Raw genomic sequence first — 53,796 nt, 5'->3', positions numbered from 1 at the left:
GGGGGGGGGGGGGGGGCGGGGCCCCGCCCCCCCCCCCCCGCCGGCCAGGGCGAGCAGGCCGACGGTGAGTAGGTGCAGGCACCAGGTCAGCGTGCGGGTGGCGGGCGTCAGCACCGCAGCGGTGGTCTTCACAGTTCTTCCAGCCTAAGCGGCGATTCCCGCGCGATGCCTCCATCGAAAGTTAGAGCCGGCGTGCAGCCTTTCGACCCGCCACATGCTGTCCTGCGCCAGAAGCAGACCCGGGGGGTCAGCGGCGACGGTAGAGGCCTACCGAAATTCACCTTCACCAAAGGCGGGTCAAAGCGATGTTCGTCGCCTGGAGAGATCTGAAGTTCGCCAAAGGGCGCTTCGCCCTGATGGGGACCGTTATCGTGCTGATCACTCTGTTGGTCGGGCTGCTGTCCGGGTTGACCGCCGGCCTCGGTCAGCAGAATGTCTCAGCGATCACCGGCCTACCGGCCGACATGATCGCGTTCGCAGCGCCCGGCAAGGGCGAGAAGCCGTCATTCGCCAACTCCACCATCGCGCAGAAGCAATGGCAGCAGTGGGCGACTACCCCGGGCGTGAAGCGGGCGCAGCCGCTGGGCATCACCACCACCAAGGCCACCGCCGGCACCAGAAGCACCGCGGCGTCCGCCTTCGGCGTCCAGCCGGGGTCGACCCTCGCACCGGCCACCGACCAGATCGGCGAGCACGCGGCCGTGCTGTCCGTGACCGCCGCCGAGAATCTTGGTGTCGCCCGGGGCGACACCTTCACCCTGGCAGGGCAGCAGGTGAGCGTCGCCGCCGTCAGCGGTGACGCCTCCTACAGCCACACCCCCGTCATCTGGACCAGCCTGGACCTGTGGCAGAAGCTCGCCCCGGCGACCGACGCCAACGACGGCCCCACCGCCACCGTCATCGCCCTGAACATCACCTCCGGCGCCGATGTTCAGGCCGCCGACGCCGCCGCGGGCACCAGGACGGTCTCCACGGCTGACTCACTGTCCGCAATCGGCTCCTACACCTCCGAAAACGGCTCACTGCAGCTCATGCGCGGCTTCCTGTTCGCGATTTCCGCCCTGGTCATCGGCGCCTTCTTCACCGTCTGGACCATCCAGCGCAGCGGCGACGTCGCCGTCCTCAAGGCGCTGGGTGCCTCCACCGCGAACCTGCTCAAGGACGCCCTCGGTCAAGCCGTGGTCCTGCTGACCGGCGGAACCCTGCTCGGCACCGCCCTGGCCGCTGGCCTCGGCGCGCTTGTCGCCGGCGCGGCCGTGCCGTTCCTGCTCACTCCCACCACCATTCTCGTCCCGGCCGCCGTGATGATCGCGCTCGGCGCGCTCGGCGCCGCCCTGTCCATCCGCCGCATCACCTCCGTCGACCCACTGACCGCCCTGGGGAGCGCCCGATGAGCCTGCACCTGCACGACGTCACCCTCACCTACCCCGACGGCGACACCCGCCTGACCGCCCTCGACCAGGTAACCCTGACCGTGCCCAAGGGCAGTCTGACCGCCGTCGTCGGACCGTCCGGCTCGGGCAAGTCCAGCCTGCTCGCCGTCGCCGCCACCCTCATCACTCCGGACTCCGGCACCGTCACCATCGACGGCACCACCACCAGCGGCATGACCCACGGCGAACTCACCACCCTGCGCCGCAACAAGATCGGCATCGTGTTCCAGCAGCCCAATCTGCTGCCATCGCTCACCGCGGCCGAACAGCTCCAGGTCATGGCACAACTCGACGGCCGCTCCCCGGCCAAGGCCCGCAGCCGGGCGATGCAACTCCTCGACTCCGTCGGCCTCGCCGCCCAGGCAGCCCGGCGCCCCCACCAGTTGTCCGGCGGCCAACGACAACGCATCAACATCGCCCGCGCACTGATGAACGACCCCACCGTGCTGCTGGTCGACGAACCCACCAGCGCTCTGGACCGCGAACGAGGCGCCACCATCATCGACCTCATCACCCGCCTCACCCACCAGGAGGCCACCGCCACCGTTCTCGTCACCCACGACCGGACCCACCTCACCGCGGTCGACCAGATCACCAAGGTCCAGGACGGCCGACTCACCATGTCGGCGCTGACGCGGGGAGCGCGCGCGTAGACAGCCACGCGGACGGTAAGAACTGGTGGGAACCGTCCGTTGTCGCTCCGCTATCGCGTATTCCGTAGGCCACCGAACCGGTCCTCACGGTGAGCCGACCCTTGATGCACGACGAGCCTCGAGTCGTACGCCTCAACCCGGCGGACCGGCCAGGCATCCTCCGCGGTCTCGAAGTAGTACGTCGCACAGCCAAGATGTCGTACTCGTCGCCCCCGTGATGTGCTCCACCGGCGACGGAAGTAACGGTTCACCACGAAAGACTTCAGTCCTGGCTTGGCATGCCGTCTTCAAGCGTGGGGCTCAGCCGCTGAGATCAATGCTCGCCAGGGCCGAGGAACAGCTCGGCCAGCCGGGGTAGCCGCCTCCGCATCTCGTCATCGTTGTCGAAGTCGAAGTCCTCACCCATGTCGGGCTCGCGGGCCTCGTCGATGCCATTCGCAGCGTGCTGGCGGGCCTTCATCGCTTCGTAGAAGGCGTCGTCGTTACCACCTGTGACCTGCTCGTAGGCCTCGCTGGCTACGTAGTTCACCGACTCGGCGAACAGCGTGCCGTCGTCGTCCTCGGCCGCCGCTTGTCGTACCGCGGGATGGTCAGCCAGTCCGTCGGGCGAGGCCAGGACACGCTCGTACCACTCGCGCCCCAGCGCGATGACTCCCGCCCGGAAATCTATGAAGCTGTCGTCCGAGCATCCACCGCCGATCAGGTACGCAGCCGCCCACACGTCCCAACGGTAGAGCGCGTCATGGAGCTGATCGAACAGCTCCTGGAACTCGAGGATGCCCTCCGATGATGTAGCGGCCAAACGCGTCACCAGTGCCGCGGCAACGGCCTCACCGTCGTCGCCGGTCCGCCCGTCGAGACCCGCCCCGGCCGACCTTACGACCGCCCAAAACTCATCAACGTCCACGGCGCGAGAGTCTCCCACGACCAACTGACACAACTCATCCCTTGCAACCCAGGCACCAGTCGCGAGCAGCCGCTCAAGCCCTCCTGACCCTGAACATGCGTCGATGGGCGCGAGCCGGTCGATACGGACAGCGGTTGTCTCGGCAGGTGTAGGGGTAGGGGCGCAGACCGCCAGCGCTCGAAGCCATTCGCTACGCACCATGAGGGCGTCGCCGAACGCCGGTCACGCGAAGGTCGTCGCCGGCTCGGTGGGGTCCGGTTGGGAGGTGCACGGATGAGTTGCCGGCTGGCGGCACATGCCGTGTGCATTGAGGAGGGGCGTGTGCTCCTCGCCCGTTATGTTTCGGCGACGGGGGACACGAACTGGACCCTTCCGGGTGGCAAGGTTGAGCAGGCGGAGGATCCGTTCGATGCTGTGGTGCGGGAGGTCGCCGAGGAGACGGGCTGCGTTTCGGTGGTCGAACGCCTGCTAGGCGTGGACTCGCGGGTGATTCCTGCCGCTGAGACGCGTCTGGGGATCGAGCATCAGAACGTCGGTATCTTTACCAGGTCCGGATCACTGGTGGTGTCCTTCGGCCCGAGGCGAACGGCGAGACCGCCGAGTCGGTCTGGACATCGATCTCAGATGTCGCCGGTCTGTGCCGGTCGTCGCTGGTCGATGTCGGTCTTGCGCTGGCGCGAACGCTTCCGGCGACCGGTCACGTCTCTCCGGTTGCGGTCGGCGGCCTGATTCGGCACTGACGCGCCGTCCGGGCGACGACAGAGAGAACAGTGAGTAGTCAGTGAGCTTGGAGATGGCTCACTGTTGGGTCCTCAAGCCGACCCGGCCTCGTCTCGAACTCGTTGCAACCCGCGGGGGTTCGAATACTCAGGAGGGCTGAGTATTCGTCATCAGGTGGCCGGCTCGACCGACCCCTAGTGTTGCCGCGTGGTGACATTCCTGCGTCGGTGGACCCTGCGGGCCGCGAGCTTCGCCCTGACCTGGCTCTACACCCTCTACCGGATCCATCCGGCGGTGTGGCGGCTCACGGCACGTCAGTACCGTCCCTACATGGGCCGCTTCGCCCGGCTACACGCCTGGATGACCTGCCAGTTCGCCGCGATCGACGTGCCCGCGTACGGCGTCTTTCTCCGCCGCCACCACTGGCGGTTCCGCTGGTTCGATCTGTCGTCCTACCCGCCCACCGACAAGCGGTCGTACGTGCAGGCGTACCCGGAGGCGCAGCGTTGTCGGCACGGGCAGATCGAGATCGCCGGCAGCGTGGTCGACGAATCGTCGGGCTCGTCCGGCCAGCCGTTCAACTGGATCCGCAGCCGCCGCGAGCTGCGCTCGGTGCACAAGAACCTGGCCGGCTACGCGACAATGGTGTTCCCGTCCGAGCGGCGCTTCGTCATCAACGCGTACTCAATGGGCGCCTGGGCCACCGGGACCAATACCGGCATCGCCATGTCGGCGATCGCGATGGTCAAGAACACGGGGCCCGACCTGCGGAAGATCGTCGACACCCTGTTGTACTTCGGCCCCGGCTTCGACTACATCGTCACCGCCTACCCACCGTTCCTCAAGCACCTGCGCGACAAGCTCGACGCCGATGACTTCCCCTGGGCCGAATACCGCATCAGCGGACTCGTCGGCGGTGAGGGGATGACCGAAGCGCTGCGCGACTACCTGGAGGAGCGCTTCGTCAAGGTGCGTTCCGGCTACGGGGCCAGCGACCTCACCATCGGCATGGCCGGGGAGAGCGACTTCAGCGTCTGGGTCCGCCGACAGCTGCGTACCGACGCCGCGCTGCGGACCGCGCTGCTCGGCGCCGACGAGCACCGGCTGCCGATGGTCTTTCAGTACAACCCGCTGGAGACCTACCTGGAGACCACAGCGGACCACGAGGTGCTCTGCACGATCAACTCCACGGCGATGCTCAATCCCCGAGTCCGCTACAACATCGGCGACGAGGGCCGGCTGATCTCGTACCCGGATGTCCTGGCCGCGATCGCCGATCCCGCGGCGCGGGCCGCCGCGGACCGTGCCTGGCAGGTCGACCGGATGCGTCTACCACTGCTGTTCCTGTACGGCCGCAAGGACAGCACGATCTCCTATATGGGCGCCAACATCTACCCGCAGGACGTCGAGTATGGCCTCTATGCGGGCAATCCCCAGGCGCACCTGCTGCAGAGCTTCTGCCTGGCGGTGACCGAGCAGGCCGACCTGGAGAGCCGGCCGGTGGTCAACCTGCAACTCCGCGAGGGCCTGGCGCTCGACCCGGTGCAGCGGCGAACCCTCATCGACACCTGCCGCGCGGGAGTGTTGCGCCACCTCGCCGAGGTCAGCCGGGACTTCGCCGAATCCCTCGCCGAGGACCCGTCCGCGGCGGACCTGCGGGTGGAGGTCCACGAGTACGGCACCGGCCCGTTCGCCGACGCGGCGTCCAGAATCAAGAACGTCTACCTGGTGAAGGGCGCGCCAGCATGAGGACCACCGACTTCTCCGCCGCGCCCGCCGTGGGCCAGGCGACAGCCATGTTCGTCGGCGCCACCCGTTACCGGGGGCCGCGCTCGATCATCACGCTCACCCGGACCTGGATCCGAATGGTCCGGCAGATGAGACGGATGGACGGATACCGCTGGCACACCGTCTACTACCAGTTCCCGTTCACGCTCGGCACCATCGCCTTCTTCAGCGACCGTGACGCGCTCCTGACGTTCGCCCGCAGCCGCCATCACCGGGACCTCATGTGCTGGGTGACCGATCACGGCACGAAGAACGCGACAGGCGGCTACATCCGCCTCTACAACGCCGAGCCAGAGGGCTACAGCAACGGCATCTGGCGCGCCGAGTCCGACGTCATGGCACACATACCTACGTTCACGCCGCTCTCACGTGAGACGTCCGGCCCGCCGGTGCACCGCGCATGAGAGTGGACCCCGTGCAGTCGCGGGCCGACCTGCGCGCATTCGTCGACTTTCCGCTCCGGCTCCACCCGACCGACCGGTACGTACCGCTGGTGTCCTCGGTCATCGCGGCCCACCGGGACGCCGCCGAGCTGTTCGTGGTCCGCGACCGACGCGGCGAGGTCGTGGGACGCACCAGCATGCACCGCAGCGCGCCCCTCGACGACAAGATCGGCCCACGACAACTGTTCGGGCACACCGAGTTCGTCGACGACGACGACGTCTTCACTGCCATCATGGACGCGGTTGCGACCCGGGCCGACGGTCGACACCTGTTCGGGCCGGTGGCCCTGCTGCCCAACCAGACCGGCGGGGTGATCACCTCCGGCTTCGCCGACCGGGGCTTTGTGGACTCGGCGTGGAACCCCCCCTACTACCCCAAAATGTACGAGCGGCACGGCTTCCACCGTCGCTTCGAGGCCGACACCTGGCTGGTCGATCTCGACGGTACGGCCCCGGCTGCTCGGCCCGCAGCCGGTGCTCCGGCCGGAACCGACCACGGTTTCACCTTCGACGATGCTCGGATGGCCGCCGAACGGCTCGTCATCCGGCACGGCTCCCGGTGGCACCTGCGCAGCCAACTGCCGATCCTGCGCCGGATGCTCAACGCGAGCTTCGCGCAGTTGGGCTACTACACCGACATCTCCGCCGAGCAACTGGCGGAGCAGACCGACGGCCTGGCGTTCCTACTCGACGAGGCGCTGCTGCTCTGGCTGGAGAAGGCCGGCCGACCCGTCGCGTTCGTCGTCACCGTGCCGGACATCTCCGACTACCTGATGAGCGTCGGCGGTCGGCTCGGCGTACTCAATCAGCTCCGGCTTCTCGCCAGCCGCGGCCGGTACCGGCGGGACGCGGTCCTCATCATCAAGGGCACCGTTCCCGATGAGCAGGGCAACGGGTACCTGACGCTGCTGTCCCGGGAGTTGCATCGCAACCTCGCCCGCAACGGCTACCGGACGCTGCGCAGCACCTTCGTCGAGCGGACGAACGTCGCTTCGGCCGCTCAGTACCGGCGCGCGGGTGGGCGGCCACTGCACGGGTACACCTTCTACGAGCGAGGAACAGCGGTGTGAGTTGGGTCGAGCAGTTGCGGGCTGCCGAGGCGATCTGCCGCCGGGCACCAAGCGCACACAACACGCAGCCGTGGCGACCGGAATACCACACCGACGAGATCACCATCGATGTTGATCCCGCGTGCCGCCTGCCCGACTCCGACCCGACCGGGCGTGACCTGACCCTCGGTATCGGCGCGTTCGTCGAGACATGCCTCATCGTCTCCGCCGAACTCGGCCTCACCGTCACGGTGGCGCCCGGTCCACGACTGGTCCCCGCAGCACAGAGGTACACGACTCCGTTCACGATCGCCGACATCGAGGCCCGCCGGGTCGCCCGTGGTCCATACGCACCCGGGTACGTCGACGACGCCGTCCTCGCCGATCTCGAGCCGGGTATCGCGCACGTCCCGACCCGAGATCTCGTATCGGACCTGGCCGTCGCCGACCGGTGGATGTTCCGCACACCTGCCGTCGCCGTCGAGTTGCGGGACTGGCTGCGTCTCAGTCCGCGCCATCCGCGATATCACCTCGACGGACTCACGGACCGGGCGCTCAGCCTGTCCCGGACCGAGGCGCGTGTCCTGTCCGCCGCGCTGCGCGCGTACCCGGTCACCCGCCGACTGGGCCTGCCGGCGCTGCTGGCCGCCAGCGGCCGCGGCCTGTTGCGCTACGACGGCAGCGTCCTGGTCCTCCTCGCCGTCGACGGCGACGACCAGATCACCTCAGGCCGACGTCTGCTGCGTACGTGGCTGGCTCTCGCCCGGCACGGCCTGGCGGTCCATCCGCTCAGCCAGCTTATCGACTGCCCCGCGACCGCCGGTCGGCTCGCCGACCGGGTCGCCGGCCAACCGCTCGCCGTGTTTCGCGTCGGCCGACCCCGCATCGCCCCGGTCCGTTCGGCCCGCCGCGGCGAGCGATAGATCACTACGATCGCTAGCCTCGCGCGAGCTTCAGGGTTGCGCTGAGCGTCAACGGCGGTGGGGCAATGGGTCGTGTTGCCCCTCGGACACGAACCACAACCCCACGGTGCGCGCTGAGATCCACTGCAGCGCGCACCGTTCGCGTTTCGGTCTGGTAGGTGAGTCGCAGTCCGAGTTGCCGGTAGACCTCAGCTTTGTCGTCGGGGTCGGCGTCGCGCAGCACGGCGGCGATGTCGCCGAGCGCTCGGACTAGGTCGGCGATCTGGGAGCGGCTCATCCGGCGTGGCTCTGTCTGCGGGGTCGTTTGAAGACCAGCTTCGGCTCGTGTCCGTTCGGCCTGGGTTTCGGTGATCCAACCGGTCACTAGTGCGGGATCTGCGCCGGCGTCGAGGGCAGCCCGATATTGGGCGAACTTTGCGGCACAGGCCGCGATCGTGGCCTGCGCTGCGGCCGTCTGTGGCGTTGTGTCCGTTGGTTGGGCGTCGCACATGGCGGTGATCGTTCGATCGAGGTGGTCCGGGGTGAACGCAGATGCCAGCCACTCGTCGAGCGGGTCGGTGAGGGCGTCCTCGCGCAGGTAGACGTTGCGGGGGTGTTCGACCTCGTTGGCCAGGGCGTACTCCTGGGGGAAACGGCAGCGGTAGTAGGCGGCGCCGTGGTTGTACTGGCCTTGCATGCGTCGCTGACAGACGGCGCAGTAGATCATCCCCCGGAAGACGTAGGGGTTGCGGGCATCGCTAGCCTCGCGCGAGCTTCAGGTTGCGCTGAGCGTCAACGGGCGCCGAGTAGGTGGGCAACAGGTTGGTTACGAGTACAACACCTGTCCTCGCTCATTCGGTGAACTCGGTCCAGGAGACAGCGCGGTCGAGCCGCTGGGCGGCGAGGTCGTCGACACGGATCATGAAGCGGCCGAAGTAGACGTCGTCACGGGTCTCGAACTGCACCAACGGGAGCCACTCCCGGCGGGTCCGCTGCAACTGCTGTTCCACGAGGAAGGCCTCCTGGGCGCGGTCGATGCCGGTTAGGCGGCCTCGCAGCTTCTTCTCTGCCATCTCCAGCTCAGGATCGTTGTACAGGTGGCCGTAGGACGTGCCGCCGGTGTGCCACGAGTAGCCGCCGAACTGGAAGGCGGCGAAGTTGGCGGTTGGCCAGAGCCGGTCGACCAGGGCACACAGTTCCCGACGATGCGGCATGTCGCGCGCCATCTGCTGCTGAAAGACGGACAGGTCCGCATCCTCCGCGGTCAACCACGAGGGCAGGTCGGCGTGGACGACAGCGAAAAGGTCCTGCTCGGGGGCGATGAAGTCACGGTTCGCGTAGTAGGGATGGGCAGCGTAGTCAGCCGGCAACTGCGCCGCGGTCTCCGTGCCGGCCCGCACGTACAGCAGCCGCCCGTACTGCTGCTCGTCGCTGCGCTCACAGACGTCGTAGTCCTCTTCGTGATGCAGGAACACCAGCAGGGAGCCGTCCGACGGTAGCGGCAGGCGCTCGACCCGCGGTAGCGCGGCACAGTCGAAGGACGCGACGAACGGCAGTGGGTAGCCCTCCGGGTCGGTGGGCCACGGCATGCCGACCGGGAGCTGCGGTAGGCCGCCGGCCTGGCCGACGAGCAGGTCGGCGGGCCGCCCGGGCGCCAGGTCCCGAGGATGCGCTGCGATCTCGCCGTTGTACTGCTGACTTGTCCAGATGGCGAAGCGCAGCAGTTCGGCGAACGTCGCCGTCTCCGTCTCGGTGAAGCCCGCTTCGGTCGCGGCTCGCCGCAAAAGCCCGTAGTGATCCACGGACGTCATACTGACAGGCCTAATTCAGCCGGCGGTGGCAGGCGTCATCCGCTCTTCGGCTACTCGCCCACCGCGGCGGCCAGGATGTCGTAGTCGTGCCCTTGTGGTCGAAGCTGCTCCCGTCCGCGGTCAGCACCGCGGCCAGGGACTTTGGTCTTTCAGCGGCTTAATACCGGTGCCCTGGGCGGGAGCGGCGCCCAGGGCGGAGGCGACGAGCGCGTTGGTGGCGACGGCGGCGCGGATCAGCTCGTCAGATAGCGCAGGTCCCGCACCGCCTCGCAGAACGCGACGGGGCCCAGGCCCTCGCACCCGCGTACTCCAGTCAGGGTCTTGGGCTGGTCCGGTTCATGCCAGTTATATCGAGGCGTATATGTGATCTCAACTGTCTGCGGCCAGTCGCGCCGCACAGTGGTGTGGTCCTCGCCGAAGCGCCAGCCCTTCGAGGTGAGTACGAACAGTTTCCGCGCGTCGATTTTCATGCCGGCGAAGGTAGCCGGGTCTATCTCGTCCGGTGTTGCCAGCTTGCGGCCTAGCTGCGGGAACGGCTGGATGATGGCGTAGTCGGCGAAGATCTCCGACCAGGCGGCCCGGTCGTCGCCGAGGTGCCACGGGTGCGGCACGGCGACGGTGGCCGTGTCGTCGAGCTGCCATGCCTGGTCGTGCAGGTCGGCGAACGTCCGGTCCTCGGCGACCCGGAAGCTGACGGTGCCGTGTTCGCCGGACGCCGCCCACACCAGCCGGTGGGTGAGCTGCCACATCAGCGGGTGATCCAGGAACAGGTCGCGGAACTCGGCCGCACTCCATCGGCGACCGGTGACCATGGCGTCCTCGATGGCCCGGATGCGCTCGCCGCCGATCTGTTTGACCTCCTTCTTCAGGTCGGCGAAACGTTCGTACGCCGCCGGTGCCAGTACCGGATCGTCGGTGGCGGCCGGCCGCGGCAGCCGGGACAACCGGCGTCCGTCTGGGGCCGCGATCCACGGCTGCAACTGCTCGTCGAGGTTCACCGTGAATCGGCGTGGCCCGTAGTCCAGGACCGTCCGGCCATCCGCGTCGAGACCCAGGTCCGGCACGATCCGGTCGGCGAGTTGCTCGGGGCTCAGGCCACGGGCGGCGGCTGTGCGGGCGAGTCGTTGGGAGGCGTGCTCGCGTAGACCGGCGGTTGACGCTCTGCGGCTGAGCCGATGCAGCTGGGTCAGGGCGAAGTCGGTGCCGATCGCGGCGAGCACGTCCATCGCGGTGCGGATCCGGGCGCTGGCGGACGACCATTGCGGGAGTACGGCCACCAGGTCGGCGACGGTGGTGTCGTCACCGAGCGCGGCGATGGAGACCAGCGCGATGCCGCTCTTCGGCGGGTATTCGGCCGCGCGCCACTGCTCGAGGACGGCCCAGGCGAACGCGCCCAGCTGTTGTGGCTCGCAGGTGTCACGGGCGGCAATGAGCTCCGGTCGCGGCTTGGTGATCGTGGAGAGGGCGAGCAGCACACACAGCCGGTGGACCGCCTCTGGGGCCAGTCTCTCGCCGGTGTCGCGGACGGTGACCTCGGCAAGCTTGGCGGGGATCAGCCATTCCGGCAGGTCCGGTTCCCGCGGCAGCACGCCGGACAGAACCGGTGGCACCACGCCCTGCGGGCCGGGGGAAGGCAGACCGGCGATCGCCTGGACGCGGGCCCGCCCGTCGTCGTCGAGGGCCGCCAGCGACTGGGGATACGCGAGAACGTGGTCGCGCAGCAACTCGATGACGAGTGGCTCGGTGGCTCTGGTGAGCAGTGCCCGCAGCGCCGTCCCGGGATCGCGCTTGGCCGCCGCCAGCAACGCCGGCCGGAAGTATTGGCGCTCGACCCGGTCCACGACGAGCCCGAACGCCTCTTTGGTCGGGATCGCGGCCAGCGCGGCGACGGCCCGTTTCACGTTGTCCGCGCCGTCGATGTGGCGGTAGTAGTCCTGCTGGTCCAGCATCGTCGCCCACCCGGCGCCGAGCCCGGCCCCGCCGTTCGCGACGATCTCCTCGGCCCGGGCGCGGCCCGGCCCGGCCAGGTGCGGGATCCACCGCGGCTCGGTGAGCACCATCGCGCCGAACAGGTCCCGCGACACCGCGTCGTCGCGCTCGGCGAGGACACGCAGAACCCGCAGCGGGTAGCGGGTCAGCACGCCCGACTTGAGCAGGTTCCCTGGCCGCCACGGCTTCTCGTCGAGGTGGTCGCGGACCAGGATCCGCATCGCGTCGTCGCTGGGTGTGCCGGCGACGAACCGGGCCGCATCCGGGTTGAGTCGTGTCGGCTGGTTCAGGGCGTTGAATTCGTGCAGGTAGAGCAGTTCCAGATAGAAGTCGTCAGCCAGAAAGGTGACGGCGGCCGGTCCCACACCGTCCAGCACCGTGACGGCGTCCCCGGGTTCCTCGAAGCCGAGCATCGTCCGGCGGATCGCGCCGCGCAGTTGCTCGAGATGTTCGGCGCGGCTCGCGGCCAGTAACAGGATCCCGGACATCGTGCGGTGATCGGCCTCGATCCACTCCTCCCGGCCGGGCTCGTCGAACCATGCCGCTGCCGCCGCACAGTCCTCGTCCACCCAGTCCTGCCGGGTCGGCATCAGGTAGGAGGACAAGATGCGGCCGGCCGGGAAGTTCCGATGCCCGGCCAGGACGGATTCCGTCTCCCTGTAATCCCGGTCCGACGCGACCGCGAGGTGACGCCGGACCGCCCGGGCCACCGCATACGTGGCGCCGAGGTCATCGCCGCGCCACCCCTGCTCGTAGGTGTCGCCCTCGGAGGCGCGGGTCCAGAGCTCACCGGTGTGGCAGATCTGGTTCGCCGCCACGACGGCCCGGACCGCGAACAGCAGCCCGGCCCGGGCCACCCATGCGTCCACCAGGGTCTGCCCGTCGGCGGGCACGTTGCGATAGACCACGAGCAGCGCTGCCACCGCAGCGGCGACCGGGTCATCATCCGGTGCCCGCAGATGCCGCTCGCCGGCGGCGACCAGCGCCGCGTCGAAGACGGCGTTACGGCCCAGCACGAGGGCACGTCCCTGCGTGATCCGGTCCGTCGCGAGGAGGTCCCGAAGCCGCTGCGCGGCGCCCGCCGGATCGGTGATCGCCGGCCGCCACCGGCCACCTCGCCGCGGATGGACACGGGCCCACCAATCCTTCGGCATGTACCAGGCGTCCTCGTCCGGCACCGTGAACCCGCGCATAGACCCTCCTCGTCGACAGTTCGCGGGGAGGGTAGTACATCGGTATGACAGATACTGTCCACAGTGGACGGCTTTCCAGGGGCCGCAGCGCAGCGGATGTGCGAGGGTCTTCCCGATATCGAACCGGCTTCTGAGGGTGACGGAGCGGGGCTGCGATCTGTTCGATTCGTTCGGATTCGAGCGGGTCTACGACGTTCCGCCAGCACAGATGCTCAACGGCATCCGCACGGTGGCAATGGGAGCCGAGATGAGGGCCTCGGAGGTGACCTGGCAGATGGTGGGCAGTACACGCGGCTGGCACCCATCCGGCCCGATGATCAACGCAAAGACCAGGTGCAGGGTCGCGTCGATCAGTTTGATCATCCCGCGGGTGGCCGGGTGCTGGACCATCGTGCTGTCCGCTGTCAGGCGAGCGGTCAGATCAGCCGGCTGACGCCGATCCAGTTCGGGAATCGCTATCCGGATCAGGCGACAGATGAGGCCCCGCCGGACGTCCAGCACGATCCGTTCCGCCGTACGCTCACTCAGCCACGTCTGTCCCGCGGCCAGCCGCAGTGCCCGGTACCACTACCTGCTCGACCGCGACGACGATCTCTTCAGGGCGCATCGGCGCGACCGTAGATCCCGCTCGATCATCCTGTCGATCCGCCCACTTTTTCGAGCGGTGCAACGTTCCGGGTGGGCGGTTCCGTTCTACCTCCGTCACGAGGAGGCAGTGGACTTGATAGCCGAAGACGAGCAAGCATTCCGCGAGTTCGTGGCGTCAGAGATGGCGTCACTGCGCAAGCTGGCGTACGTGACCTGCGGCGACTGGCACGCGGCGGAGGACGCCGTGGCCAATGCTCTAATCAAGCTCTATCCCCGCTGGCGGAAGTTGGACCGGCCCGATCTCTACGTCAAGACCATGGTCTACCGGGCTGCGGTCGACGAGACCCGTCGGCCGTGGCGGCGCGAGCGGTCGGCCGGTGACGCCATGCCGGACATCGCGCTGCGCGACCCCGCCGGTGCGATCGACGAGCGGATGCGCCTGCGGGCGGCGCTCGACGCGGTGCCACCCCGGCAGCGAGCCGCAGTCGTGCTCCGGCACTACCTGGCACGGCGACCTGGAGTTCGCCGTGCCCGCGGCGCACTTTGCGCTCCTGCCGCCGATCTTTCCCGAGCTTGACTTCTGGGTGCCGGCGGGAGAAGGCGTGCTGGCGCCGTTGACGGCACCCGCACCATTCTCGACGCGACGGACCTGACCCGCGACAACGAGGACCAGCCACCGCGCGGCTGATCGCAGCCTGGCCGCCATCCCCGTGGGAGGCGGCGCCCAGCCGGGGGTGCGGGCAGCCCCCACCTGCACCCAGGCAGCCTGACCGACCGTCTTAACCAGACAGTCACCGGGGTGAGGAGCACCTCACCGGCTGGGCGTGATGTCGGAGTACCAAACGGGGTTGCAGGCGGCCAATCGAGCAGTGGTCTTGGTGACGGCCAGGCCGTAGGGCTGGAAGTGCACGTCGCGCTTGTCGATGTCCTCCAGCATCATCCAGGTGTGCTCGAGCGGGGTCTCGGTGAAGCACACGACCTTCTGCGTCGCCGCGTACGTCAGGTTCGGCTCGTGCATCGACGCCGGCCCGAACGGTGAGCGTGCCTCGATGTATCCGTCCCCGATCATCGTCAGCAGGTTCTCCCGGGCACTGGGCCGTCATTACCGAGAGCGTCACGGGTTAGGTGGATCAAGAAGGTCGACAGGTCGGTACGTCGTTGCAGAAGGTCCTCGATACTGGCCACAGGTCCACTTTGCAATACCTCTGGTGTAGCCGGGTGGGCTGCCCCGCCGCTTCCGGCATCACCAACCTCCACAACATCATCCTCGCCGGCTGACCACCCGCCCGGCCCGGGCAACGCCTACAGGCGCGGGCAACGACGGGCAAGATCGTTCTCGCCCCCGACGCCTGATGGTGAGGTAGGGCCGAAGAGGGCCCCGCGGTGATGAACAGGCACTCCACCGTGGAGCCGGGGACCTGTCGTTCTGAGGATGCCTCGAGCGAAGCGCCGTACACGCTCCGTGGCTATGCGGGAACTGAGGACGGCGCCCATGGCGGCGGAGGCTCGGCAGCAGGCGGTCTTCGCCCTGGCGGCCTGCCGGCACCGCGCCGGACGCGGCTGGATCTCAGCCGGTCTGATGCGAGAGCGTCACGGCGATCGCTGGACCGAACGCGACACTGAGCAGATAGGCAAGGTTGAACAAGCCCAAGGCTTCGGCCTTGTGAGAGCCGGGCACGACGCCGGTCGCTCGCAGGGCGAGTACGCCCTGGCCGGTCGCGGCGGCAAGGGACGCGAGTGCCATCGCCACCAGCAGTAGCGGCACGGCGGAGGCGACCGCAGCCAGCAGCGGCGCGGCGACGGCTGCGCCGAGCAATGCGGCGGCCGTCACGCGGTGTGGCACCCGCACGGACGCCGCGGTCAGGAACCCCGAGCAGAGGCCGCCGAGCAGGTACGGCGCCAGCAGCACGACTCCGCTCCGGGTGCTGTCCCAGCCCGCGTGCTCTCGCAGCAGATCTGGTGCGGCGTAGAGCAGGGTGAAGTTCACCAGGCCCACAGTGAAAACCAGCACGCACGCCGTGAGGAACCGGCCGTTACGCGCCACTGCGGCGGGCAGAAAGCCGTCGGGGCGAACGTTCGTCCGGACCACGAGCAACACCAGCAGCGCGACGGTGACCGGGCCGGCCACCAGCGGACGGTGCGGAGTGAGAACTGCCGCGGTGACCAGCATGGCAAGGAGAGCCATGCCGAGCGGATCGAACGACGCCGGCACCGCGTCCGGCGGTGTGGCGTCGCGGCGGGCCGCAGGCACGGCGGCCACCGCCAGCAGGGGCAACGCCAGCACCGCCTGCCACGAAAGGAGTTCGGCTACCAGTGCACCGGTCAGCGGACCGGTGGCCCCCACGATCGCCAGCGACGCGGCGACCACCCCCATCCGCCGAGGTGAATCGGCCAGTTTCATGGCCGTCACGCTGAGGCCGGCGGACCCCAGTGCCTGCACCGCCGCGCCGGCCACCAACGCCGGCAGTGTCGGCACCAGCACGAGGAGGATCGTCCCCGCGGCCAGCAGCGCGGCCGAGGCGGTCAGGGCCGTCCGTACGCCGCGGCGGGCCAGTAGCGCCGCCAGCAGTGGCGTACCCAACGCGATCCCCCAGCCGAAGGCGGTCACGCCGGCCGCCGCGGCCCCTTCCCCGGTGCCCGTCGCGCGCGCCAGGTCGTCGAGCAGCAGGGCCGGCGCGGCGATCCCGTACGACAGCGGACCGGCCAGCAGGGCCAGCCAGGGCGTGGCCACCCGTCGTGGTGCGACCTGCCCGTGACCGTTGGCGGTTCGGTGCCGCTGTAGATAATCCATGTCATTCCTCCGGTGTCGGCTCGGATCAGCCTCGCCGGGGTCGCTTACCGCCGACTGCTCGTCGGCTGACGTTCGCCTTCGTGGCGTCGGCGCCGCGTCCCGGTGAGCGGGCCGACTGTCGATCGACGTTTCGCGGGCGGGACAGCCGACTGGCTAGTGTGAAGCGGTGAGGTTCGGGGTGCTGGGCGAGGTCGCGGTGTGGACGCCCGACGGCGAACCCGTCGCCGTACCCGGCCTGAAGGTTCGGGCTCTCCTGGCTGACCTGCTGGTCCATGAGGGGCATCCGGTGTCCTCCGACCGGCTCATCGAGGATCTCTGGGGTGACCGGGTGCCGGGCAACCCGCTCGGTGCGCTCCAGGCCAAGGTGTCGCAGTTGCGTCGCGCGCTGGAGTCGGGTGAGGCGGGTGGCCGTGCGCTTGTCGAGTCCGGTGATGCCGGCTACCGGCTGCGTATTTCGCCGGAATCGGTCGACGCTGGTCGCTTCGCGGCTCTGTTGGTGCGTTCGCGGGCGCAGCGGGAGCCAGTTGGCCGGGCCGCGGAGCTGACGGAGGCCCTGTCGCTGTGGCGTGGCTCCCCGTACGCCGACTTTGGTGACGAGCGATTCGTCCGTCAGGCGGTCGAGCGGCTCGACGACCAGCGCCTGGCGGCGTTGGAGGAACTGGCCGAGGCCCGGCTCGATCTCGGTGAGCATCACTTGCTCGCCGGTGAGCTGGCCGACCTGGTCACCCGTCACCCGTGGCGCGAGCGGCTACGGGCCGCGCACCTGCGCGCCCTGTACGGCTCGGGACGCCAGGGTGAAGCCCTGTCCGCCTACGAGCAGTTCCGTCGGCAGATGCGTGATGAACTCGGCATCGATCCCGGCCAGGAGTTGGCCGAGCTGCATCGGGCGATCCTGCGCCAGGACCGCGCGCTGCAGCCGCCGGCACCGCCGTCGTCTCCGGTCCGAACCAACCTGCCGGCGCCTCTGTCACCCGGTCCGTACGGCGGATTGATCGGGCGTGACGAGGCCGTCGAGGCGGTACGGGAGCGGCTGACGAACGGGCGGCTGGTGACCCTTACCGGAATGGGTGGGGTGGGTAAGAGCAGGTTGGCGCTCGAGGCCGCTCGTCTGCTGGCCGACACGTTCCCCGCCGGAGTGTGGCTTGTTGAGCTGGCGGGCCAGCCGCACTGCGACGGCCAAGCGCTCTCTACCGAGGTTGTCGACGTGGTGGCGGCGACTCTTGAGATCCGCGACGACGCCCCGGCCGGTCTGCCCGGTGATCGGCCAGGTGAGCCGATGGATCGGCTGCTCGCCGCGCTGCGGGACCGGCGGATGCTGCTGCTGCTCGACAACTGCGACCACGTGGTGACGCCCATCGCTGAACTGACCGAGAGTCTTCTCGGTGCCGCAGCCGACCTGCGCATCCTGGCGACGAGCCGTGAACCGCTCGGGATCGCAGGCGAGGTCGTCTTGCCGGTGCCGCCGCTGGAGCTGCCGGAGCCGGGAGCGACCGCGGAACAGATCGCCGGGGCCCCGGCGGTTCGGCTCTTCGAGATCCGTGCCCGCGCCGTCGAGCCGGGCTTCATCGTCGATCAGCGGAACACGGACACAATCGCCACCATCTGCCGGCGTCTCGATGGCGTACCGCTGGCGTTGGAACTGGCCGCGTCCCGGCTGCCCGTTCTCGACCCCGGCGAGTTGGCGGCGCGGCTCGACGATCGCTTCCGACTGCTGTCATCCGGTCGGCGTACCGCGCCCCCTCGTCAGCAGGGGCTTCGCGCGATGATCGACTGGAGTTGGGAGTTGCTGTCGCCCGGCGAACGGGCGGTGCTGCGCCGGCTGGCGGTCTTCGCCGACGGTGCCACCCTGGCTACCGCCGAGCAGGTGTGCGCGGGCGGACAAGTGGCGTCCGACGAAGTCCTCGATGTGCTGGCACGATTGATCGACCGATCGCTGGTCCTGACGCGCCACGGCGAGAGTCCACGACGCTATCGGCTCCCGGAGACGGTGGCTGCCTACGGTCTCGAACAGCTCGACAGTGCCGGCGAACTCCCGGCGACCCGTCGCCGTCACGCCGCGTGTTTCGTCCGTCTCGCCGAGCAGGCCGCAGGGCGGCTACGGGGTCATGACCAGAGTCGCGCGCTACGGGAACTCGACGCCGAAAATGCCAACCTGCGGGCAGCACTCGACGTCGCCGCCACCGACGGTCAGCCTCGCGTGGGCCTGGCGCTCGCGACCTCGTTGGCCTGGTACCGGCTGCTCCGGGGTCGGCTCGGAGAGATGCGCCGGTCGCTGCTAACGGCGTTGGACATCGTCCCGAAAAGTGCGGACGACGTCGCACCGGACGCCCTGCGGCGACGTGCGGATGTGTGGCTGACCGCCCTGGCCACCCGTGACGGTGACCCGAACGCTCCCCGGCAACGGATCCTGGAATGCCACCAGGACGCCGACGGGCCGGAGAAGGCGTTCGCGCAGTGGTTGTTCGCCTCCATGATGCTCGGTTCCGGAGATCCGGGTGAGGCTGCCGCCCTGGTCGACGCGGCGCTGACGACGTTCCGCGCCGACGGCGACCAGTGGGGCATCGCTGCCGCCTGCGCCACTCGGGCGGACCTCGCGCTCGTACACCGCAGCGACCTGCCCGGTGTGCAGCGTGACTGCGAGACCAGCCGGACGCTGTTCGTACAACTGGGCGACTGCTGGGGGCAGGTGCATCCGACGAGCCTGTTGGGCACCCTGGCCGAGATCAACGGCGACTACGACAGCGCAGCCATGCGGTACCGGGAGGCGTTGCGCATCGCCGAACATCTGCGGCTGTGGACGTCGGTGTCCCGGCAGTTGGCGTGCATCGGACGGATCGCCCTGTTGCGCGGCGACCTCGACGAGGCGGCCGCCTGCCACGACCGCGCGCTACAGGTCGCGCGGGAACAGTCGAGCCGGTCCGCCGCCGCCTTCGCCGGCACGGGCCTGGCGATGATCGCTCGCCGCCGGGGTGACCTCGACGCCGCCGAGACCCAGCAGCGGGACCTACTCGACTGGAACCGGCACGCCGGTTACCTGCCCGGCTACGCGCTAGCGCTTGCCGAGTTGGGATTCATCGCGGAGCACCGCGACGATGCGGTCCTCGCCGAGCGCCACCACCGCGAGTCGCTCGACGCGGCGCACGCCACCGGGGATCCCAGGGCTGTCGCCCTGGCCCTTGAGGGCCTGGCCGGGGCGACCAGCCTCGGCGGTGACCATCGCCTCGCCGCAGGGCTGCTCGGCGCGGCCCGCACGCTTCGCGCGGGCGCCGGAGCGCCGTTGCCCCCCGGTGAGCAGCATGACGTCCAGCGCATCACCTCTCGCCTCCGCACCTCGCTGGGCAGCGAGGAACTCGCCTCCGAGATGAGCCGCGGCGCACAGCTCGACCTGGACAGAGAGGATTTCAGCGGCATCGGTAAGGGGATGGTCAGCGAACGGTAAGCCTGCTCGGCACGGTTGACCGAGAACCGAGCCGACCCAGGAGGTAACCGTGCAGACCGCTGCCAGGATCGCCGTCATCTACTACTCCGCCACCGGCACTGTGCACCGGCTCGCGCAGGCATTCAGGGACGGAGCGGCCGACGCCGGCGCGGAGGTCCGCTTGCGCCGGGTGGCGGAGTTGGCACCGGATCAGGTCGTTGATGCCAGGCCGCAGTGGCGGGCCCACCTTGACGCCACCGCCGATGTTGCGCTCGCCACCCTGGACGACCTGCGGTGGGCGGACGGGTACGCCTTCGGCACACCGACGCGTTTTGGCAACGTCTGCTCTCAACTGCGCCAATTCATCGACACCACGACCGCCCCCTGGCAGGCAGAGGAACTGGCCGACAAACCGGCGACCGGCTTCACGGCCAGTTACGAGGAGCACGGCGGCCAAGAGTCGACCCTGCTCAGCCTTTACCAGACGTTCCACCATTGGGGGGCGGTCATCCTGCCCACGGGCTACCTGAACTACGGCACCGCGCACGCCGCCGGCGGGAACCCGTACGGCGTCAGCCTCGTGGAGAGCCGCGCCGGCCGGGATCCGGAGTACGCCAGAGCGGTCCTCGAGACGGCCCGCTTCCAGGGCGCACGCCTCACCCGCCTGACAGCCGCCGTCCGCGCGGAGAGCCACCTCGGGTAGAAGCCCGGCGACGAGCGGTACGGCATCCGGGGCGAGACCAGGAGTAGTCGCCTCCGGGGCGACGGATGCCCGTTTCCCGCCACCTGACGCATCGAATCACCGAGTAGAAACGAGAGAAATCATGCTGACAACGACCACCGCTGATCCGACCGAACAGGCCAGCCGGGTCACCGTGCTCGGTCTCGGTGACATGGGCTCGGCGATCGCCAGGACGTTCATCGATCGCGGACACCGTACGACGGTCTGGAATCGGACCGTGAGCAAGGCCCTGCCGATGGTCGACTCTGGCGCCACGGCTGCCGCGAGCGCCGCGGAGGCTGCGGCCGCCAGCCCGCTCGTCGTGGTGTGTCTGCTCGACGGCGTGGCGGTCGACGAGGTACTCGCTTCCGTGGACACCGCAGTCGCGGGCAAGGTCTTGGTGAACCTGACCAGTGGCTCTCCCCACCAAGCACGGGCCAACGATCGCTGGGCGAGAGAGCGCGGGGCCACGTACCTCGATGGCAAGATCATGGGAGATGCGGCAGACGTCGGTACCGCGCACGTCATGTTGTCGTTCAGTGGTTCCCGCAAGGCCATCGATGCGCACGGGTCAACGCTGGGGGAGTTGGGCACCGTCACCTACCACGGGGAAGAAGCCGGCTTGGCCGCCGTTGAGTTCATGGCGCAGGTCGCGATGGGCTACGAGATCCTCATCGGGTTCCTGCACACCCTGAGGCTGGTGCAGGCAGAAGGAGTCGACGTAGCGGAGTTCGCCGAGCGTGCCGCCAGCTCCGTCGCCGCGCTGCCCCCGCTGTTGACCTCGATCGGCAACGCGGTCAAGGCCGGCGAATACCCGCCGGATCTCGGCTCGCTCAACGTCCAGGCCGCCCTGATGGACGACATGATCAGCCATCGGGAATCCATTGGCGTGGAAGCCGTGCGGATGCAAGAGGTCAGGGGCCTGATGAACCGCCGGATCGCTGACGGCTTCGGCGCTCAGGGGTTCTCGAGCTTGTTCGAGCTGCTGACAAAGTCCTGATGGCGCTCTCTCAGCACCCGGGACGCGATGCCACAGACCGCAGCGTCATCCGGCCCTCTGCCGCAAGACCACCACGGCCGCCTCCTTGCGGGCCTCATCCGCCGCCACCGTGACCAGCGCAGGTTCCGATGGCAGCGTCTCTTGTCCAGGCCGGTAAACCGCGCTCACACCCGCATCCGCGCCATCGGTGAAAGCGCCAATGCCACCCTCAAGCCGGGAAGGTCCTGACGAAACTGCGCTGCTGACCACGCCTCGCCACCGCGATCGTGCACTCCAGCCTCGTCCTTCGTGAACGGACTCACTGGACCGGGACGAAGGTGGCGGCCAACACCCGCCAGTTGTCGTCCTCACGCACCCAGAGTCGGGTGTAGCGCAACCGTGCGGACACAGCGGCACCGCTCTGAACGGCATCCACCGCAGCGACCATGCGAGTCACCCCGGTCTGGCCGTCTTCCTGGATGTCGAGTGACTCCTCCACCAGGCTGGTGATTCGCAGTGCACCTGAGCGGTAGCCAGCCAGGTCGTCCTCCTTCGTAAAGACCGTGCCGTCCGGTCCGGCACCCACGACCTGCGGGTGCAGTAGCGCGTCGAGGGACTCGACGTCAGCGGCGCGCTGGGCGGCTTGAAGTTGCCGTTCCGCGGTGAGGAGATCCATCCACCGATCCTCCGCAGCTGGCCCCAACAAGACAAGCGGGTTCGCCCGCGGCAGAACGGCGACGTCAGCCCGGTAGTGGCGTGAGCCTCTCCTCAGATGCCCGAATCAGTAAAACTGCACGACTGGTCCGTGCACCGCAGTACCGGCCCACTCTCGTTCCAGATGTCGTCGGCGGTCGCGGCGCGCGGCCGCGCCGTCCGAGGACCGCCCGGACCGATGGGATGCGCTCAGGGCTCCTGCTTCGCTTCAGCCCGGTGGTGGCTCAGCAGTCGACCGAGCAGCCGCCGCTCGAATGGCACCGCGCTGGCAGGAGCTCGCCTTTGCCGATACGGAGCCACGACTGACGACGCGACACGGAGCAGCGGCCATGACCGGTGCCATCGCCGAGGTTGCCGCCGACGCTGTCGCCCTCGTCGCCGCCGGCCACCTGGGTACGTGTGCGGCGCCCGGATGCGTACTGCTGTTCCTCCGTGACCGGCCCAACCGCGAATGGCGCGGCAACTCCTGCGGAAACCGGGTGCGAGTGGCGCGCCACTACGACCGCCGTAAGCACGCCGCTTCGGATGGCGAGGCGGTCTGATACGCCAGGGCCGGCGAAATCGCGGTGCTGCAACGGGCCACGGGCGCGCGGGTCTCCCGCTCTCCACGTGCCGAACGGGCAGCGTGGGCCAGGTGTGGTGGCGTGCGGTCTACGTGCTCGCGCCGCGGCCGAAGGAGCGGCGGTAGGCGGCTGGCGTGGTGTTCACCGTGGTGCGGAAACGGCGGCGCAGGTTGGTGGCCGTGGACAGGCCGACTCTGGTCGCGATTGTCTCGACCGGCAGATCGGTCTCCTCCAACAGCGCTCGTGCAGCCGTGATCCGTTGCTGGAGCAGCCACTGTCCTGGGCTGACACCCAGTTGCGCGGTGAATCTGCGGGCGAACGTACGCGGGGACATTCTGGCCTGCGCGGCGAGGTCGTTGACGGTGAGCGGATCTTGCAATCTCTCCGTGGCCCAGTCGAGCACTGGGCCCAGGGACACCGGAGTGTGCGCGGTCCGGGATGCTGCCGCGTACTGCAGCTGCCCGCCCTCGCGATGTGGCGGCATGACCATGTGCCGGGCGATCTGGTTGGCGTGAGCGGCGCCGTGGTCATTGCGGACCAGGTGCAGGCACAGGTCGATGCCGGCCGCAGTCCCCGCGCTTGTCGCGACGTCGCCGAGGTCGATGTACAGACTGTCGGCTTCGACCTGCACGCCTGGAAATCGGGCGGCGAACTCGGCCGCCATCCGCCAGTGAGTCGTCGCCCTGCGCTGATCGAGCAGGCCGGCGTGGGCGAGCAGGAAAGCGCCGGAGCAAATGGCGACGATCCGGGCACCGCGCCGGTGAGCGCGCCGCAGCGCATCGATCACGGCGGACGGCGCGGCCTGCTCGCGGCGTTGCCAACCCGGAATCACCACAGTGTCCGCGGTCTCGAGCGCGTGCAGCCCGCTGGTGACCGCCATGTCGTAACCAGCCATGGTGGGCACGATGCCCGGCTGCTCGGCACACACGTCGAACCGGTAATTGTCTGTTAGACCGGGGCGCCGTACGCCGAACACCTCAGCGACACAGGCGAGTTCGAAGGTGGACTGTGGCGGCAGAACCAGGGCGACCACCCGATGAATGATCATGGCAGGAATGTACCTGTCAACGTCATTGCAGACACTAGCCGGTGCGGCGCGAACACGACGATCATGACTGCATGGCTAATGCATCTGATGATGTGCAGATCCTGCAGGTCGACGAGGTGGAACCCGTCGAGGTCGTGCCCGGCATCATCCGGCGGCGCCTGCCGGCGACCGAGCGGGCCCGTGGCTGGATGTACGACTTCGCCCCGGGCACGGAGTGGCCAGAGGTGGACGTGCACGAGGGCGAGGAACGCTACTACGTGGTGTCGGGTGAGTTCATCGATCGAGGCCACCGTCTGGGCCCGGGCAGCTACGTGGTGTTTGCTCCGGGCACCACGCACCGCCCGCGTACCGAGACCGGCGCACGAATGATCGGCATCAGCATCGTCGCGATGTAGCCGGCAACTCCGAACACGCCGTCGGAGAGCGGGCTCGTGATCTGCCGGCGACCCAAGGGTGGAGGATCGGCCCATATCGGATCGAAACGGTCCACAGTGTCATGTCAAGGCTCCCTCGATCCGCACGTGCAACTTGATATCTCCAACAACCTCCACGCTAGGAGCGGTAGATGAGGAAGACCCTGGCTCTGGTCATAGCGACGGTAGTTCTGGCCGGGGCAGTGTCTACCAGCGGCGCTGCGCAGGCGGCACCCGACCCAGACACCGCGCGAGCCGCCAGCCGTGCCATTGGCACCGCTCCAGCGCCGCACACCCCCGAGCCGGAACCGATCACCCCGCCGGTCCCGAGGCCCAAGCCGTTCGAGGAGGCCCCGCCCAGCATCGCGCCGCACAAGGCAGTCACTCCGCCCGACTTCGGCCCGAACGAACGGATCCTCTCGGCGTACCACCAGGGCAAGCTCTCCCGCGACGACGCAGTGCGGTACGGACTCACCGCGCTTCGCTCACCCCGGGCGGTACCCGCCCACCTACGGCAGGCCGATGCCATCCGCGACCCGCAGCGGTACCTGACCTACCTCTCGATGCTGGCGGCGAGCGTTGAGCCCGAGGCGGCGAGGATGATCGCGCCGGACGTCGCCGCGCCGGCTGCCGCCCCCGCGGCGGCCGGCTACAACGACTGCGCCGCCGACCCGTTCGACTATCTCGGTGTCACCTACCGCTGCCGGGCATCCGCCGGCGAGTTCCTCATCCTGTTCAACATCGCCGGAGCAGGCCGACCGGGCATCCCGGCGGACTACCATTCCAACGGCCGGGCCAAGGCCGTCCAGCACCTACTGAATTCGCTCGCGATCGCTGTCGACGAGTACCGCGAGATGGGTTACCCGCTGCCGGTGCGCGACGGCAAGCCGTGGGTGTTGGTCTACGGCGTTGACGAGATCCCTGTCGTCGGCGGGCTCGGCATCCCGATCGACGCGCCTTTCGTGTTGCCGTTCGGGCTCAATCAGCAGGCCACCATCCTGGTGCCGAACGGGCAGACCGACTGGGACTACCTGCCCCGGCATGAGCTGTTCCACGTCATGCAGTACCAGTACTGGGACAAGTCTGACATAGCCGTCGACTTCGTCTTCAATTACGTTGGCAGCAAGGAGTTCGGTTCGATGAACTGGTGGATGGAGGCCACCGCGGAGTGGGCCGCCCACCAGACCTACGTCCGAGAGCCGTACCTGCCCATCCCCGGCGAGGAAGGGCTGTATGCGCGCAACGTCTACGACGTGCTCAGCATGCCGGGCTCAGCGCTCAACTCGTGGGGTGGCCTGGGTGGCGGCCCGCAATACGGGGCGTTCCTGCTGCCCACTTATCTCACCGAGCAGATCGACCCGGTCTTCGTGCGGCGGACCTGGGAAAGCATCCGGGACCACGACCATCTGCCGATCGAGGCGATCCGGCACGCCGCGCAGGGCTATGGCCTGAACTTCAAGGACATGCTGCTGGGCTACCACATCGCCAACTATCGGCTGGCCAAGGCGAACGCCGCCCCCGCCCCGACGGTGGACGCGTGGCGCAGCTACGGGTACACGGATACCGACACGAGATTGTGGCGGGACAACATCTCCGCCCTGAGTGGGACGAGCGGCGACATTCTCGGCGGCGCGAGGCCGGCCCGCAAGAGTCACTCCACCCCCGCTGGCACGCACGTGGAGTACCAGGACATTCTGCGCAAGGGCGGCGCCGTCTACCATGACTTCCGGGCCGTCCAGAATTCCGGCGACCCGGGCTGCGGGTACTGCTCGACGCTGCTGATCGACACGAGCAAGGACGCCAACCGCAGCTCCGCAGTGGTCCTCTGGTCGCCGGCTGGCAGCGCTGGCACGCAGGTGAAGTACCCGAGCATCCAGACGGTGCGCTACCCCGACGCCGGCGGTCTGATCACCGTGCCGGACTTCGCGTACCCCATGGTGGCCACTCTGGTGACCACCTGGACCGAACTTGACATCCACTCCGCCGACGCGGACAGCAGCCCGAAGACGTTCAGCACCTACGTGGAGACCACGCTGCCGCTCACACGCCGCTCGTGCGTTCTGCGGCCGCTGTCGGTGCGCAGCGTGGAGACCACCGTCGAGCCGGAGGGCACATTCAATCGGTACGCCGCCAGCACGCGGGACGGCTGGACCGGCGGTGACTCGACGTACTCGGTGAAGCTGCCCGACGGGCGGATCGTGTGGCTGTTCTCCGACACCTGGATGGGACCGCTCAACGGCGACGGCACCCGACCAGTGAGCGCTCCGCTGGTGAACAACACATTCGTGGTGCAGAGCGGTGGAACGCTGACCACTTACCAGGGCGGCACCGCCGGGGCTCCGCGAGCGCTGATGCCGCCCTCCGGACCGGGTAAGTGGTACTGGGTCGGTGACGGTCACCTCTCTGGCGGGCAACTCCAGGTGGTATACCAGGAGTACGAGCGCTTCGGCTCCGGCGCCTGGGACTGGCGGTTCAACCGCAACGTCGTCGCCAACTTCGCCCTGTCCAACCTGCGGACCCCGGTCAGCGTCCGGGAGTTGCCCTCCGCCAGCGGGGTCGCCTGGGGCTCGGGGCTGCTGCCGGCCAGCCGCAGCGGCGACGGTTACACCTACGTCTACGGCGTGGACGACTCGCCGATCAACAAGCAGATGCGCATCGCCCGCGTCTACGGCAGCGACCTCGCCAGCGGCACCTGGCAGTACCACACACCGTGGGGCTGGACGATGCGTGAGCAGAACTCCCGCAACCTGCTGACCGGCATCGCCAACGAATACAGCGTCACCCCCTGGGGCGGACAGTTCCTGCTGCTCAGCCAGGACAGCACCCAGGCGTTCAGCGGCCAGATCAACGCCTGGACGTCCTGCTCACCCTACGGTCCCTTCACCCAGAAGACCCCGGTCTACCGAATGCCCGAACCCGGACCATACGGCAGCTACTGGAACCCGAACGTCATCTCGTACAACGCCCACGTGCACCCGGCGTTCAGCTCCGGCGACACGTTCATCGCGTCGTACAACGTCAACAGCATGGACACCAGCGTCTCGCCCGACGGTGACCACTACCGCGACCCTGGCATCTACCGCCCCCGCTTCTTCCGCTTCACACTCGGATAAACACCTCTGGTTCCGCCGGGCGTATCTCACGCCCGGCGGAACCAGCAAAAGGCCGGGGGGATCTCAAGGTGTTTCCGGCCAGAGCCGATGACGTCTGAGCGGCCACGGCGGGACCGCCGAGGCCAGAGACGAGTCTGGCCCAGACCTGGCGGTAGCTGGACTCGGCGCTGCGGCGGACGGGTTCGGCCTGAACTGGCGCCAGGTGATGACCCGGGCGCGGTGGTGGCGGACCGTCGGCCGAGCGCGATGGTCGCTCACCTCGAGCTCTCGCCTGACATACGGCCGGGCGGTGGCGTGCCGCGCACAGGGACCTGAGCGAGAATGGGCCAGTTCGAACTCTGCGCTCAACCCTGGAAGGACCCTCCCTTGGCCGGTGGACTCGTAGCCCTGCTGGATGACGTGGCGGTGCTGGCCCGGGCCGCTGCCGCGTCTATCGATGACATCGGGGCGGCCGCAGCGAAGGCCGGCGCCAAGGCTGCGGGTGTCGTCGTCGACGATGCTGCCGTCACGCCGCAGTACGTGCGGAGCCTGGCGGCCGAGCGCGAGTTGCCGATTATCAAGCGCATTGCCGTGGGGTCGCTGCGCAACAAGTTCTTCATCATCCTGCCTGCGGTGCTGCTGCTCAGTCAGTTCGTGCCCTGGCTGCTCACTCCGATCCTCATGCTCGGCGGCGCCTACCTCTGTTACGAAGGCGCGGAGAAGGTGTGGGCCAAGATCGCCCATCACGGCGCTTCCGGTGCGGGCGAGGAGAAGGTGCAGGACGAGACGACACTGGTGTCCGGGGCGGTACGAACCGACCTGATCCTCTCGGCGGAGATCATGGTCATCAGCCTTAACGAGGTGATCGATGAGGCGTTCTGGTCCCGCCTGGTGATCCTGGCTGTCGTCGCCGTCGTCATAACCGTCCTGGTGTATGGCGTGGTGGCCCTGATCGTGAAGATGGACGACGCCGGGCTGCGCCTGTCGCAACGTTCCGGCGCCGTCGCCACGTTCGGCCGCGGTCTGGTGAGGGCGATGCCGGTGGTCCTCACCGTGCTGACGGTGGTCGGCACCGCGGCGATGCTGTGGGTGGGCGGGCACATCCTGCTGCTAGGCACGAACGAGCTGAACCTGCACTTCCTGTACGAGGCCGTGCACCACGTGGAGGTCGCCGCCCACGACGCCACGGGTGTTCTCGGCGGGCTCGTCGGCTGGCTCGTCAACACGGTGGCCAGCGCGATCCTCGGGCTGATCGTCGGAGCGCTGGTCGTGCTGGTCATGACTCTCACGCTCCACCGCCGCAAACCCAAGGCTGCGGCCGCGACTGCGACGGCCACGACTCGTACTGACGGCACCATCCCCCCGCCGCCGAGCCGTGCAGCTCGGCGCCCCGACGCTCCTGCGGACCAAGCGCCGCGCGGATGACCGCAACTCGACCACGGGGTCAGGCGTTTGGTGCTGAACCGCGCTCGGTACTCCAGTCGCACCCGGTGGAGTCGGAGTCTTCGCTGGTAGTAGGCCGTTTGGCGCGGTATTGGTGTCGCCGTCGCCAGAATGACCACCGATGAATGTGGCCGAAGGGTCGAATCGTGGCAGGTGAGCATCGAGTAGCTGCCGTACCAGGACGCCTTCACCCAGCCAGGACAGCAGGATCGCCGCCTTGGCGGTGGGTGAGGGCATGGCGGCGGTGAGCCTTCTCCCGGACGTCGTCGACGTGCGCATCGGACAGCTCGCCACACTGCTGGCCGCGGACGTCGAGTCAGCTCGGCGGCTGTTGCCCCTGCGGTCCGGCCAGCCATGTCGTGATCTGCCTCAGTGGCTGGCTGCTGTTGACGATCTTTTTCATCCGTTGCCACGCGGCGTGGGCCGGAGACCCGCCCAGCACGGTGCCGAGACCCCCCATGCCGCTGCCAGCCACCGTCCCGCTGCTCTGAGCAAGTTGCTGGGTGCTCTGTCCGAGCTGCTGGGTGGCCTGCCCGAGTTGTTGGCCGACCTGCTGGGTTGCCTGCTGCAGCGTCTGCGACAGCGGTCCATCGGGTCCCAGCGCCTCCTGCGCCGTCTGCCCGACCTGGTTCACGGCGTTGTCCACTGTCTTCACCAGCGACTCGACGATCTGGGGGTTCCGCTCGATTGTGCGGAGGGCGCTGTCGAGGATGCCCCGGAGCTCATCGAGCCGAACCTCAAGCATCGCCTCGGCCTCGACGCCCTTGATGTCGACCTTCACCGTGCCGAGACGCGCCTGAACGCCCACGTCGAGTTGGAGCAGGCTGCCCAGCCGTGCTCGCAGAGAAACAGAGGTGTCCAGATCGTCTACCTCGACGTAGATCTGATCAACTTTGACCTGCGGGATCTGGAGGACGACGTCCGGGTCTGACATTGTTTTGCTGCTGCGCCCACCAGCCGGCTGAGGAAGGCCGTGCGCACCACTTTCCGGAATGAGGGGGTGTTCGCCGGGCTTGGCACCCGTCGGCCCGGCGGCGACACTGCGGCTCTCGCCCGGCTCGGCGGATTTTGCGCCTTCCTCGGCGTCGCGCTGCCCATCAACGCGTTCACGCGGTTGCGCCGGCGACTCCCGTGCGCCCGTGTCCCGGCTCTCCGGTTCGGTCATCACGCACTCCTTGGGCCTCGCCTGACGTCCGAACGGATTAGGTGCCGATCCGGCGGGGCTGAAGCTGTCCCGACCCCGGCCCGGTCAACTGCCAGAACTCCTGCGGCAATTGGTCGACGAAGTCCCCGTACTCCTTCGCGCTGGCAGCCTCACGGAGGGTGTCCAAGACGGCTCGCGCTCCGTCGGTGGCCACCTGGTGATCCACCCCTGCCTGGGACTGCACCCGTTGGAGGAATTCGGTGAGGCCGAACCGTTGCGGATCTTCGGTGGGCCTGGACACCAGGCCGCGTAGCTCCTCGGGGAGTTGGGAGGCGAGGTCCCTTGCCTGGCCACCGGTGACCCGTTTTGCCACGGTCTCAAGCGTGGCGCGGGTGATCGGTTCGGCCTTTTCGGGCGGAACCCTGGGTCGTGCTGCCACAGACTGAATGAACTCGTTGTAGTTCACCTCGGATCCCCTCTCGAACCGGATGACGGCGGGTACCCGCCGCCGTCCGGGTTAATCGGCGGGTCGTCCATCTCAGGGTCGTGGCGGAGGACTGTGGGTGATACGTCGGGTCACGGGCGACTGGTACAGGCCAGCGCTGGTGATGGCGTAGAAAACGGGCAGAAGGACGAAGATGGCCAGGCCGATCAACGGCGCGACAAGGTAGCCGACCAACCCCGCGAGGACGTAAAGGACGACCCCGACGAGGGCTCTGAGCCGCTCGACGGGAAAGAAGCCGCCCCTGGCCTGGTCCTTGAGCAGGTCCGGGTTTTTTGCCAGGTAGTGGTAGAACGCCAGCCAGGTAGCGCACAGCAACGCGCCGATCAGCGCGTAGAAGGCGACGGCCACCCGCTGGTCCGCGTTGTTGTGCTCCTGCAGCGCGTCCGACACGACGGCGGTCGGAAACGGCAGCAACGCCGTGCTGAACAGCACGAACAGGTTCATCCAGTGCAGGCCGCGATCGACCTGCTGGATGCGGTTGAACGCCGCCTTGTGGTTGAGCCAGACGACTGCCACATACGAGTAGGACGCGAGATAAGCGGCGTACGAGGGCCACTGCTCGAGGAGTCCGGAGAGGAGGCGGCCAGGAGGAACGTCCGGCACCCGCAGGTCCAGGACCAGCAACGTGATGATGATGGCGAAGATGGCGTCGCTGAACGCCACCGCGCGGCTGGTGTCTGACCGGGTGCCTAGGTCTGCGTCTGGCCCGCTCACCGACTGCGCCTACCCAGGGTCGTCCATGGCAAACAGATGGAGAGCCGGGGGTGCGAGTGCGGCCGTCCGCGGAAGGTCGGCGCCCGCGGACAGACGCCGCATCCGGCCACCGGGCGTGCCGCGGTGGCCGGATGCGGGTGGTGGTCAGGGTTTGAGGACGACCTTCTCGCAGTTGTCCTGCTTGTTCTTGAAGATCTCGAAGCCGCGTTCCGCCTGGTCGAGTGGCAGGGTGTGGGTGATGACCCGGGTCGGGTCGATCTCCCCACGTTCGATGCGCTGCAACAGCGGTTTCATGTAGCGCTGCACGTGGCATTGACCGGTACGCAGGGTCAGCGCCCGATTCATCCACGCCCCGGCCGGGAACTTGTCGAGGAAGCCGCCGTACACGCCGATCACCGACACGATGCCGCCGCTGCGGCAGGACAGGATCGCCTGCCGTAGCGCGTGCGGGCGCTCGGTCTCCGATCGGACTGCCTGCTTGATCCGGTCGTAGGCGTGCACGTGCGCGGCACCGTGGCTGGCTTCCATGCCGACCGCGTCGATGCACTTGTCCGGCCCCCGCCCACCGGTCAGTTCCAGCAGCCGGGACCGCACGTCCACGTCCTCGAAGTTCACCGGCGTGTGGCCCGCCCGTTCGGCCATCTGCAGCCGGTACGGCTCTTTGTCGATGGCGATGACCTTCGCGGCGCCGAGCGCCCGGGCGCTGTCCATCGCGAACTGCCCGACCGGGCCGGCGCCCCACACCGCCACCACATCGGTGGGCTGGATGTCGCACATCTCGGCGCCCATGTAGCCGGTGGGCAGGATGTCGGAGAGGAACAGCACCTGCTCGTCGGTGAGGTCGGCCTCGATCTTCAGCGGACCGACGTCGGCGAACGGAACCCTCGCGTACTGCGCCTGACCGCCGGCGAAGCCACCGGTCAGATGCGAATAGCCGAAGATCCCGGCAACCGGGTGGCCGAACATCTTCTCCGCGATCCCGGCGTTGGGGTTGGAGTTCTCGCAGCAGGAGTACAGCTCGGCGGCGCAGGCACCGCACGCTCCGCACGCGATCGGGAACGGCACCACGACCCGGTCCCCGAGGCGCAGCCGACCTGGGTCGACGCCCCGGCCGACCTCCACCACCTCACCCATGAACTCGTGACCCATGACGTCGCCGTCCTGCATCGTGGGCACATACCCGTCGAGCAGGTGCAGGTCCGAGCCGCAGATCGCGGTGGAGGTGATCCGTACGATGGCGTCGCGGTCGTTGAGGATCTTCGGGTCCGGTACGTCACGGACCTTGACCTTGTTGCGGCCCGCCCAGGTGTTCGCCCTCACGCGTCTGCCCCCTTCGCGAGCTCGGAGTCCGACAGCGGTTGCGCCGGACGCTGCGGGAACTCCTTGCGGGCCCGCTTGCCCCACGGGGCCCCCTCGGATCGAACCACCTGGCCGGTCTCCAGCACCTGCTTGAGCCGGCGCAGGTCGTCGTCCAGCTGCTGGTGCGGTTCCTCACCGAAGTACCTGGCAACCACCTTGCCGACCGGGCCGCCCGGGATGTCGTACGACATGACGACATGCACCTCGGTGCTGACCCCATCCGGGGCGGGAACGAACCGGACCGTGCCGGCGTTCGGCACGTCGGCGTTCCCGGTGGACCGCCACGCGATCATCTCGCCGGGGTTCTCGTCGGTGATCTCCGCGTCCCACTCGACATTCTTGCCGAAGGGCGCGCTGGCGGACCAGTGGCTCGTACGGTCGCCGGTGGCGCGGATCGTCTCGAGGTGTGCCATGAACGTGGGGAGGTTGTCCAGGTCACGCCAGAACGCGTAGACCGTGGGCGGGGGTTTGCGGATGGTTGTCGTGGCTGTCAGCTCCATGGATCCTCCTTCGCGTGGGCCTCGTACCGGCACCGCCGAACCGATCCTCGTGGCGCGGATGGCCTGGACGGCGGTCAGCAGGTCCACCACCGTGATCCCGACGATGGCGCCAGTGACACCGACGAGGCGACGGCGGCGGTGCCCGCTTCGGTGGGCGATGGCCACCCCGAGAGAGGCGAGGTCCATCGCGTCGCCCACGACCCGGGTCCACGCCCAGATGCCCTTGCGCCGGCTCGTCAGGAGCCCGGCCGCATGGACCAGCTCCCGCGCCCCGACCAGCGGCACCATGGTCCGGGAGGTCGAGGAGTCGTCCACCCCGCTGATTCGGCGCACCGTGTCCGGTGCCGCCAGCTGTGCCATCCCCAGACCGAGACTCATCCAGCCGAGCCGGCGCCCTCGCCGTTGTAGGTCTTCCTGCCTGGCCTGAGCGGCCTCTCGGGTTGCTAGTTGAGTCACGGGTCGCCTCCGTATCCGGTCGCACCCCGGCCGAGCCATTCCGGCTCGTGGAAGTCCGGTACGCAACCCATAGAGGCCCGCATACCCCTCGGAAATCACCTCAATCCGCGCATCGGTCGCGGTATGGAGGTGATCCCTGTTCCGCTGCTCAGCGCGGCGTCAGGGATGCCACCGCTGTGGGGGCCCAGGCCCGCCCCGATGCGCCGGATCCTGAGCCCCGTCGCGTCAAGCCGTCGCCGTCTGGCGGACGTTCTCGCCCTGAGCGAACACTTCGACCATCTTGGCGCAGAAGGCCGAAAGGTCACCGGGGTTGCGGCTGGTGACCAGGCCGTTGTCGACCTGTACCTGTTGGTCCACCCAGTTCCCGCCCGCGTTGCGGATGTCGGTCCGCAGACTGGGGAACGAGGTGACGGTCCGGCCGTTGACCATGCCGGTCTCGACCAACGACCACGGGCCGTGGCAGATCGCCGCCACCGGCTTCTGTTGCTGGAAGAACGCCCGAACGAAGTCCATCGCCTGTGGGTTCATCCGAAGCCGGTCGGGGTTGACCGTCCCGCCCGGCAGCAGCAGGGCGTCGTAGTCGGCCGCGCTGGCCTCGTTGACAGTCCGGTCCACCCGGTAGTGGTTGGCAGGGTTGATGTCCTGGTTCATCGACTGGATCTCACCGGAATCCAGTGAGATCAGGTGGACCTCGGCGCCGGCCTGCTCTGCGGCGGCTCGGGACTGGGTGTACTCCACGTCCTCCACCCCGTCCGCGGCGAGACAAGCGATTCGTTTGCCGGTCAGTGGCTGCTGGCTCTGCGCCATTGTGGCGGCCTTCCCATCGCGGCGCCGCGCCGTCGGCAGCGCATCGTTCGCTCGCGGTCGCCTTCCCGGTGTCAGAACCGGGAAACAGGTCATCGAAGGCTCCTACGGGCGGACGGATGGGCCTGCTCGCCGATCAGGCAGCTCTGCGGAGGAAAGGTCGCCCTACGGAGACTGCTTCCTGTCGATGCGGGTAACGCGCACTGACCCCACTGGCGCCGAGGCCCCGGAAAGGCCGACATGACACTCCCTACCGCTTCGATCCAACTGCCGTCCGGCCAGACCATGCCCGTGCTCGGCCAGGGCACGTGGTACCTGGGTGAGCGTCCCGCAAAGCGACGGGATGAGCTGGCCGCCCTGCACGCCGGCCTCGACCTGGGCATGACCTTGATCGACACTGCGGAGATGTACGGCGATGGCGCCTCCGAGGAGCTTGTCGGCGAGGCCATTGTCGGACGACGCGACGATGTGTTCCTGGTCGACAAGGTGCTGCCGTCCAACGCCAGCCGCCAGGGGGCCGTGCAGGCCTGCCGCCGTAGCCTGCAACGACTCGGCGTCGACCACATCGACCTCTATCTGCTGCACTGGCGCGGCAACCATCCACTCGCGGAGACGATCGAGGCGTTCGCCGAACTTGTCGACGCCGGCGACATCGGACAGTGGGGCGTGAGCAACTTCGACCTCTCCGACATGACCGAGCTGCTCGAGGCCGGCGGGAACGACTGCGCGACCAACCAGATCCTGTACAACCTCACCCGCCGCGGCCCCGAGTACGACCTGCTGCCCTGGCTACGTGAACACCGGATTCCGGTGATGGCGTACTCCCCGATCGAACAGGGCAGACTACTCGGCCACGACCAGGTCGCGCAGGTCGCCGCGCGGCACGGGGCGACGCCCGCTCAGGTCGCGCTGGCCTGGGTGCTGAGGCAGGACATGGTTGCGGCCATTCCTCGATCGTCCAACCCGGAACACACCCGGGAGAACGCGGAAGCGCGCGACCTGCACCTGACCGAGGAGGACATCACGGCACTCGACATGGCATTCCCGCCACCTACCGGCCCACAACCACTGGAGATGTTGTAGGGCCGGCGGCCGTCTCGGTGCAGGCCGGGCCGGCCGGGGGACCGAGATCGCCGTACGGCTGCGCGACGGCGCCCGACTCACTGCCGCCGCCGCGGCCCGACGGCTCACCGGTCGGGATCCTGAACAGGCGATCCGGGCAGCGCTGCGAGAGTCGAAGCAACTGATCGAGACCAGTGAAGTCCTGCACCTCCGGCCAGATGCTTAGAAGCGTCAAGCAGCGGTGCCCCGGGCATCGCGTACGGACGCACGCCTGGCGGGGTCACCGGCTCTGACAAAGGACGTCACGTCTCCTCGGGTTGCTCTGCCCGCTCCCGGTCTTCCTTCCGAGAGGGTGGAGGCGCGCAGGCACCCGCGGTCACTGGAGAGCATCTTGACCTTGCGGACGACGTTGGTGACGCCCTGGGCGTGTGCCCCGCCCGCGTCGGGTCGCTGAAGCCGTCCTCGATGAGCTGTTCGATGCCGAGCAGCCACTGCTGTTGGTGGTAGGTATCGCGGGCCAGGTTGAATCGGAGCATCTCCTTGACGCCGGGGTCGTCGGTCATGTTCAGCACCCGGCTGGTCTGGAGGCGGCTCTGAGCTTCGGCGGCGACGTTGGAGCGCTGCCGAACCCGCCTTCCCAGGGGCCACCGGCGACAGGACTTACGCCATGGGTGCAGGCATACACCCACAGCATCCGAATCTGCCGAAAAGGGGAGTTTGCCCGACGGTCCGTCTGGACACCTGTCTGTCATGTTCGATGACTTCACGGACGAGCGGATCGACGTCGGGGAAGTGGAGCTACGAGTCCGGCACGCCGGACAGGGCCTTCCGGTTCTTCTCATTCACGGCCATCCCCGTACCGGTTCGACGTGGCATCGGGTCGCGCCGCAGTTGGTCGAACGCGGGTTCACCGTTGTCTGTCCGGACATGCGCGGCTACGGACAGTCGGGAAAAGCGCGCATCCTCCCCGACCACTCCCAGCAGTCCAAGCGAGCAGTGGCAGCGGATTTCGTCCGGCTGATGAATGCTCTGGGCCACCCGAGGTTCGCCGTAGTTGGGCACGACCGCGGTTCCTACGTCGGGCTACGCCTGGCACTGGACCATCCCCACGCAGTTAGCCATCTGGTCGTGCTCGACGGCGTGCCGATCAGCGAGGCCCTCGCGAGGTGCGACGCCACGTTCGCCCGCGACTGGTACCACTGGTTCTTCTTCGCCCAGGCTGACACGCCAGAACGGGTAATTAACGCCGATCCCGACGCGTGGTACGCCAGCAAGGCGCGGCCCGACAGCATGGGAGCCGAAAACTACCAGGAGTTCCGGCAGGCCATCCACGACCCAGCCACGGTGCGGGCGATGCTGGAGGACTACCGCGCTGGCCTCGGAGTTGACCGAGAGCACGAGGAAGCCGACCGGCACGCGGGCCGCACCGTAGGCTGCCCGACGCTCTTCCTCTGGTCCACGCGGGACGACATGGAGAACCTCTACGGTGATCCGCTCACGGTCTGGGCGGCGTGGGCCGATGATCTTCGTGGTCATCCGATTGAGTCCGGACACCACGTCGCTGAAGAGAATCCCGACGGCTTGACCATAGCGCTGCGGGACTTTCTCACCTGACAGTCTCTCTCCGCCGCGCTGGTCCACCACGAGGTCACCGCTGGGTATACGGCCTGTTGCTCACGGGCGCAGCGGCGCTCCTAGTGCAGAGAGGTTGCGAAGAACGCAGGCTACGTCAGCGGGCTTGACTGCGACTCGACAGCGACTTCCGGCCGCCTGATGTTCCGAACAGCAGGTTCCCACCCGTCAGTGCGCCGTCAAGGCGGCACTAGCCAAGGTAAACGATTGCTGTCGTACCGAAAGCCTCGTCCTATGTCGACATCGGCCTCCCGCACTGCCCGCACTCATGACCCGTCGGGCCGCAGGCCGTTGACGACGATCGCGAGCATGCGGTCGAACTGGGGGCGATGTTCCGCAGTGCCGGCTACGGAGAGCAAGCCGGCGAGCATGCTTCCCACATCGATCGGGTCGACGTCGGCGCGCAGGTGTCCTGTCTGTGCCCCGGCGCTCAGTAGTTCTCCCAGGATCTGCTGGACCTCGTCGCAGACCGGGCCGGTGCCGAAGCGGCCCGAGGCGCTCATGGCGGCCAGGGCCTCACAGATGCCGCGCCGCTCGGTGGCCCATGCGGCGAACCGGCCCATCCAGATGTGTAGCGCCCGGTCCGGTGGCTGGCTGGCCAGCAGGGCGTGGGCGTCCTCGTGTAGCGGGCGGATCTGGTCGCGGTAGATCTCTTCGACCAGGTCCTCGCGCGTCGGAAAGTGGCGGTAGAGGGTGGCGCTGCCGACGCCGGCGCGTTTGGCGATCGCGTCGAGCGAGATCGTCTGGTTGCCGGCAGCGAAGGCTTCAGCCGCGATGGCTATCAGGTGTTCGCGGTTGCGGCGGGCGTCGGCGCGCAGACCGGCCGATCGAGAAGTCATGGTCATCACAATCGCTGAGTCGGGCTGGGTCAGGGTTGGCAAAACGGGGGCATCCCCGTTTAGTGTAGGCCAGGCTAAGCGGGGATCTCCCCGTTTCGGACCTGAGGAGCCACCATGCCCAGAGCGCTCATCACCGGCGGAACTTCCGGGATCGGCCTCGCCACCGCAGAGCTACTGCACGCCCGGGGGTACGAGGTCGCCGTCACTGGTCAGAACCCCGACACGATCGCCAAGGCGAAAGCCGCACTCCCCGACAACGTGCTCGTAACCCGCGCCGACGCGCGCAGCCTCGCTGACACCGACGCACTCGTACAAACTGTGTCCGACCACTTCGGCTCCCTCGACCTGCTGTTCCTCAACGCCGGAGTCTTCCGCCCGGCACCGGTAGCCGAGGTGACTGAGGCATCGTTCGACGAACAGGTCGCCATCAACTTCAAGGGCCAATACTTCACCCTCCAGAAGGCGCTCCCCCTGATCAACGACGGCGGTTCCGTGGTCATCACCGTCGGGATCGGCGCCCGGCGCGGCAGTCCCGGCGCAACGATGGGCGCGGCAACTCGCGGAGCGCTGCTGGCGATGCTGCCCTCCCTCGCGCTCGAACTGGCCCCCCGCCGGATCCGGGTCAACACCGTGAGTCCCGGAGCGATCGCCACCCCGCTCTTCGACAAGCTCGGAGTTCCCGAAGTCGGACGCGACGCCATGCGCGCGAACATCCCGTTCGAGCGCTTCGGATCCAGCCAGGAGATCGCGGAAGTCGTCGCCTTCCTCGCCTCGGACGCCGCCAGCTACCTGACCGGACAGGACATCGTCGTGGCCGGCGGCTACGGGCTCAGCGCCTGACCGTTCCCTCGGCGCAACCAGCCGCGGCACACCTGGCTTTTCTCACCGCATGCCATCACCAGCTCAGGAGAACCTGATGTCACTCACGCTCGATACCTACCGCCAACTCGGCCGCTCCGGGCTGTGGATCTCACCGCTCGCGCTCGGCGCTGCCACCTTCGGCAACGACTGGGGCTGGGGCGCCGAAAAGGACGAGGCGCGCCGGCTGTTCGACCTCTACGTCGAGCGTGGCGGCAACTTCATCGACACCGCTGTCACCTACACCAACGGCACCTCCGAGCGGATGCTGGGCGAGTTCGCCCGCGGCCGCCGGGACAGCCTGGTGCTGGCCACGAAATACACGACACTGCGCACCCCAGGCGACCCAAACTCCGGCGGTGCCAGCCGCAAGAGCCTGAACGGCGCCGTCGAGACCAGCCTGCGACAGCTGGGGACCGACTACATCGACCTGCTCTACCTGCACGTCTGGGACTTCACCACACCCGTGGAGGAGATCCTGCGCGGCCTTGACGACCTGGTCCGCCAAGGCAAGGTCCTGTACGTGGCGATCTCCAACACCCCGGCCTGGCAGATCTCCCGCATGCACGCCATCGCCGACCTGCGCGGATGGTCGCCGCTGGCCGCGGTGCAGCTGGAGTACAACCTGATCGAACGCACCGCCGAACGCGACCTGCTTCCCATGGCCCGGGAACTGGGGCTGGGAACGGTCCTCTGGTCACCACTCGCCGGCGGGGTGCTCACCGGCAAATACAGCCGCCAAGACCTGGCCACGCCAGATGCCGCAGCCGCCGAAAGCGCCCGTAAGGGCTTCAATCTGGCACTCGGTGGGGTCACCGAACGCAACCTCGCGATCGTCGACGTGGTCAAAGAGATCGCCAGCGAACTGAACCGCACGCCCGCTCAGGTAGGCCTGGCCTGGACCCTGCAGAACCCCGCGGTGACCTCCCCAGTCATCGGTGCCCGTACATCAGCACAGCTACAGGAAAACCTCGGCGCACTGGAGGTCGAGTTCACGCCGTCGCAGCTCACTCGGCTCGACCAAGCCAGCGCCATCGAGCTCGGCTTCCCGCACGCGATGCTCGCCAGCGACCACATCAGAGCCCAAACCCGTGGCGAAATCACATTCGCAAACCACCGCTGACACCACGGCGCGATTCGGATGAGGGCCGGCGTCGGCGAGCCGGTAGCCGTAGGGTTGCCGACTCGCCGAGGTGTCGGCGGCACCTCGATCTGACGCACGACTATCTGGTGGTTCCCGGGGCGGCGGCGGCCTGCCGTGCCTGGCCGTGTTGTTCACCGCGCCCAGCGCACGGCCATCACGGGCTGCCGTTATGCGTGAGGCGGACTGCTCGGGCGGAGGTCGCAAGCCGGTCGGCGAGCGCGATGACGAGACCGCGGAGGTCATCCGGTCGCTCGATGACAAACGGCTGGTCGAGCGACGCGAGCAACGGAGGCAACCAGTCGAGCCGCTCCGCCCACAGCTCGACGCGGAGCCAGCGCTCGGTCTCCGGATCTGCATCTCCCCCGGACGAGGGCTCCTCCACGCTCGCGACGCTGGCGGGAAATCGGGTGCGGATCTGCTCGACCGTCCCCTGGATCCAGAGTGTCACCTGATGCCGGTACGGAGCCTTGGCGAGCCCTGAGAGGACGCGCTGCGCCGGATCGAGTCCGGCGGGCGGCTCGAACGCGCCGGGCAGGGTCCTCGCGTCTGCGATGCGGTCCAACCGGAACGTCCGGTCTTCGCCGATCTCGGGATCCGCGCCCGTGACGTACCACCGGCCCGAGTGGGCGACGAGCCCGTACGGGTGCAGGGTGCGTTCGCTGTGCCGCCCGTCGGCGGCGGTGTACGTGATCGAGACCGGCCGACGATGGTGCACGGCATCGGCGAGAGAGAGCAGGATCACGGTCTCCGGGACGGCGAACTCGCCGGGCGGAGCCGTGAAGGTGAGGGATTCGAGCACAGTGTCGAGCCTGTGGGCGAGCCGCTTGGGCAGTACCCGCCGGATCTTCGCCGCCGCCGTCTCACTCGCCGTGCCCGTCGCCGTCATCAACCCCGCTCGGCGACCGGCGACCAGGCCGAGCAGCACGGCGAGTGCTTCGTCGTCGCCCAGCATGAGCGGAGGCATGCGGTATCCGGCAGCGAGCCGGTACCCGCCGTAGCGGCCCCGCACCGACTCGACGGGCACGTCGAGCTCGATCAGGTGGTCCACGTACCGCCGCACGGTGCGCCCGTCGACGCCGAGCCGGTCGGCGAGTTCGGCCACCGTCCGGCTGCCGCCCGACTGTAGGAGCTCCAGCAGAGTGAGCACGCGAGCGGTAGGTCGAGCCATGCGTGGAACATAGCGCAAATGTGGACCGTTTCTGTCCGGTATTGGTCCTAGCATGCGAGGTAGAACGGCTCCACCGGAACAAGGGGATCACCATGAACTTCGTCTCGACCCGCATCATCACGGACGACGTCGCGCGCCTCGTCGACTTCTACGAGCGAGCCACGGGAGTGCAGGCGAGCTGGGCCAACGAGGACTTCGCCGAGGTCAGGACCACGACCGCGACCCTCGCGATCGGCAGCACCCGCACCGTCCCGCTGTTCGCGCCTGGCGCCGCCCGTCCGGCCGACAACCGTACCGTCATCATCAAATTCCTCGTGGACGACGTGGATGGCGCGCATCAGAACCTTGCCAGCTTCGTCGAGAACTTCGTCAACGAGCCCACCACGATGCCCTGGGGCAACCGGTCGTTGCTGTTCCGCGACCCCGACGGCAACCTCGTCAACTTTTTCACCCCAGTGACCCCGGCCGCCATCGAAAAATATGCTCGCTGACGACAGTGCGGCCCCCGCCAGGTGCCCCCGGCAGGCCGGCGTACGGGTGCGCGTTCACGGCGTTGGGCGGTGAGAACGTCGCGGTGGTGTGCGGGCGGCGTCAGTCAGCACACCGCCCGCACAAGCTTCCGTCAGGTTCCGGCGACCACGACGACGGCGCCCGTCGCCGCCTCGATGCGGTGGATCGGGTCGAACTCGGCGTAACTACTACGGTCGGAACAGGTGACGCTGCCCTCGGCGACGAGGTCGTTCGTTGCTGAGGTGGCGGTGTTCCACCTCGTCACCGGTCCGCCCGAGTCACCGCCGAGCACGGGACCGTCCTGCGCGTGTCCGGTGACGGTGTCGACCTCCACCACCGGGGAGCCGCTGCATCCGGTGTTGCCGGTGTCGGTGACCTTGCCGTACACCAGGCCGCCGTTGGAGCCGGAAATGTAGACGGCGGAGCCGATGGCGGGCCACCCGGTCAGCTTCGCCGTGACCGGGTTGGCTGTCGACGTGTCGCGCTCGCCGAACCAGGAGTACCGGCTGAAGTAGGCCCCGTTCTCGCCGGCGACCATGGAGACGTCCGTGCCCAGGGCCAGGTAGTTCGAGCTGACGCGGAGGTTCCAGCCGCCGTTGTGCCAGAAGGTGGTGCCATTGGCACCGCAGTGCCCAGCGGTCGTCACCCAGTTGCTGTTCGTTCCCCCGCGAGTCATCCGGAAGCCGGTCGTGCAGTACGCGTTCACGCTACGCGGGTTGTCCCCCGCGGCGGTGACGTTGTAGTTGAACATCGCCAACCCGCCGTAGTACGGGATGGTGTCAACCCGGCGGCTGGCGGGCGTGATCCCGGCCTGCGAGACCGATACCCGGGGAGTCACGCCGGTAGCCTTGACGGCGGCGGCGACGAGTGCGTCCGCGTCCCCGGAAGCGTGGATGACGACCTCTCCGGCCAGGCGGTCCAGCTTCACACGGTCAACGCTGGCGGCGTGGGAGCCAGCCCAGGCGCGGCTGTTTGCCAGCCGCTCGGCTGCGGCTTCCAGCCGTTTGATCGGTACCGCAGTGGTCTCGAACCGGACCGGGACCTCTCCCGCCTGTCGCGAGCGGGAGCCGACCGCGGAGCGAAGCCGGGCACCGTCGGCGTTCTGTACCTGGCGGACGACCAGTTGACCGGTCACCTCGTCGAAATAGGTGCCGCCCGCGCCGTCGGGGTGCGCGGCGGCAGCGGCTTCCAGTCGGTGGAACTGCGCGGTCATCGCCTCGACGTCGACTGCTGCGGCAAAGCCGGGTTGCGGGGCCGGCCCGGCCGAAGACTCCTTCGCCTGAGCGGGGGACGATGTGACCGCGATCGTGGTGACTAGGCAGCAGAGCAACACCATGCTTTTACGCATGGAGCCTCCTTAGTGGAAGGTGCCCGGATGGTGCGGTGATCGTATAGTCCCGATCGCGGCGGCGATGTCCCACGCATTGATAAACGACATAGTCTGACTTGTTTCATTCGTCCAGACACGAAACGGGTCCAGGGCCCCCACGCGGAGGGCTCCTGGACCGGTGTACGACCGTGCGACCCGTCAGAAAATGTTCATGGCGATGCCGTTCGTGAGCGACGTGGTGCTCTGTACGCCATCGATCTTGATCGGGTTGCCGGAGACGTGCTGCACGAAGATCCGCATGATGAAGTTACGGGTGCCGCAGGTCGGGTCGACCGGGATGCCGGACAGGGCGAAGTTCGTGACGTAGTGGTGCGCGTCGTCGCGGATCGTCTTGCGGGACGTCGCCGTGCTCGTCGTGCGACAGGTGTGCGCCGTCGTGTCCAGCTGGATCATCTCGAAGCGCACATCCACCACAGCGTTCGTGCCGCGCGGCTTTTCGTAGGCGTCGACGCTGCTGTTGCACGAGGCGGTACCCGTGTAGCAGGTAGTGAGCTCGAGATTGGCCAGCGCCTGGACGCTGGTGGCGTTGCTGTGAGCGTTCCACTTGTACACGGGCGTGCCGTCGTTGTAGAACACCCAGGCCGTGGAGGTGCCCGCGCCGACGTAGGTGCAGGTGCTGGACGTCCCGGTGCTGTTGCAGGAGGGGTTCTGCCACCAGCGTGCGCCCACCTGGTTGGTGTCGCTCACCTCGAGCCAGGTGTTGGTGGCGACGGCGGTCAGATGGTAATCGGTGAGCGAGCTGGAGGCCGTGTATCCGTAGAGGCCGCAGGTGTAGGTGCCGGCCGACGGCGCGGTGAACAGCAGGTCGGCGTAGATCGGCAGATGCCCAGGCGTGGCGTAGTACGTGGTGTCCGAGCCCTCGTGGTTGCGGGACGACGTTGAGGTGGTGCCGACCACGGTGCCGGCTGCGTCCACGCACTTGAGCGTGTTGTTCATCGCCACGATCTGCGTGACGCTGCTCGTCGCCTCAAGACGGCCCCGTACGTGCCTCGACTCTCCGGCCGAGAGCGTGACCGTTCGGCTCAGGAGGCGCTCCTCGACTCTTGAGTAAAAGTTGTTCCCGCTCGTCAGCGTCAGTCTCGTCACCGGCCCCGCATCCGCCTGCGCGGCCTGCGCGGAGCCGGTGATGATCAGCAGCGCCACGAGCATGCTGAATGCTTTCCGCACGTATCGACTCCTTCAGTGTTGAGGAAGGGCGCCCGGGAGAGCGCCGCGTCGGCCGAATTGCCGGCCATGACCCGAATCGGACCGCAGTTCGAGGCGAGTGAATGTTAATGCCGGCTGATGCCCCACATGGTCTGTGCCAGCCGCATGGTGAGCAGCCTTCTGTCGGGTGAACATTGGCCGTGCGAACAACAGAACGACGGTGCGGGCCACCTCCAGGTGGCCCGCACCGTTATCGAACGCTGGGCGCGTTACGCCCGTCTGCAGAACGCTGTTGGGTTCGAGTTCCCGGCCTACAGGTCGGCCGTCGTCACCCGGGAGGACTCGTACGTCGTGGAGGCCCGGGGGAGGTCCGGCACGGTGGAGACGTGCTTGACCAGCATGCCGGTCGTGGCGTCGATGGTCAGCACCTCGCTGACCTCGCCGCCGAACACCTCGGGGCCGGCGGTGATCGTCAGCGTGGCCTTGCCGTGGGTGGTCGAGTCCTTGACGCTGACCGCGGCGATGGTGGACAGCAGACGCAGCACACCGGCCCGGACCTGCGTGTTGCCGTCGCCAGCGGACAGCGCTTCGATGCTGAATGTCCACAGGGCATTGTCGAAGTGCCGCTGAACGGCCTGAGGGCTGTACGGCTTCGGCTCGGCGTTGCCGCCCTTCTGCTTGATGATCACCTGGGCGTCCGCCTGCTGCTTGTCCCACACCGCCTTCTGCGCTGCGGGGTCGAGGCCCACCAGCGGGTCCTCGGCTGCCTTGAGCATCTGGGTCCGGCCGTCGGCCGGGCTGCTGTCCGCTGCGGCGACGGCTGCCTTGAGGAGCGGAGCGTAGCCGCCGTCCGTCATCTGATCCTGATGACGGGCGATCGCGCGCTTGATGTCCCGCACGCTGTTGCCCGAATAGATCGCGTGACCGTCGGTGTACAGCGTGTACACGACCTGCATGGTCTTGGTGCCGTGGACCTGCGTCGCCTTCACCAGCCACGCGTCGCCCGCTGACGGGGTGAGCGTCTTGATGGACCCGGCCAGGGTCATCAGCGGCGCGCGCTCGGCAGGCCGGTCGACGGTGGTCGAGCTTGAGGTGGCGGCCGACGAATCCTTGCTGGCCTCCGTGACCCCGGTCGCCGACGAGTTGAGCACCACAGCGACGACTGCCGCCGCGGCGGCAACCCCCACCCCGGCGCCGATGCCCAATCGGCCCGCGATACCGACCCGGCGGCGGCGCTGCTCCCGCGTGGTTGTCGTCGTTTCCATGGTTGAAGTCGCCTCCATAGTCGTGTCCTCCGCTGATACCGCCCCCAGCAGCCGCACGGTTCCGGGGTCGGCCATGGCCGCCCGCAGCACCGCCCGCGCCCGCTGATACGCCTCCGGGCGTAGTGGTTCCGCGCTGCCCAACGCACCGACCAGATCGAGCTCGTCGGTCATCGGTGTCTCTCCTTCGCGCTGTTGCGGTCCTTCAGAAGCGCGGACACCCCCGGGGCGTCGCGCAATGCCGTCCTGGCCTGGCTCAGCAGCCGCCGCGCGGTGCCGGCCGGTATGCCGAGTGCCCGCGCGGCGTCGGCTGCGGTCAGGTCCTCCCAGGCGACGAGCCTCAGGACCTCCCGCTCTTCGGGTTTGAGCCGCGTCAGGGCCGACCGGAGCACCGCCCGGGCGTCCACGCCGAGGTCCACCGCCGACCACGGATCCCATCCAGTAGCCACGTCCGGTACGTCCGCGACCAGGTCCTCGGCCGGCCGGGACCGCCAGTAGCGCCGCAAGCGATTCAATGCCACCCCGTACAGCCACGGTCGCGCATCGTTGTACGACCGGTCGTACGAGCGCCGCGACTCGAACGCCGCAACCCACACCTCGCCCAGGAGGTCCTCAGCCGCATCCCGCCCAACCCGGCGAACGAGGTACGAACCGACGGCGGCCTCATGACGCTCGACCACCTCTACGAAGGCGTCGACATCGCCATCCAGCGACCGGCCTATCAAATCCGCATCCGAAGCCATGGCCCTCCTCGGCAAAAATCCGCGCTTCAACCTGACATTGCCGATCAGGCGGGAAAGTGTTCAGGTGCCGAGGTCCGACGGCGAGGTAGGCATGGGCGCACCGAACGAGCGTTACGGGTCAAGCGGTTCGATGACCTGCTTTCGGGCGTGTTGATAGATGACAGAGCTGCGGAACCCGACGATCTCGCGGCGACCGCTGAACTTGTCCATGAGGAAGGAGTGCAGGCCGTCGACGCTGGGTACGGCGACGTGGACGAGGAAGTCGTCGCCGCCGGCCACGACGTACACCGACAGCACCTCGGGCAGCTCCATCGCATATTTCTTGAAGCCGTCGATGACGGTGCGGCTCAGGGGCCGGACCTGAACGTGCAGCAATGCTTGGACGCCGCGGTTGAGGGCGGCCAGGCTGATCTCGGCGTGGTAGCCGGTGATCACGCCGCGTTCCCGTAGTGCGCGCACGCGTTCCAAGCAGGTGGACGGCGCGATGCCGACTGCCCGGGCCAGTTCGCGGTTGGTCTGCCGCGCATGTGTCTGCAGGTGCTGGATGATCGCCGTATCAAGTTCGTCCACGACCGAAATCTTGCCATTTCTCCGAACGTTGTTCGCTTTGAGCCGGTCAGTGCCGCGCAGCTGCCTACTGTCGATCTCGTTTCGGCGAGCACACGACAGGAGCCATCATGGTCGCGACCCATCTCGACACCGAGTCCATGCACGAACACGTCGTCCTCAGGCGGGGCGTACGGTCGGGCCTGCCGATCGTCGTCGCGGTGCACTCCACAGCGCTCGGTCAGGCCATCGGCGGCTGCCGGCTCGCGCACTACCCGCATTGGCGCGACGGGCTCACCGACGCGCTGCGGCTGTCGGCCGCGATGTCGGACAAGTGCGCGTTGGCTGGGCTGCCCAACGGCGGCGGCAAGACCGTCATCGCACTGCCCCCGGGCAGGACACTTGACGCGGCCGCCCGTCGGGCGGTGCTGCACGACGTGGGCGACGTCATCGCCGGCCTGGATGGCGCCTATGCCACCGGCCCGGACGTGGGAACCGGACCGGACGACATGGTCACGATCGCCGAGCGGACCCCGCACGCGTTCTGCCGACCGGTGCAGGCCGGTGGCAGCGGTGACTCCTCCGGCCACACCGCGGTCGGCGTCGTCGCCGCGCTGCATGCCCTGTGCGCCGAGCGATTCGGGTCAGCCGACCTGTCCACGCGCAGCTTCGCCGTGCTCGGCCTCGGCCGCGTCGGCAGCCACGTGCTGCGCATACTCGCCGACGCCGGCGCGACCCTGGTGGCCGCCGACACCGACGAGGGCAGGCGAACGTTCGCCGACACAGCGGGTGCCGCCTGGGCCAGCCCGCAGGACTGCCTGACCGCCGACGTGGATGTGCTCGTCCCCGCCGCTCTCGGCGGTCTGCTCACAGCGCACACAGTGCCGACACTGCGCTGCGCCGCGATCGCCGGACCGGCCAACAACCAACTCGACACTCCGGCCACCGCCGACCTGCTGCACCAGCACGGCATCCTCTGGGCGCCCGACATCATCGTCAGCGCCGGCGGCATCATCCACGCCACCGCCATCGAGCTACACCGGGAAACGTCCGCCCAGGCCACCGCCCGGGTCCACGGCATCGCCGACACCCTCACCGACATCCTGCGCACCGCCCGCGCCGCCGGCTCGACCCCGGCCGCCGCCGCCCGCTCCCGCGCCCGACACCAGATTGAGCACGGCCGCCCCTGACCCTGCCGCCAGCCGACCGCGAGAAAATGGTCGACCGCCGCTGTCCGACGCGGCCCGAACACCGGTATCCGCTGCTCAATAGCAGAACGGTGGCGGGTCGTCCGGGTCCCTGGTGATTCCCAGGTCCGCGCAGTTGAACGCGCTGCCCGCTCCATGGATGCGCCAGCCCCGGCTCGATGTGTACCGGAAGAGGTACGCGCCGTCGCCCTGCTGCTTCGGGTCCCAACCGGTCGCCCAGTCCTTCCAGCACCCCACAGTGTCCGGGGTGATGCGGTCGCCGTGGAGCCTCGGCCATGGCCAGTTGGTCGTCGGGGATCTGTTGGCGCGCCCAGGCGGTCAGCCGATGCGGCAGTAGACCGCGCGCGGTCGCCTCCAGATCGACGAAGCCGCGCACGAGGTCCGCGGTGACCGGTGTGGTGATCCACTGGTGTTCGGTGGGCATTGCCTCAAGCCTCTCGATCGAGATCTCGGTGTTCATCGGCGCGCCGCGCTGGAAGCCGCTGGCGGTGGTGCGGCCGTCGTCGGGTCAGCGAGTGCTGCGGTTGCGTAAGACCGCGTCGAGCGAATCCACGATCCATTCCCAGGATTCCAGCGCGTTGGGAGCGCTGTGTTCGAAACCACCGGCCAGCTCCAAGCTGACGTAGCCGTGGAAGACGCTGCCCAGCATCCGGACCGCATGGGTCGCGTCCGGCTCGTCCAACCCGTAACCCCGCAAGATCGCCCGAGCCATCTGCGCGTGCCGGACGCCGGCACTCGCGGCCGCCGTTTCCGGACCGAGCCGGAGCCGGGCGGCGGCGTAACGGCCCGGGTGTTCCCTGGCGTAGTCGCGGTAGGCGTCAGCGAACGCGGCCAGGGCGTCCCTGCCGGCCCGACCGGCGACGGCATCGGCGACGCGGTCGGCGAGTTCCTCCAGCGCGAACAGCGCGATGCGGATCCTGAGGTCCTGTGAGTTCTTGAGGTGCGAGTACAGGCTCGGGACCTTGACGTCGAACCGCCGAGCGAGCGCCGAGACGGTGACCTGGTCGAAGCCGACCTCGTCGGCCAGTTCCGCCCCCGCTCGGGTCAGACGCTCCGGCGTCAGTCCTGGTCTGTCCATCACGCCCTCCTATCTGCCTACAACAACTATGCTCCTGCCTAATGCCTGTAGGCAAATCCGTCAGCGAGCGTGAGACTGAGGCACCGTTCCCGCATGGCGGCCTGCGCGGTCAGTACTTGGGAACCACTCCTCGACGCTGAGAGAGTTCACGGCATGACCGAGATCCGCGAGTTCCGCACCGATATTCCGCGGGACGACCTCACCAACCGGCTGGCCCGTACCCGATGGGTCGACGATCTGCCCGGCGTCGGCGACGACGGTGTGCCGCCGGCCCGGGTCCGTGTCCTGGCCGGGTGCTGGCAGCACGGGTACGACCGGCGGGCGTGGGAGAAGCGCTGATGGATCGCCGGGCGATGAACCGGGCCACGCTCGACCGCCAGCTGCTCCTGCGCCGCTCCGACATGAGCGTCCCAGCGGCCCTCGCCCACCTCGTCGGGCTGCAGGCACAAACCCCGCACACCTGGTACGCAGGACTGTGGAGCCGGCTCGCCGACTTCCGGGCGGTTGACATCGCGACGCTGCTGGAGAGCCGGGCGGTGGTGAGGATCGCGCTGATGCGGTCCACCATTCACGTCATCGGTGCCGCGGAGGCCGCGCGGATTCGGCCGCTCGTACAGCCGGTGCTGGACCGGGACCTGTTCGCCAACCACACCCACGGGCGGTGGATGCGCGGGCTCGACACCGGTGCGGTGGCGGCGCACGCGCACGACCTGCTCGCCGAGCGGGCGATGACGCCCGCCGAGACGGGCGCCGCCCTGCTACGGCGGTGGCCGGACAACAACGCGGCGGCGCTCGCGTACGCGGCCCGTAACCTGCTTCCGCTCGTGCAGACGCCGCCTCGCGGGGTGTGGGGCTGTAGCGGCCGTACCGTGCACGCGCCGCTCGATGTCTGGGCGGACCCGCCGCTGCACCCAATGACGATCGATGACCTGGTGCTGCGTTACCTGGGCGCGTACGGCCCGGCGACAGTGGCCGACGCGCAGACCTGGAGCGGCCTCACCCACCTCGCCGAGGTGGTCGACCGGCTCCGGCCGCGGCTGCGGACGTTCCCCGGCGGGTACGTCGACCTGCCCAACGCGCCACGGCCCGACCCGGGCACCCCGGCACCGGTGCGGTACCTGTACGACTTCGACAACCTGCTGCTGTCCTATCGTGACCGGACGCGGGTGCTCACCGACGAGTTCCGCAACCGGGCGGTGACCCGGCACGGTCCGGTCCCCAGAGCGGTACTGGTCGACGGGTTCACGGCGGGAGCGTGGACGGTCGCAGCCGCGGCGCTCACCGTTCGGCTCTTCGTACCGCTGACGGCCGCCGACCGCGACGCGGTGACCGCCGAGGGTGCCGCGCTGCTGAGTTTCCTGCACCCGGACGCCGCGCCCGACGTGCGGCTCGTCGAGGAATTCGAATGAGGAGGAGAACAGCACACGAACGGCGCCTGCTCGCATAGCCGTCAGCCTCCCTCGCGGCGGCCCGGGCCAGGCCAGGGCTCAGTCGAGCAGATAGCTGGCAGGGACCGCGTCGGTCAGCCAGACGCCGTTCGCGCTGCGGTGGAACACGTGCCCGTCGGCGGCCATCGCCGCCGCGTCGACGGTGAGGATCACGACCCGACCGGCCCGCCGGGCACCGACCCGATGGGCGGTCTCGGTGTCGGTGGAGAGATGGACGTGGTGCCGGCCGCCGCGGTGCAGGCCGGTGGCCCGGATCGACTCCAGCGCGTCGGCGCTGGTGCCGTGATAGAGCCGGTCCGGTGGGGTCACCGAGGGCAGTCCGAGGTCCACCGGGACCGAGTGGCCCTGGTTGGCCCGGATTCGCAGCACACCGTCGGTGCCGCGCTCGACAGCGAACCGCTGCTTGTCGTTGCCGGCGACGACCGCGTCCAGCTCGGCCCGCTCGATCCGTAGGGCGGCGAGCAGAGTGTCGACGGGAGTCCAACCGGCCGGGTCGAGCACCAGGCCGGCCCGGCCGGGGTCGTGCCGGAGGGCCTTCGACATCCGTTTGCTCAACTTCACCAGGCGCTCGCGATCCACTGTGGCATTGTGGTCGATCCCCGGTGGTCGAATCGAGAGGTTTCCCGAGGCGGTTCGAACCGGTGTCCCCACCCCCGGCGTCGCATAGTGGCCGGCGGCACCGGACGCCTGATAACCGCTGTAACTGTGACGGCGTATCGGGGCAGGATCATCAGCCGTGACACTTGTCCTGCCGCCGCGTCTGACGGCCTCGGCTCGGAGCTTGCGCGCCGCCGCTCATCGACGCGGAATACACACCGTCCAGCTCGGCTCTTTCGAGGTGCCCGCCGGGCTGCGTGCTGATCACCTTCATGCGGGACCGACCTTCGCCGATGTCGTCGCACCGTTGCTTGGGATCGCGCCGCTGGAAGCGGAACCTGGTTGGCTGACTGGGCTTCCTCGTGAACTTACCCGCCGCGACATCACCCTGGTCGCCATCGGCGAGGCCTACGAACTCCGTCGACCGGCGTTCATCAAGTCGCCCAATGACAAGAACATCCCGGCGATGATCTACACGGATGGCTCCCGCCTGCCCGGCCCGGATGCTGTCGACCGGCGGACTCCAGTGCTCGTCAGCGACATCGTCGACTTCACCGCCGAGTACCGGCTACACGTGCTCGACGCTGTTGTCTACGCCGGCAGTCAGTACGCCGCGCACGGCCGATTGCACCTCGGCCCTCCGTCGACCGACGCGCTAGCCTTCGGCGCCGATCTCATCGCCGGCTACGGGCACACGTTGCCCTCCGCCATCGTCGTCGACGTAGGGCTGGTCGACGGTCGTTGGGCCGTGATCGAGGCAAACGCCGCATGGGCCAGCGGCGCCTACGTAGCGGATCCCGACCTGGTCCTCGATGTCGTCCTTCGAGCGGCAGGCCCAACCGCTTCGGTGACCGCCCGCGACCGACAGTTCATCCGACGGCCTCAGCTGAGCGCTGCGCTGTGAGCCGGTAGGTCCAAGCCGGTGTACTGATCTGCCGAGTTGAGTGCTCCCTGACAAGGGTCTTGTGGCACGGCTACGTTGGGGCCCATGACGACGACCTTGGGCCGATTTGCCGGCGTCACGATAGATTGTCAAGACCCACAGAAGCTGGCTGACTTCTGGTCCGCCGTGCTCGGTGGCCGGGTGACGGAGTCCCTACCCGGCTGGCGGCGAGTCATCGTTACCGACGGCGGGCCGGTGCTGACGTTCCAACCGGTACCGGAGCCCAAGGTAGGCAAGGCGCGTCTGCACGTGGACATCGCTGTCGCCGACGCCGGTGAAGCGGTGGACCGGGTCGGGGCGCTGGGCGGCCGGTGGACCGGCGAACGGCACGACTACCCGGAAGGCGCGGTTCTGGTGATGGCCGACCCGGAAGGCAACGAGTTCTGCGTCGTGCAGTACTACCAATAATGACGTCCGTCGTTCAGTTCGAGGTCACCGACGCTGAGTGTTCGAAAAGGGTGGCGCGTGCGGGACGGTGATTGGGTAGCGTCCCGGGCGTGATCGAGCTTGTCGAGCGGCATACGGCACTCGCCGTTGTGGTCGGGTCCCGGGCGTACGGGCTGCACGACCTGGCCTCCGACTACGACCGGCGTGGTGTGTATGTAGCGCCCACACGAGCGTTCTGGCACCTCGACAAGCCGCCCACCCACCTCGACGGTCCGGCGGCGGAGCAGTTCTCCTGGGAGTTCGAACGCTTCTGCGTCCTGGCCTTGCAGGGCAACCCGACAGTTCTGGAGGTGCTCTGGTCCCCGTTGGTCGAGACGATCACCGTCGACGGGGAATGGTTGCTGGCAGCACGGCAGGCGTTCCTGTCGAGGCGGGTGGCGGAGACCTACGGCAACTACGCCCGCGATCAGCTCAACCGAGTGGCGGCCCGCCGCGAGCGGACCGGCGAGACGAATCACAAGCAGGCCATGCACATGATCCGGCTGCTGATCGCCGGGGCGCATGTGCTGCGTACGGGGGAGGTGCTGGTCGACGTTAGTCACCTACGCGACCGGCTGCTCGCGGTGCGGCGCGGCGAGCTGCCCTGGGATGAGGTTGCCGCCTGGGCGGCGGACCTACTTGTCGAGCTCGCCGACGCGACCGCCACCACCGTGCTGCCCGATCAGCCCGACCAGGTTGACGTGGATCGGCTGCTCGCGGCCGTACGGGAGAGGAACCTGTAGTGACCACCGAGGTGCCGTCGTGGGCCGCCGAGGCAGCCCGCGACCTGCCCCGTCCGCTGCTGTTCGCCACCGTCAGCGGTGCGCATCTGTACGGATTCGCGTCCATCGACTCCGATCTGGATCTGCGTGCCGTGCACCTGCTCCCGACCGAGGAGGTCGTCGGGTTGCGCACCGGTCCGCAGACGTTGCAACACATGAGCGTGCGCGACGGCGTCGAGTTGGACGTGGTCAGCCACGATCTGCTGAAGTTCGCCAAGCTGTTGAACAGCCGCAACGGGTACGTCCTGGAGCAGCTGCTGTCACCGCTGGTGGTGGTGACCACTGCGGTGCACGCCGAACTCATCGCCCTGGCCCCGCGACTGGTCACCCGTCACCATGCGCACCACTACCTCGGTTTCGCGGCCACTCAGGAGAGGCTGCACGCCAGGACCGGGCAGCTCAAGCCCGCGCTCTATACGCTGCGGGTCCTGCTCACCGGGATCCACCTGATGCGGACCGGCCGCGTAGAGACGAACCTTGCCGTGCTGGGGACGAGGTTGTCCTACGTCCCGGATCTCATTGCCGCCAAACGGAAGGCCGAGCATGGCCCGCTGCCCGCGGGCGTTGCAGGGTGGCTCGCTACCGACGTGTCGCGGCTGCGCGCCGAGCTGGAGACGGCCCGGGACACCTCGGTCTTGCCCGAACGCGCAGATCCGGCAGCCGTGAACGCCCTGCACGACCTGGTGGTGCGCACCCGACTACACGGGCTCCCCACCAGGGTCGTGAGTCAACGGGATGAGGTCGGCCCGAGGTCCGTCATCTGAGACACAGGCCCACGGGCAGTGGGGGGGGGGGGTGTGTTGGTCGCGCCCACGAGTGTGGGGCGGGTGGTGGGGGTGGGGTTGTGATAGGATACGGTATTTGGAGGGTGGGT

Annotated in this window: 52 protein-coding genes and 2 pseudogenes; 28 read left to right on the top strand and 26 right to left on the bottom strand. The window is 68.4% G+C overall.

Going from position 1 to position 53,796, the window contains the following annotated elements:
• The first annotated feature begins 371 nt into the window (after positions 1-371).
• Positions 372-1,394, top strand: a complete 1,023-nt coding sequence (locus AB0B48_RS01550) for an FtsX-like permease family protein (protein ID WP_357194305.1) — start codon at positions 372-374, stop codon at positions 1,392-1,394.
• Positions 1,391-2,086, top strand: a complete 696-nt coding sequence (locus AB0B48_RS01545; protein WP_357194302.1) for an ABC transporter ATP-binding protein — start codon at positions 1,391-1,393, stop codon at positions 2,084-2,086. The genes AB0B48_RS01550 and AB0B48_RS01545 overlap by 4 nt, the downstream gene beginning before the upstream one ends.
• A 313-nt stretch (positions 2,087-2,399) precedes the next feature.
• Here AB0B48_RS01545 and AB0B48_RS01540 read toward each other — a convergent pair whose 3' ends face one another.
• A complete protein-coding gene (locus tag AB0B48_RS01540) occupies positions 2,400-2,993 on the bottom strand; it encodes a DUF4240 domain-containing protein (protein ID WP_357194299.1) in 594 nt (197 codons plus the stop codon).
• A gap of 273 nt (positions 2,994-3,266) precedes the next feature.
• Between AB0B48_RS01540 and AB0B48_RS01535 the strand changes: the two genes are divergently transcribed.
• From AB0B48_RS01535 to AB0B48_RS01515, 5 genes are all read left to right on the top strand, one after another.
• Positions 3,267-3,722 (top strand): NUDIX domain-containing protein, encoded by a 456-nt coding sequence (locus AB0B48_RS01535; RefSeq protein WP_357194296.1) that lies wholly within the window; start codon positions 3,267-3,269, stop codon positions 3,720-3,722.
• A 198-nt stretch (positions 3,723-3,920) separates the two neighbouring features.
• On the top strand, positions 3,921-5,462 hold the full coding sequence (locus tag AB0B48_RS01530) for a phenylacetate--CoA ligase family protein (protein ID WP_357194293.1): 1,542 nt from the start codon (positions 3,921-3,923) through the stop codon (positions 5,460-5,462).
• Complete coding sequence (locus AB0B48_RS01525; RefSeq protein WP_357194291.1) at positions 5,459-5,905, top strand: DUF4188 domain-containing protein; 447 nt, start codon at positions 5,459-5,461, stop codon at positions 5,903-5,905. Before AB0B48_RS01530 ends, AB0B48_RS01525 begins: the two co-directional genes overlap by 4 nt.
• Positions 5,902-7,014, top strand: a complete 1,113-nt coding sequence (locus AB0B48_RS01520) for a hypothetical protein (RefSeq protein WP_357194288.1) — start codon at positions 5,902-5,904, stop codon at positions 7,012-7,014. The genes AB0B48_RS01525 and AB0B48_RS01520 overlap by 4 nt, the downstream gene beginning before the upstream one ends.
• Entirely contained in the window at positions 7,011-7,916 is a 906-nt protein-coding gene (locus AB0B48_RS01515; protein WP_357194285.1) for a hypothetical protein, read from the top strand. Before AB0B48_RS01520 ends, AB0B48_RS01515 begins: the two co-directional genes overlap by 4 nt.
• Positions 7,917-7,929: 13 nt before the next feature.
• Here AB0B48_RS01515 and AB0B48_RS01510 read toward each other — a convergent pair whose 3' ends face one another.
• From AB0B48_RS01510 to AB0B48_RS01495, 4 genes are all read right to left on the bottom strand, one after another.
• Entirely contained in the window at positions 7,930-8,622 is a 693-nt protein-coding gene (locus AB0B48_RS01510; protein ID WP_357194282.1) for a zinc ribbon domain-containing protein, read from the bottom strand.
• Positions 8,623-8,746: 124 nt separating this feature from the next.
• Positions 8,747-9,706 (bottom strand): DUF1963 domain-containing protein, encoded by a 960-nt coding sequence (locus AB0B48_RS01505; protein ID WP_355498379.1) that lies wholly within the window; start codon positions 9,704-9,706, stop codon positions 8,747-8,749.
• Between the two features lie 233 nt (positions 9,707-9,939).
• Positions 9,940-12,888 (bottom strand): DUF4132 domain-containing protein, encoded by a 2,949-nt coding sequence (locus tag AB0B48_RS01500; RefSeq protein WP_357194279.1) that lies wholly within the window; start codon positions 12,886-12,888, stop codon positions 9,940-9,942.
• Between the two features lie 186 nt (positions 12,889-13,074).
• Positions 13,075-13,389: a hypothetical protein gene (locus AB0B48_RS01495; RefSeq protein WP_357194276.1), complete on the bottom strand. Its 315-nt coding sequence runs from the start codon at positions 13,387-13,389 to the stop codon at positions 13,075-13,077.
• Positions 13,390-13,609: 220 nt separating this feature from the next.
• On the opposite strand from AB0B48_RS01495, the gene AB0B48_RS01490 reads away from it, so the two are divergent.
• Entirely contained in the window at positions 13,610-14,053 is a 444-nt protein-coding gene (locus AB0B48_RS01490) for a sigma factor (protein ID WP_357194273.1), read from the top strand.
• A gap of 234 nt (positions 14,054-14,287) precedes the next feature.
• On the opposite strand, the gene AB0B48_RS01485 is transcribed toward AB0B48_RS01490, so the two are convergent.
• Positions 14,288-14,545, bottom strand: coding sequence for a hypothetical protein (locus AB0B48_RS01485; protein ID WP_357194270.1), 258 nt, complete (start codon positions 14,543-14,545; stop codon positions 14,288-14,290).
• Between the two features lie 498 nt (positions 14,546-15,043).
• Complete coding sequence (locus AB0B48_RS01480) at positions 15,044-16,267, bottom strand: MFS transporter (protein WP_357194267.1); 1,224 nt, start codon at positions 16,265-16,267, stop codon at positions 15,044-15,046.
• A 166-nt stretch (positions 16,268-16,433) separates the two neighbouring features.
• Here AB0B48_RS01480 and AB0B48_RS01475 point away from each other — a divergent pair, with 166 nt between their 5' ends.
• The 4 genes and pseudogenes from AB0B48_RS01475 to AB0B48_RS01460 all read left to right on the top strand — a co-directional run.
• Positions 16,434-19,706 (top strand): BTAD domain-containing putative transcriptional regulator, encoded by a 3,273-nt coding sequence (locus AB0B48_RS01475; RefSeq protein ID WP_357194264.1) that lies wholly within the window; start codon positions 16,434-16,436, stop codon positions 19,704-19,706.
• 49 nt (positions 19,707-19,755) lie between these two features.
• Positions 19,756-20,388, top strand: a complete 633-nt coding sequence (gene wrbA / locus AB0B48_RS01470; protein WP_357194261.1) for an NAD(P)H:quinone oxidoreductase — start codon at positions 19,756-19,758, stop codon at positions 20,386-20,388.
• Positions 20,389-20,509: 121 nt separating this feature from the next.
• Entirely contained in the window at positions 20,510-21,406 is an 897-nt protein-coding gene (locus tag AB0B48_RS01465) for an NAD(P)-binding domain-containing protein (protein ID WP_357194258.1), read from the top strand.
• A 147-nt stretch (positions 21,407-21,553) separates the two neighbouring features.
• A pseudogene (locus AB0B48_RS01460) lies at positions 21,554-21,648 on the top strand (IS5/IS1182 family transposase); the annotation flags it as partial.
• A gap of 56 nt (positions 21,649-21,704) precedes the next feature.
• Here the strand turns inward: AB0B48_RS01460 and AB0B48_RS01455 are convergent.
• Positions 21,705-22,061, bottom strand: a complete 357-nt coding sequence (locus tag AB0B48_RS01455) for a nuclear transport factor 2 family protein (RefSeq protein ID WP_354878882.1) — start codon at positions 22,059-22,061, stop codon at positions 21,705-21,707.
• 367 nt (positions 22,062-22,428) lie between these two features.
• Between AB0B48_RS01455 and AB0B48_RS01450 the strand changes: the two genes are divergently transcribed.
• Entirely contained in the window at positions 22,429-22,641 is a 213-nt protein-coding gene (locus tag AB0B48_RS01450; RefSeq protein WP_357194255.1) for a CGNR zinc finger domain-containing protein, read from the top strand.
• 109 nt (positions 22,642-22,750) lie between these two features.
• Here the strand turns inward: AB0B48_RS01450 and AB0B48_RS01445 are convergent, their stop codons facing one another.
• Positions 22,751-23,710 carry a helix-turn-helix domain-containing protein gene (locus AB0B48_RS01445; protein ID WP_357194252.1) on the bottom strand — a complete coding sequence of 320 codons (960 nt, stop codon included), beginning with the start codon at positions 23,708-23,710 and terminating at the stop codon, positions 22,751-22,753.
• A 71-nt stretch (positions 23,711-23,781) separates the two neighbouring features.
• Between AB0B48_RS01445 and AB0B48_RS01440 the strand changes: the two genes are divergently transcribed.
• The 3 genes from AB0B48_RS01440 to AB0B48_RS01430 all read left to right on the top strand — a co-directional run bounded on the left by AB0B48_RS01440 (position 23,782) and on the right by AB0B48_RS01430 (position 28,640).
• On the top strand, positions 23,782-24,105 hold the full coding sequence (locus AB0B48_RS01440; protein ID WP_357194249.1) for a cupin domain-containing protein: 324 nt from the start codon (positions 23,782-23,784) through the stop codon (positions 24,103-24,105).
• 170 nt (positions 24,106-24,275) lie between these two features.
• A complete protein-coding gene (locus AB0B48_RS01435; RefSeq protein WP_357194246.1) occupies positions 24,276-27,236 on the top strand; it encodes a hypothetical protein in 2,961 nt (986 codons plus the stop codon).
• A gap of 366 nt (positions 27,237-27,602) precedes the next feature.
• Complete coding sequence (locus tag AB0B48_RS01430) at positions 27,603-28,640, top strand: DUF808 domain-containing protein (protein ID WP_357194243.1); 1,038 nt, start codon at positions 27,603-27,605, stop codon at positions 28,638-28,640.
• Between the two features lie 334 nt (positions 28,641-28,974).
• On the opposite strand, the gene AB0B48_RS01425 is transcribed toward AB0B48_RS01430, so the two are convergent.
• The 6 genes from AB0B48_RS01425 to AB0B48_RS01400 form a co-directional block, all read right to left on the bottom strand.
• On the bottom strand, positions 28,975-29,823 hold the full coding sequence (locus tag AB0B48_RS01425) for a hypothetical protein (RefSeq protein ID WP_357194240.1): 849 nt from the start codon (positions 29,821-29,823) through the stop codon (positions 28,975-28,977).
• Positions 29,824-29,860: 37 nt separating this feature from the next.
• On the bottom strand, positions 29,861-30,241 hold the full coding sequence (locus AB0B48_RS01420) for a DUF2267 domain-containing protein (protein WP_357194314.1): 381 nt from the start codon (positions 30,239-30,241) through the stop codon (positions 29,861-29,863).
• 99 nt (positions 30,242-30,340) lie between these two features.
• Positions 30,341-30,970 carry a TMEM175 family protein gene (locus AB0B48_RS01415; protein ID WP_357194237.1) on the bottom strand — a complete coding sequence of 210 codons (630 nt, stop codon included), beginning with the start codon at positions 30,968-30,970 and terminating at the stop codon, positions 30,341-30,343.
• 195 nt (positions 30,971-31,165) lie between these two features.
• A complete protein-coding gene (locus AB0B48_RS01410) occupies positions 31,166-32,341 on the bottom strand; it encodes a zinc-dependent alcohol dehydrogenase (protein WP_357194234.1) in 1,176 nt (391 codons plus the stop codon).
• Positions 32,338-33,258 (bottom strand): SRPBCC family protein, encoded by a 921-nt coding sequence (locus AB0B48_RS01405; protein ID WP_357194231.1) that lies wholly within the window; start codon positions 33,256-33,258, stop codon positions 32,338-32,340. Before AB0B48_RS01405 ends, AB0B48_RS01410 begins: the two co-directional genes overlap by 4 nt.
• Positions 33,259-33,561: 303 nt before the next feature.
• Positions 33,562-34,143, bottom strand: a complete 582-nt coding sequence (locus tag AB0B48_RS01400) for a type 1 glutamine amidotransferase domain-containing protein (RefSeq protein ID WP_357194229.1) — start codon at positions 34,141-34,143, stop codon at positions 33,562-33,564.
• A 237-nt stretch (positions 34,144-34,380) separates the two neighbouring features.
• Here AB0B48_RS01400 and AB0B48_RS01395 point away from each other — a divergent pair, with 237 nt between their 5' ends.
• Positions 34,381-35,223: an aldo/keto reductase gene (locus tag AB0B48_RS01395; RefSeq protein WP_357194226.1), complete on the top strand. Its 843-nt coding sequence runs from the start codon at positions 34,381-34,383 to the stop codon at positions 35,221-35,223.
• A gap of 428 nt (positions 35,224-35,651) precedes the next feature.
• Here AB0B48_RS01395 and AB0B48_RS01390 read toward each other — a convergent pair.
• A pseudogene (locus AB0B48_RS01390) lies at positions 35,652-35,822 on the bottom strand (manganese catalase family protein); the annotation flags it as partial.
• A 130-nt stretch (positions 35,823-35,952) separates the two neighbouring features.
• Here AB0B48_RS01390 and AB0B48_RS01385 point away from each other — a divergent pair.
• A complete protein-coding gene (locus AB0B48_RS01385) occupies positions 35,953-36,816 on the top strand; it encodes an alpha/beta hydrolase (protein ID WP_357194223.1) in 864 nt (287 codons plus the stop codon).
• A gap of 284 nt (positions 36,817-37,100) precedes the next feature.
• On the opposite strand, the gene AB0B48_RS01380 is transcribed toward AB0B48_RS01385, so the two are convergent.
• On the bottom strand, positions 37,101-37,715 hold the full coding sequence (locus AB0B48_RS01380; protein WP_357194220.1) for a TetR/AcrR family transcriptional regulator: 615 nt from the start codon (positions 37,713-37,715) through the stop codon (positions 37,101-37,103).
• A gap of 72 nt (positions 37,716-37,787) precedes the next feature.
• On the opposite strand from AB0B48_RS01380, the gene AB0B48_RS01375 reads away from it, so the two are divergent.
• Together AB0B48_RS01375 and AB0B48_RS01370 are read left to right on the top strand one after the other, a co-directional pair.
• Positions 37,788-38,513, top strand: a complete 726-nt coding sequence (locus tag AB0B48_RS01375) for an SDR family oxidoreductase (RefSeq protein ID WP_357194217.1) — start codon at positions 37,788-37,790, stop codon at positions 38,511-38,513.
• Between the two features lie 76 nt (positions 38,514-38,589).
• The gene (locus AB0B48_RS01370) at positions 38,590-39,654 is read left to right on the top strand and encodes an aldo/keto reductase (protein WP_357194214.1); all 1,065 of its coding nucleotides are present in this window, start codon (positions 38,590-38,592) and stop codon (positions 39,652-39,654) included.
• 175 nt (positions 39,655-39,829) lie between these two features.
• Here the strand turns inward: AB0B48_RS01370 and AB0B48_RS01365 are convergent, their stop codons facing one another.
• Positions 39,830-40,843: a YafY family protein gene (locus tag AB0B48_RS01365; protein WP_357194211.1), complete on the bottom strand. Its 1,014-nt coding sequence runs from the start codon at positions 40,841-40,843 to the stop codon at positions 39,830-39,832.
• A 92-nt stretch (positions 40,844-40,935) separates the two neighbouring features.
• Here AB0B48_RS01365 and AB0B48_RS01360 point away from each other — a divergent pair, with 92 nt between their 5' ends.
• The gene (locus AB0B48_RS01360) at positions 40,936-41,334 is read left to right on the top strand and encodes a VOC family protein (RefSeq protein WP_357194209.1); all 399 of its coding nucleotides are present in this window, start codon (positions 40,936-40,938) and stop codon (positions 41,332-41,334) included.
• A 131-nt stretch (positions 41,335-41,465) separates the two neighbouring features.
• On the opposite strand, the gene AB0B48_RS01355 is transcribed toward AB0B48_RS01360, so the two are convergent.
• From AB0B48_RS01355 to AB0B48_RS01335, 5 genes are all read right to left on the bottom strand, one after another.
• Entirely contained in the window at positions 41,466-42,701 is a 1,236-nt protein-coding gene (locus tag AB0B48_RS01355) for a hypothetical protein (protein ID WP_357194206.1), read from the bottom strand.
• Positions 42,702-42,881: 180 nt separating this feature from the next.
• A complete protein-coding gene (locus AB0B48_RS01350) occupies positions 42,882-43,892 on the bottom strand; it encodes a hypothetical protein (protein WP_357194203.1) in 1,011 nt (336 codons plus the stop codon).
• A gap of 308 nt (positions 43,893-44,200) precedes the next feature.
• Complete coding sequence (locus tag AB0B48_RS01345; RefSeq protein WP_357194200.1) at positions 44,201-45,325, bottom strand: hypothetical protein; 1,125 nt, start codon at positions 45,323-45,325, stop codon at positions 44,201-44,203.
• A complete protein-coding gene (locus tag AB0B48_RS01340; RefSeq protein WP_030328480.1) occupies positions 45,322-45,894 on the bottom strand; it encodes a sigma-70 family RNA polymerase sigma factor in 573 nt (190 codons plus the stop codon). The genes AB0B48_RS01345 and AB0B48_RS01340 overlap by 4 nt, the downstream gene beginning before the upstream one ends.
• Positions 45,895-46,005: 111 nt before the next feature.
• On the bottom strand, positions 46,006-46,464 hold the full coding sequence (locus AB0B48_RS01335) for an Lrp/AsnC family transcriptional regulator (protein ID WP_357194196.1): 459 nt from the start codon (positions 46,462-46,464) through the stop codon (positions 46,006-46,008).
• A gap of 107 nt (positions 46,465-46,571) precedes the next feature.
• Here AB0B48_RS01335 and AB0B48_RS01330 point away from each other — a divergent pair, with 107 nt between their 5' ends.
• Positions 46,572-47,630, top strand: a complete 1,059-nt coding sequence (locus AB0B48_RS01330) for a Glu/Leu/Phe/Val dehydrogenase dimerization domain-containing protein (RefSeq protein ID WP_357194194.1) — start codon at positions 46,572-46,574, stop codon at positions 47,628-47,630.
• A 75-nt stretch (positions 47,631-47,705) separates the two neighbouring features.
• Here the strand turns inward: AB0B48_RS01330 and AB0B48_RS01325 are convergent, their stop codons facing one another.
• Positions 47,706-47,885 carry a hypothetical protein gene (locus tag AB0B48_RS01325; RefSeq protein WP_357194191.1) on the bottom strand — a complete coding sequence of 60 codons (180 nt, stop codon included), beginning with the start codon at positions 47,883-47,885 and terminating at the stop codon, positions 47,706-47,708.
• Positions 47,886-48,156: 271 nt separating this feature from the next.
• On the bottom strand, positions 48,157-48,726 hold the full coding sequence (locus AB0B48_RS01320) for a WHG domain-containing protein (protein ID WP_357194188.1): 570 nt from the start codon (positions 48,724-48,726) through the stop codon (positions 48,157-48,159).
• Between the two features lie 153 nt (positions 48,727-48,879).
• Between AB0B48_RS01320 and AB0B48_RS01315 the strand changes: the two genes are divergently transcribed.
• Positions 48,880-49,065: an epoxide hydrolase N-terminal domain-containing protein gene (locus tag AB0B48_RS01315; RefSeq protein WP_357194185.1), complete on the top strand. Its 186-nt coding sequence runs from the start codon at positions 48,880-48,882 to the stop codon at positions 49,063-49,065.
• Positions 49,065-50,135, top strand: coding sequence for a winged helix DNA-binding domain-containing protein (locus AB0B48_RS01310; protein WP_357194183.1), 1,071 nt, complete (start codon positions 49,065-49,067; stop codon positions 50,133-50,135). Before AB0B48_RS01315 ends, AB0B48_RS01310 begins: the two co-directional genes overlap by 1 nt.
• Positions 50,136-50,213: 78 nt before the next feature.
• Here AB0B48_RS01310 and AB0B48_RS01305 read toward each other — a convergent pair whose 3' ends face one another.
• Positions 50,214-50,753, bottom strand: a complete 540-nt coding sequence (locus AB0B48_RS01305) for an RNA 2'-phosphotransferase (protein WP_357194180.1) — start codon at positions 50,751-50,753, stop codon at positions 50,214-50,216.
• Positions 50,754-50,910: 157 nt separating this feature from the next.
• Between AB0B48_RS01305 and AB0B48_RS01300 the strand changes: the two genes are divergently transcribed.
• The 4 genes from AB0B48_RS01300 (at position 50,911) to AB0B48_RS01285 (ending at position 53,686) form a co-directional block, all read left to right on the top strand.
• Positions 50,911-51,675: an ATP-grasp domain-containing protein gene (locus tag AB0B48_RS01300; protein ID WP_357194177.1), complete on the top strand. Its 765-nt coding sequence runs from the start codon at positions 50,911-50,913 to the stop codon at positions 51,673-51,675.
• Between the two features lie 84 nt (positions 51,676-51,759).
• A complete protein-coding gene (locus AB0B48_RS01295) occupies positions 51,760-52,122 on the top strand; it encodes a VOC family protein (RefSeq protein ID WP_357194174.1) in 363 nt (120 codons plus the stop codon).
• Positions 52,123-52,211: 89 nt separating this feature from the next.
• Positions 52,212-52,883, top strand: a complete 672-nt coding sequence (locus AB0B48_RS01290; protein WP_357194171.1) for a nucleotidyltransferase domain-containing protein — start codon at positions 52,212-52,214, stop codon at positions 52,881-52,883.
• A complete protein-coding gene (locus tag AB0B48_RS01285; RefSeq protein ID WP_357194168.1) occupies positions 52,883-53,686 on the top strand; it encodes a nucleotidyltransferase domain-containing protein in 804 nt (267 codons plus the stop codon). The genes AB0B48_RS01290 and AB0B48_RS01285 overlap by 1 nt, the downstream gene beginning before the upstream one ends.
• Positions 53,687-53,796: the final 110 nt, after the last annotated feature.

The organism is Micromonospora sp. NPDC049089, from assembly GCF_040648775.1.
GTDB lineage: Bacteria > Actinomycetota > Actinomycetes > Mycobacteriales > Micromonosporaceae > Micromonospora.
This window is presented reverse-complemented; position numbering and strand designations above follow the sequence as displayed.

Excerpts from the sequence above, each read along its gene's own strand:
- AB0B48_RS01510 (WP_357194282.1), bottom strand. The coding sequence starts at position 8,622 with ATGATCTACTGCGCCGTCTGTCAGCGACGCATGCAAGGCCAGTACAAC.
- AB0B48_RS01435 (WP_357194246.1), top strand. The coding sequence starts at position 24,276 with ATGAGGAAGACCCTGGCTCTGGTCATAGCGACGGTAGTTCTGGCCGGG.
- AB0B48_RS01295 (WP_357194174.1), top strand. The coding sequence starts at position 51,760 with ATGACGACGACCTTGGGCCGATTTGCCGGCGTCACGATAGATTGTCAA.
- AB0B48_RS01355 (WP_357194206.1), bottom strand. The coding sequence starts at position 42,701 with ATGCGTAAAAGCATGGTGTTGCTCTGCTGCCTAGTCACCACGATCGCG.
- AB0B48_RS01425 (WP_357194240.1), bottom strand. The coding sequence starts at position 29,823 with ATGACCGAACCGGAGAGCCGGGACACGGGCGCACGGGAGTCGCCGGCG.
- AB0B48_RS01480 (WP_357194267.1), bottom strand. The coding sequence starts at position 16,267 with ATGGATTATCTACAGCGGCACCGAACCGCCAACGGTCACGGGCAGGTC.
- AB0B48_RS01525 (WP_357194291.1), top strand. The coding sequence starts at position 5,459 with ATGAGGACCACCGACTTCTCCGCCGCGCCCGCCGTGGGCCAGGCGACA.
- AB0B48_RS01505 (WP_355498379.1), bottom strand. The coding sequence starts at position 9,706 with ATGACGTCCGTGGATCACTACGGGCTTTTGCGGCGAGCCGCGACCGAA.
- AB0B48_RS01485 (WP_357194270.1), bottom strand. The coding sequence starts at position 14,545 with ATGATCGGGGACGGATACATCGAGGCACGCTCACCGTTCGGGCCGGCG.
- AB0B48_RS01395 (WP_357194226.1), top strand. The coding sequence starts at position 34,381 with ATGACACTCCCTACCGCTTCGATCCAACTGCCGTCCGGCCAGACCATG.
- AB0B48_RS01445 (WP_357194252.1), bottom strand. The coding sequence starts at position 23,710 with ATGATCATTCATCGGGTGGTCGCCCTGGTTCTGCCGCCACAGTCCACC.
- AB0B48_RS01365 (WP_357194211.1), bottom strand. The coding sequence starts at position 40,843 with ATGGCTCGACCTACCGCTCGCGTGCTCACTCTGCTGGAGCTCCTACAG.
- AB0B48_RS01340 (WP_030328480.1), bottom strand. The coding sequence starts at position 45,894 with ATGGCTTCGGATGCGGATTTGATAGGCCGGTCGCTGGATGGCGATGTC.
- AB0B48_RS01320 (WP_357194188.1), bottom strand. The coding sequence starts at position 48,726 with ATGGACAGACCAGGACTGACGCCGGAGCGTCTGACCCGAGCGGGGGCG.
- AB0B48_RS01360 (WP_357194209.1), top strand. The coding sequence starts at position 40,936 with ATGAACTTCGTCTCGACCCGCATCATCACGGACGACGTCGCGCGCCTC.
- AB0B48_RS01465 (WP_357194258.1), top strand. The coding sequence starts at position 20,510 with ATGCTGACAACGACCACCGCTGATCCGACCGAACAGGCCAGCCGGGTC.
- AB0B48_RS01375 (WP_357194217.1), top strand. The coding sequence starts at position 37,788 with ATGCCCAGAGCGCTCATCACCGGCGGAACTTCCGGGATCGGCCTCGCC.
- AB0B48_RS01315 (WP_357194185.1), top strand. The coding sequence starts at position 48,880 with ATGACCGAGATCCGCGAGTTCCGCACCGATATTCCGCGGGACGACCTC.
- AB0B48_RS01370 (WP_357194214.1), top strand. The coding sequence starts at position 38,590 with ATGTCACTCACGCTCGATACCTACCGCCAACTCGGCCGCTCCGGGCTG.
- AB0B48_RS01455 (WP_354878882.1), bottom strand. The coding sequence starts at position 22,061 with ATGGATCTCCTCACCGCGGAACGGCAACTTCAAGCCGCCCAGCGCGCC.
- AB0B48_RS01345 (WP_357194200.1), bottom strand. The coding sequence starts at position 45,325 with ATGACCGACGAGCTCGATCTGGTCGGTGCGTTGGGCAGCGCGGAACCA.
- AB0B48_RS01520 (WP_357194288.1), top strand. The coding sequence starts at position 5,902 with ATGAGAGTGGACCCCGTGCAGTCGCGGGCCGACCTGCGCGCATTCGTC.
- AB0B48_RS01310 (WP_357194183.1), top strand. The coding sequence starts at position 49,065 with ATGGATCGCCGGGCGATGAACCGGGCCACGCTCGACCGCCAGCTGCTC.
- AB0B48_RS01330 (WP_357194194.1), top strand. The coding sequence starts at position 46,572 with ATGGTCGCGACCCATCTCGACACCGAGTCCATGCACGAACACGTCGTC.
- AB0B48_RS01450 (WP_357194255.1), top strand. The coding sequence starts at position 22,429 with ATGACCGGTGCCATCGCCGAGGTTGCCGCCGACGCTGTCGCCCTCGTC.
- AB0B48_RS01440 (WP_357194249.1), top strand. The coding sequence starts at position 23,782 with ATGGCTAATGCATCTGATGATGTGCAGATCCTGCAGGTCGACGAGGTG.
- AB0B48_RS01405 (WP_357194231.1), bottom strand. The coding sequence starts at position 33,258 with ATGAGTCTCGGTCTGGGGATGGCACAGCTGGCGGCACCGGACACGGTG.
- AB0B48_RS01400 (WP_357194229.1), bottom strand. The coding sequence starts at position 34,143 with ATGGCGCAGAGCCAGCAGCCACTGACCGGCAAACGAATCGCTTGTCTC.
- AB0B48_RS01535 (WP_357194296.1), top strand. The coding sequence starts at position 3,267 with ATGAGTTGCCGGCTGGCGGCACATGCCGTGTGCATTGAGGAGGGGCGT.
- AB0B48_RS01385 (WP_357194223.1), top strand. The coding sequence starts at position 35,953 with ATGTTCGATGACTTCACGGACGAGCGGATCGACGTCGGGGAAGTGGAG.
- AB0B48_RS01350 (WP_357194203.1), bottom strand. The coding sequence starts at position 43,892 with ATGCTCGTGGCGCTGCTGATCATCACCGGCTCCGCGCAGGCCGCGCAG.
- AB0B48_RS01545 (WP_357194302.1), top strand. The coding sequence starts at position 1,391 with ATGAGCCTGCACCTGCACGACGTCACCCTCACCTACCCCGACGGCGAC.
- AB0B48_RS01500 (WP_357194279.1), bottom strand. The coding sequence starts at position 12,888 with ATGCGCGGGTTCACGGTGCCGGACGAGGACGCCTGGTACATGCCGAAG.